Below are 44,754 nucleotides of genomic sequence, written 5' to 3'. Positions count from 1 at the left end.
GTGACGGTGGCGACGAGGTCGGTGCAACTGCCGACGGGCTCGGCGATGAAGACGTCGGGCTTGGCTTCGTTGGCGAGCTTGCTGGCGGCATCGACGAGGGTGTTGAAGCGGCAGCAGAAGCAGCCGCCGGCGATTTCTTCGGTGGCGTAGCCCTGGCCACGGAGAAGCTTGGTATCGACGAGGCCGCCGGCCTGGTCGTTGGTGATGAGGCCGACGCGGAGGCCCTGCGCGCTGAGGTGTTTGGCGAGGCGGCCGACGGTGGTGGTTTTGCCAGCGCCGAGGAATCCGCCGATCATGATGTAACGTGCTTTGGAGGGCATGGGGAGGGTTGGGAGAAAGGAGAACGTGTGGGCAGAAGGCTGCTACAACTCTAACGATGACGCGGCGCATTATGTTATTTGCCCGGGTTAGCAATTATTATTTTATGCCATGACGGCTGTTCGGGGGTCTTGCGGGGAGAAACCGATCTGCTAAAGATCGTGGCATGCCATCACGCACTGTGACTCGCTCCTTTGACTGCCTCAACGCCATGCGCGCGCTGGGGGAGCCAACGCGGCTGCGGCTGGTGCGGCACCTGATCAGCGGGCCCAAAGCGGTGACTGAGCTGTGCGAGACTCTGCAGGTGACGCCCTACAATGTGTCCAAACATCTGAGAGTGCTGAAGGAGGCGGGGCTTCTGGAGGTGGAAAAGCAGGGACAGCAGCGGATTTACGCGCTGGCGGAGGCCTTCAGCGAAAAGCTGGCGCGCAATGCCAACACGCTGGACCTGGGCTGCTGCCAGTTTCATTTCGACAAGCTGCCGGAATAGGCGTGGGAATGGCGAATGCAGAGCCGAGCGAAGTGAACCGAAGCGCAGCGGAGATAGCCGAAGGCAAACAGACGACTGAATGGAGCCCGGAGGATGAGTGAAACGAATCAATGACGAATGGGTGAAGAAGGCTGAGGTTTGGCCGTTCTTTTTTTTCCCATGATTCGCTCTCTTCTTTTTTTGTTCCTTTGCGGCGTCTCGCTTCACGCGGCTGCCAAACCCAATGTGCTGCTCATCTGCGTGGATGATTTGAAGCCGTTGCTGGGGTGCTATGGGGACACGGTGGTGAAGTCGCCCAATATCGACCGGCTGGCAGCGCGGGGGGTGGTGTTTGAGAAGGCGTTTTGCAATCAGGCGGTGTGCGCGCCTTCGCGCAATGCGCTGCTGACAGGGCTGAGACCACAGTCGCTGGGAATCTATGAACTGAGCACGAACTTCCGCAAAGCGGTGCCGGAGGCGGTGACGCTGCCGCAGCATTTCAAGGCGAATGGTTATCGCGCGGAAGGGCTGGGGAAGATTTTCCATGTTGGGCATGGGAATGTGAATGACGAGGCCTCCTGGAGCGTGCCCCATTTCACGCCGAAAACGATCAGCTACGCGCTGAAGGAAAACAACCCGCCGGAGTCCACGCGGGAGCAGGCGCTGTTTGAGAACAAGACGGAGGCCTGGAAACTGCCACGGGGCGCAGCCACGGAGTCTGCCGACGTGCCGGACGACCGGTACGGGGACGGCATCATTGCCGAGGAGGCGATCAAGCGGATCGCGGCGGCGAAGCAGAAGCCGGAGGAGCCGTTTTTTCTAGCGGTGGGATTTTTGAAACCTCACCTGCCGTTTGTGGCGCCGAAGAAATACTGGGACCTGTACGATCCCGCCACCTTCAAGCTGCCAGAACTGCAGGCAGCACCTGCGGGCGCGCCTGAGTTTGCGCCGACGACCTGGGGCGAACTAAGGCAGTACCGGGACATGCCGGAAACGGGACCGATAACGAAGGAGGAGGCGATACACCTCATCCATGGCTACCATGCGGCCACAAGCTACATGGATGCCCAGGTGGGCAAAGTGCTGGATGCACTGGACGCGAGCGGCCTGGCAGAAAATACCATCATCGTGTTCTGGGGTGATCATGGCTGGCACCTCGGCGACCACGGCATGTGGTGCAAGCATACCAACTATGAACAGGCGGCGCGCATTCCCGTGATCGTGACCGGGCCGGGAATCGCGCCTGCACGCACGCAGGCGCTGATCGAGTCCTGTGACATCTATCCCACTCTGGTGGAACTGACCCAGCTGCCCGCGCCACCGCAGGGAGACGGGCGCAGCTTTGCCGAAGTGCTGCAAAAGCCGGAGGCGAGCGTGCGCGACCACGTCATTCATGTTTACCCGCGCGGGCAAGGGCTGATCGGGCGGGCGATCCGTACGCAGCGCCATCGGCTGGTGGAATGGAAGAAGCCGGGGGCGGCGCCGGAGACGGCGGTGCTGGAACTGTATGACTATGAAAAGGATCCCGCTGAGACGAAAAATCTGGCGGTGGAGCAAACCGCAATCGTCACGGTCCTGAGGCAGTTTCTAGCCAAGCATCCTGAAGCCAGGCCTCAAATCTCCAGCAAGCCGGAGGCGGCACCCAAGAAGCCTGTGCAGGATCGCGGGAAGATGTTTGACGCACGCGACACGAACAAGGACGGGCAGCTGACGAAGGAGGAGTTTTTGCTGAACCAGCCGGATCCGGAGGAAGCGCCGAAGAGGTTTCCGAAATTCGACACCGATGGGGATGGGAAGCTGAGCCGTGAGGAGTTTATCAAGGGCGGAAAGAAGTAGCCTCAGAAGCCCCTGATCTAACAACGCAGCTCTGGAGCAAAGCGGAAGCAGCCGAAGGCAAATTAGAAGACCGCAGAGAAATCATTCTGAAACGTGGAGTGTGTGGATGTGGGGCTCCCAAGCACACACACACCTACGGGCGGATCAGAGGTGCTTCATTTGATCGCGGCGGCCGTCGGCGTAGGCGGTGAAGACGGCTTTAATCTCATCGCGGACACGGCGGAAGACGGCGAGGATTTCTGCGTCGGTGCCGGTGGCATGGGCAGGATCGTCGAAGGGCCAGTGGTGGCGGTTGAGCTGGCCGGGGAAGAGAGGGCAGGCCTGGTCGGCATTGCCGCAGACGGTGATGACGGTCTCGACCTGACGGTCGAGAAATTCGTTCATGTGCTTGCTGTGGTGGGCGGAGATGTCGATGCCGATTTCCTGCATGGCCTTAATGCCGAGAGGATGAACGTAACCGGCGGGCTTTGACCCGGCGCTGGCGATTTCGAGGATGTCTCCTGCAACGGAACGGAGGATGCCTTCGGCCAGGTGGGAGCGGCAGGAGTTGCCGGTGCAGAGGATGAGAACAAGAGGGCGCACGAGGGATTTATGATTTACGATTTTTTGATTTATGATTTGCCGGAGGTGGGCGAGGCGCAGCAGCAGGTGGAATCGCGGACGCAGAGGCAGAGGGGGACGGCGAGGAGGGCGCCAAGGATGGGGGCGGTGAGGTAGAGCCAGAGGTGGGAGAGATGGCCGGAGATGAAGGCTGGCGCGAGGGAGCGGGCGGGATTCATGGAGGCACCACTGATGGGTCCGGCAAAGAGGGCCTCGAGGGCGATGACACCGCCGATCGTAATGGCTGCGGTTATGCCTTTTTCTTTCGCGCCGGTGGATACGCTTAAAATGGTGAGCATGAGGATGGCGGAGAGCACGAGCTCGAGCACGAAGCTTTGTGCATCTGAGCCCAGAGGAAGCGTGGCACCCAGAGTGGTGTCTTGTGGAAACAGGAAATGGAGCAGGAGACTGGCAGCAAACGCGCCTGCGACCTGTGCGACAACATACCCGGGAGCTTCACGCCATGGCAGGCGCCGTGCGGCGGCGAAGGCGAGCGTGACGGCGGGATTCAAGTGCGCGCCGCTGACATCGCCAAAGGTGTGGATCATGGCGAGGACGACGAGGCCGAAGACCAGTGCAATGCCAACGTGTGTGATGGAGCCGTGGGTGGCCGCATTGATGACGATGGCACCTGTGCCCGCGAAGACGAGGGTGAAGGTGCCGAGGCATTCTGCGAGGAGCTTTTTCATCGAGAGGATCAGCAGCAGGCGGAGCCAGGAGTGCAGCACTGGGCGGGCGCCGCCTTCGGCGCGGGAGCGCATTCGCCGGGGAGGCAGATGCCGCGGGCGAGGCAGTCAGTGTGCTTGAGGCCGAGGCGGAAGGTGAGAGCGCCATCGATGATCTCGGCGCTTTCCACGGGGAACTGAGCGACGACGTAGTCCTCGTATTCGATTTCGACGGGAAGGTCGTGATGTGGCAGCACGTCGCCGGCCTTGTCGAAGATGGCCGCGAGTTTGCCTGCCAGAAGGCGATGATCGAGGTCATCGTGGACCCAGGTCTGAAGGAGGCAGGTCTCAAGTGTGCGGCGTGTGCCGCCGCAGTCGATGAAGCGCTTCATGACGTGGCCGACTTCGGTGATGTGGAAATGCGCGGGGATGAAGCCGCCGTCTGGGAGAAGTAGGGAAATGGGCTTGTCCGGGTTTGAACGGAGTGCGGCGAGAAAGGCGGTGATGTTCATGGAACTAGCAGCAGGTTTGGGATTTGGTTTTGGGCGACTTGCGGGCGAGCTGATCGACGCAGCGGAGGAAGTCGCCGAGGCAGTCGCAGACGAGGCGGTAGTAGATGTTGAGGCCACGCTTTTCGCAGGCGAGCACGCCAGCCTCGCGCATGAGGGATAGGTGCTTGGAGACGGTGGACATGTCGGCACCGACGAGATCCTTGAGATCGCAGACGCAAAGCTCGCCGGCCATGAGGGACTCTGCAATGAGAAGGCGGGAGGGGTGCGCGAGGGCCTTGATGACGGCGGCGCGTTTGGTGACTGTGGCTTTGCTGGCGGGCATCTGTTTGGTTATTTGGTCATTTAGCCAATTAGTTTGCCGGAAGCAAGCGGTTTTGATGGCCGGGGGGGTGGGAGGCGATGGGTGGTCTGAAAGACAGAAAGGACGCGGAGATGGGGGATCGCTTTTGCCCGCCATGGATTGCGTCAGGCTTTCTGGCGCTTCCAGATGTGGCAGAGATACCAGGCTTTGACGGTAGCGGCGGCTTCGCGGTAGTTGGAGCAGGTCCTTAACATCGTGCCGGGAAGGCCAGCGGCGAGGAACTGGGACGCGAAGAGACTTCGATCTGCATGGGAGACGTTCCCTTTGCGCATGAGGCCGAGGAAGTGGCCCATTTCCCGCAGAACCTGTGTATTCAAGCCACGGCGAACCGCAGGCGGCTGATTTTGGGCCAGGTCTTTTAACAACGCGGCGACTTTAAGGTAGCTGGAGATGCGATGGTGGACTTTGGCGGCATCTCGGGATTGAGTCAGCGAAGAGGGATTGCGGCGATAGCCGTAGCGCGCGGGCCGGGAGAAGGCGAGGCGATTGGAGGCAAGGGCGAGCTGAACGGTCCAGGGGATGTCCTCGTGAATCATGTCCCGTCGGAAGCGGAGGCCCGCCCCCTCACTGACACTGCGGCGGCAAAACTGCAGCCAGACGTAGTGGGGCCATTCGCGAAGTTTGACTCCCTGGGCGATCCATTCGGCTCCGGTGAGGGTGCTGTCCCAGGGCTGCTTGCGGAGAATGGCGAGGGGATTGGAAGCAAGGAAGGCCTGAGGGTCGGTTTTGAAGCTGAAGCCGTTGCAAAGAAGGCAGTCGAGGTTTCCCTGCTCTGCCTGCTGATGCCATGCTGCCAGAGAGCCTGGAGCGAGCCAGTCGTCGCCATCGAGAAAGGCGAGCCATTTGCCGGAGGCGCGGTCGAGTCCGGCATTGCGTGCAGCGGATACGCCCTGATTGGGCTGGGAGATGACAATGACGCGGGGGTCCTGCCCGGCGTAGGCTTTGATTTTTTCCAAAGAGGCGTCGGTGGAGCCGTCGTCGATGATGATGATTTCGAGGGAGATGCCATCCTGGGCGCGGGCGGCGGAGAGCGATTCATCCAGGTATGCCTCATTATTGAAAACGGGGATGATGAGGGAGACGTCTGGTTGCATGCAAGGTGGGGCGCCCGTTGAAAGCCTGGCTGGTTGCCAACGTCGGGGGGCATTTGTAGCCAAGTGAATGCAAGTTCAAACGACATCTATTACAATCCCGCCTCACGCGGCCTGCTCCGCACTGCTCTGGCGGTAAGCCGAAGGAGAAACGCCGGTGTGGCGACGGAACCAGGCGGTGAAGTGGGAGGCGTGACGAAAGCCGAGGGCGAAGGCGATTTCTTTGAGGGTGTCACGATCCGCCATGACGCGCTCCCGTGCGAGATCGACACGGCGGCGCTCCATGAAGGTGCGCAGGCCGATGCCGAGGTGCTGCTGCAGGAGCTGCCCGGCACGACGGATGCCGATGGGGAAACCGGGAGGCAGGCTGGGAATGGTGTGATCCGGCGGCAGGGACTGCAACCAGGCGACGAGCTGATCGACACGACGACGGCTGGCGCGGGCCTGGAGCACCGGCTGCACGCCAAGCTGCTGCAGAGTTTCCAACCACACGACAAACCAGGCGGAGAACGCGGCCTCCCGTGCGGCCCAGACGATGGCGGAGCATGCCGAGGCCGCGATGGCCTGGCGGTAGGTGACGGATTTCCGCGCTCCATGAATGCTGGCGAAGAGCTGCTGGGTCGCCTTGTGCAACGCAGGGGCAGCGGAGGCGAAATTGAGCGCATTGCGAAACAAAGAGGTGCCGTCCGGCCACTGACTGCGGAGGCTGACGGAGAGCAGGCGGGTTCCGGGCGCGAACCAATGGCGGCGCAGGTGGGGTGAGGAGAAGAAGGCGTGGCCGCGTGGCACGAGGATCTCTTTGCCGTCTGCCTGGATGCGGACTTCACCCTGCTCGACGAAGAAGACGCCCGCAGGCACCGGAATCTCGGGCGACCAAACGCCGCACTGCGGCACCGGAGCGCGATACACCCACAGCCATTCGTAGTGCAAAGTATGCCACACGGCGGCGGGGAGCTGGGCAGGCTGCGGTTTGGGCATGGGGAAGCTAAGCGGGGAATGTAAGGGATTTCAATGCGGCATAACTGACGACGGTTGCCAGGGGAGCCGGCGTGGGTTTGATCCATGGATGAAATCCAACCTTGTTTTGCTGCTGGCATTGACGAGCGCTCTCGCTGCCGAAGAACCACGCAGTGTGAGCGGCATCTATCCGAGCCTGGCGATGTTTAACAATGAGGGAGAGTGCGGCACAGGAGCGGTGGTGCCATGGGCTGACCGGCTGTGGGTGATCACATATGGGCCGCATCTGCCGTTTGGCTCAAGCGACAAGCTGTACGAGATCACGCCTGACCTGAAGCAGGTGGTGAGGCCTGAGAGCGTGGGCGGCACACCGGCGAACCGGATGATCCATGCGGAGTCGAAGCAGCTTTTCATCGGGCCATACGTGATCGATGCGGAGCGCAAGGTGCGGGTGATTTCTCCGCATAAGATGCCGGGCCGGCTGACGGGGAATGCGCGCCACCTGAAGGATCCGACGGGCAAGATCTATTATGCGACGATGGAGGAGGGACTGTACGAAGTGGATGTGGACTCGCTGGCGGTGACTTCGCTGATCCGCGATGGCAATGCTTTGAAGAAAGACTTTCTGGTGGAGACACCGCTGACGAAGCTGGAGTCGCAGCTGCCGGGCTACCATGGCAAAGGACTGTATTCAGCGCAGGGGCGGGTGATTTATGCGAACAATGGTGACAGAGACAAGCGTGTGCTGACGGACCCGACGACACCAAGCGGCGCGCTGGGTGAGTGGCGCAAGCCGGGTGAAGACTGGCAGCTGGTGAGGCGGAACCAGTTTACGGAAGTGACCGGGCCGGGAGGCATTCAAGGAAGTGATGTGAATGCGCCGGTGTGGAGCATTGGGTGGGATGCGAAGTCGCTGATTTTGATGCTGCTGGATGGTGGGAAATGGCAGTCGTTCCGGCTGCCGAAGGTGAGCCATAGCTACGACGGCGCGCATGGGTGGAACACGGAGTGGCCGCGCATTCGCGACATCGGCGAAGAAGATCTGCTAATGACCATGCACGGGGCGTTCTGGCGATTTCCGCGCAGCTTTTCAGCAGGGAACACAAAGGGGATCCGGGCACGCAGCGCGTACATGAAGGTGATCGGAGACTTCAGCCTGTGGAATGACCGCATTGTGTTTGGCTGCGATGATTCGGCGAAGTCAGAGTTTCTGAACAAGCGCAAGGTCAAAGGAGGGATCGACAGCGTGGGGCAGTCGCAGTCGAACCTGTGGTTCACGAGCCCCGAAATGCCGGACAAGCTGGGGCCTGCGCATGCGAGCGGGGCGGTGTGGCTGCATGAGAGGGTGAAGGCGGGGGATGTGGCGGACCCATTTCTCGTTGCGGGATGGAAACACCGGAGCGTGTGGCGCGTGGACCATGCCACCGGCACGGCCATGCGTGAGGACATCCGTGGCGACGATGAGTGGCTCACGGTAAAGGCGGACAAGGACGGGAAAGATGTGAGCGTGATCGTGACGCTGACGAATGGCGAAACGCGAGGCACCGAAGCGGATGCGATGTTTGACGGAATGGTGCGTGCAGGAGATGCCAGGGTGCAGACGGGCGTCTTTCGCGCACGTGGGGAGAACAAGAGAACGCTGAGCTTTGCGGCGGACGCAGGATATTATGAGCTGGATGCGGAGCTGAAGCTGAAGCGGGTGGAAGATGCGAAGGCCGAGGCGTATGTGAAGACTAAGGTGGCGATTCCGAAGCAGGTGATCACGCTGGACAAGGCGAGCGTGCTGGTGGTGGATGACCGCGGGCGACGCTGGCGCCTGCCACGTGCAACCACCGCGCTGGACGCCGCAACAAACGCGGGGGAGCTGCGGGTGTGCCGTGAGGTGGCGACCGAACGCGACATGCTGAGCGCCTACGGGACGTTCTTTGAACTCCCGGCAGAGAATGCGGACGGCTTTGCCAAGATCCGGCCGGTGGCCTCGCATGATCTGCGCGTGACGGATTTCGGCGGGTATCGAGGAATGTTTCTCATGAGCGGGGTGAAGCCGGATGCACCTGCCGGCGAACACATTCTGCGTAGTGACGACGGCAAGGCGGCACTTTGGGCGGGGGCGATCGACGATCTGTGGAAGCTGGGCAAACCACGCGGCGAGGGCGGGCCATGGAAGAACACAAAGGTGAAGGCGGGGCAGGCAAGCGATCCGTACCTGATGTGGGGATATGACAAACGCACGCTGGCACTGAGCCATGACGCAAAGCAGGATGTGAAGCTGAAGGTCGAGCTGGACCTCACCGGAACCGGCTTATGGGTGACCTACCAGGAGGCTGCGGTGGCGGCGGGCGCGAAATTGAACCTGGAATTTGAGCCGGCGGTGCAGGCGCGCTGGCTGCGCGTAACGGCTGATGCCGCGTGCACGGCGACGGCACAGCTGAAATACGAGTGAGCGATGTCGTCTGGGTAAGTCCGAAAAACGCCACGATGTGCCAGGATGGCGCGAATTTGACCAATCCTCGCTTTTATTACTAGGATATTTGCCATGGACCTGCGGAGTTTTTTCAATTCTCCGGGCTGAGGTTCAGAAAAAAATTCGTCGCTTCCACGGCCGGGGATGTCACAATCCGCGTATCGACATCAACCATGACCGCCGCCTTCGGACAGATCCTCAGCGCTGCGCGTGAAAAACGCGGCCTCACCCTTGAGGACACTGCGCATGAAACACGCATTCCCGTTCAGCGTCTTCGCTACCTGGAGGCTGGCAACATTGCAGCCTTTGGCAGCCTGACGTACGCACGTTCGTTTCTGCGGCAGTACAGCGACTTTCTCGGAGTGGATGCCTCGGAAATGCTGGAGGAGCTGCCGGAAGGTGTGCTGGGTGGAGAGCGTGACTACCGCTACCTCACCCAGTCGCAGGGACCGTGGCTGCGTGAGAGCGACACCCATGCGGAACGAGCCGCAACTCCCGCGGTCAGCGGCAGGGTGAGGTCCATCAAATCTCCCCTGCCGGCGGCGCTTGCGGTCTTTTTATTCATTCTCGTGGGCACCGCCATGTGGGGCAAGCACGTGGCCGATCTGCACAATCAAGAGGAACCAGGTGCGCTGAAGGCGCTGCCCGTGGAGGATGATGATCCTCCGGTGCCCGCTCCTGTGGCCCCGGCCGGGGGCAAAGTGGAGATGGCAAACGTGAAGCCAAAACCGGTGGATTTTCCGCCCGCCGCGCCTAAGGTCGCACCTGCCAATTGATCCCAGATGCCAGCTTCCAAAACGTCCTCTTCCAAATCCCCGTGGTGGCTTGAGTCACTGCTAGGGTCACTCGTGATCATTGCCGCCGTCGGCATCGCAGCCTATGTGAACGAGACGGCACGCGAAATCGTGGCGCAGGGGCTGGCCTACTTGTTCACGTTTTTTTCCACTCCGTTTGTGCTGGAAACCAGCACCGCCTTTCTCGGACTTTGCATTGTGATGTTCATCAACAACCGCCGTCTGGAGCGTGAAGGCGACGGATGGGTGGAAATGGAAATCACAGAGCCGGATGCGGCGGAAAGCAGTGCGGCAGGCCAGACATCCGCTGAGAAAGCCTCCGAGGCCTGAATCTAACTGGCCTCAGTCACGTACATGTTTCACACTTCGGGCCTCCCGAACGTGAACATTACGCCTCTGCATGACATTCGCTCCACCGACATCCACACATCCGCCTGTGTCTCACGGGCAGCGTGTGGTGGCGGCAGGCAAGTTTTTGCGGCTGGAAGATGGCAGCCCGCACTTTGTGCGAGGGGTGAGCTACGGTCCGTTCAAGCTGAACTCACGCGGCGAACCTTTTCCTGAAGATGCCCGGCTGGCCGCCGACCTGCGGCACATCGCTGAAATGGGCCTGAACACAGTCCGGCTGTATGAACTGCCCACGGCGGCGGTGCTGCAGGAAGTCGAGGCGCTCGGACTGCGGTTGATCGTGGGTATTCCGTGGACCGAGCATGTCGATTTCCTGGCCGACTCTGCCCTTTGTAAAGAGATCAAATCCCGCGTCGCCAAAGCCGCTGCCAACCTGCGGGATCATTGCTGCATCACAGCCTTCCTGGTGGGTAATGAGATCGAGAAAACGCTGGTGCGGTGGATGAAGCCGGGACGCGTGCGCGCGTTCATTGAGAAGCTGATTGAGATCGCACGCCAGAATGCGCCGCAGACATTGATCAGCTATGCAACGTATCCTTCCACCGGGTATCTGGTGCCGCGCAATGCAGACTTTCTGGCGGTGAACGTGTATCTGGAATCTGCGGCGTCCTTCCGCGCCTACCTTGCGCGTTTGCAGAATCTCGCGGGCAACCAGCCGCTGCTGATCACGGAATTTGGCCTGGATGTGGCCAGCCACGGGCCGGAGCAGCAGGCGGAAACATTGCGCTGGCAGCATGAACGTCTGCTGAAGGGAGGATGCGCGGGCGGGGTGTGGTTTGCCTACACGGACGAATGGCACCGGGGTGGGAAAGAGGTGACGGGCTGGCAGTTTGGCCTCGTGGATCGAGAGAGAAAGGAACGGCCGGCATGCGGGGTGCAGAGGGAGCTGAAAGCAGCGTGGACGCCGCCTGGCGAGACACCGCGCATCTCCGTGGTGGTGTGCACGCGAAACGGCGGCCACACTTTGCGTGCGTGCCTGGAATCTTTGATGGCGCTGAACCACCCAGATTTTGAAGTCCTGGTGATCGATGATGGATCGCGGGATATGACGGCGGAAGTGGCGAAGAGTTTTGTGCGGGTGTGCTATCACCACCAGGAACACGCTGGGCTGAGTGTGGCGCGCAACCTGGGGGCGCGGCTGGCCACAGGGGCAATCATAGCGTACACGGATGATGACTGCATCGCGCATGCGGACTGGCTGCTGCATCTGAGCCATGCGTTTGAAGACAAAGAAGTCGTGGCAGCCGGGGGGCCGAACATTCCACCGCCGCCGCGCAACCGGACCGAGCGCGTGGTGGCGGCCGCGCCAGGCGCGCCGGCGCATGTGCTGCTGGACGACACGGAGGCGGAACACCTGCCGGGATGCAATCTTGCCATTCGCAAGGAGGCGCTCGACCGCATCGGCGGATTTCGTGCGGAATTTAATACCGCCGGCGATGATGTGGATGTGTGCTGGCGGCTGCGGGAAACCGGTGGACGCCTGCTGTTTGCACCGGGTGCCATGGTGTGGCATCACAGGCGCTTCACGCTGCAGGCCTATCTCTGCCAGCAACGTGGCTATGGGCAGGCGGAGGCGCTGCTGATGAAGCACCATGCCGAACGGTTTGGCTTTCTCGGAGGGGCGCGGTGGCGAGGGGGCATCTATGGAGATCAGCACCCGGCGGACCATCCAGTGGAAGGCAGCATCTTTCATGGGCCGTTTGGGCTGGGTGCGTTTCAGGTGATCTACTCTTCTGCAAGCTATCGCTGGTGGGAGTGTTTCACCGGACTGCTGTGGGTGGCGCTGCTGCTGCTGGCGCTGATCTGCCACCAGCCATGGGTGGCGCTGGGGCTGGCAGGATTTGCCCTGTGGGCGGCATGGCAGGTGAGCGCGCGCAATGCCGCTGCCGCCAACCTGAGACGCAAGGAGGACCGTCTGCTGCTGTGGTGGCTGAGCTTCCTGCAGCCCGTGGTGCGGGAGTGGGCGCGGCTTTGCGGCATGCTGAAGCTGGGAGCCAGGCCGAGCCGGCATCCGCTGCTGCCGGACATCATTCCACCGACGCGGCCGCACAAGATCACGCTCAGCCTGGGGACGCTGAATTTTTGGAGTGAAAGCGGCGCCACTCGTGAAACATGGCTGCAGGAACTGCGAAAGGAGTTCCGAACGGCGCATGTCATTTTTCGCGAAGACGACGGATGGCGCTGGTTTGACGTGGAGGCGTGGCCGTGGTCCGAAGTCTCACGCGCGTTCTTGAGCGTCACGGAATTTCATGCCGACGGGCGCTGCCTCACACGGGTGCGGCTGCTGCTGCGTGCACGGCGCAGCCTGGGGTGGAACCTCATGCTGTGGCTGGTGGTGGCCACGATTTTGATGGTGGCAGGGCTGCATGCGCTGCTGGTGCTGGGTGTTCTTGCGGCCATGGCCATCGGGCTGCTGCTGCCGCTCGGGGTGTGGGTGATGCGCCGGGACATGCACCGGCTTGCACGTGTGGCGGCAGCCCGGGCTGGACTGGTGGAGATGCGCTAGCGCTTCAGCACACGCGCGGCGCCAAGCCACAGAAGGATGGGGACAATGGCGCTGAGGGCAAAGGCCCATGCGGGCTCGCTCTGACCGAGGTGGCCGATGGCGGCGAAGACAAAACCGGTCGGAATGGACCCACAGGCGAGTGCAGGGAGGAAAACCCGCCAGCGCATGCTGGAAAGTCCGGCGAGACAGGCCACGGCCTCCGGCAGTACCGGCATCCAACGCGAGAGCGCGACGAGCCAGCCGCCGCGGCGTTCGAAGATTTCCTCCCCTTTGCGCAAACCTTCCGCCCCGGCGATCCAACGTGCAGCGCCACGCCCCAGCCAGCGACATGCGGCATACGCGATGATCCCAGAGAGCATGGAGCCCGCCGCGGCGATGAGGCCACCCAGCCACCAGCCATACATCCAGCCCAGCGCTGACATGACGACGGTGGAAGGGACGGGAAGAATGATGTCTGCCACGAGCAGGACAATGCCCGCGGCCCAGGCCCAGGTGCCGTAGCTTTCCATCCATGTGCGCGCGCCTTTCAGGCTCAGCGTTTGATCAAACTGAGCGCCCCAGATCATGAACGGGACGATGATCCCCGCGAGGATGACGAGAATCAAAAGGATGAGCGAACGGCTGCCGCGGGTCATGCCTTAACACAGCAGGCAATGTGACTCATGGCAAGAGCGGCACGGCTTTCTCCACCATGCCCGCCTCCCGCTGACCGGAGCCGGGGAGATTGAGATCTCCCAGATCCGCGCGGGCCTTTTCAGCCAGTTGCGTGAGACGCTTCACGATGCCGGGATGTTGCGCGGAGACTTCGTGTGCCTCGCCGACATCATGCCGGACATCATACAGCTCGAGCGGGAAAGGCTCACGTTTGCCGCTCAGGGTTTTGAATTTGCCTTCAAGGGGCAGGTAGAGCTTCCAGTCTCCGGCGCGTACTGCCTGAAGCTGCTGCATGCGGTAGAAGAAGAAGCCGTCGTCATCCCATGGGGAGCGGGTGCTTTTTGGATCGAGGAGCATGGATGTCACGTCATGGCCATCGATTTTATTCGGCGGGAGAACGGCACCTGCTAGGCTGGCAAAAGTGGGCAGCATGTCCATGGTTGAGCACAGCGCGTCATTCACGGTCCCAGGTGGAATATGTCCGGGCCAGCGCATGACGCAGGGCATGCGCATGGCGCCTTCGGAGGTGTCGTAGCCGAAGCCGCGGTAGGGCGCATTGCTGCCCTGGGGTGGAGTGCGCCTGACGGCGCCATTGTCCGACGTCCAGACGAAGAGCGTGTTGTCCGCGAGTTTGAGCCGCTGCAGCGCGGCCATGATCTCGCCGGTGCTCCAGTCGAGCTCCTCCACTGCATCGCCATAATCTCCGTTTGCGCTTTTGCCGCGGAAGGCTTCGCTTGAAAAAGGATGGCCGGTGGATCCCGGCATGGTGTGCGGAAGGTAGAGGAAGAAAGGCGTGGCGGCGTGCTGCTCGATGAAACGAACGGCTTCTTCAGTGCAGCGCTTGACGAGATGATCGCGGTCCGCAGGAGCTTCGATGACCTTTTCACCGCGCATGAGCGGCAGGTCCGGCCAGAGGTCCGGTTTTTTGTCCTTCGTCATGTCATCGCTGTAGGGAATGCCGAAGAAGTCATCGAATCCCTGCTTGGTGGGGAGAAACCCTGGCTGGTCGCCAAGGTGCCATTTGCCGATGCACATGGTGGCGTAACCGGCGCCTTTCAAAACCTCCGCGATGGTGACCTCGGAGGGATTGAGGCCTTTGCGGGCGAGAGGCTGCAGCACGGCACCGCCGGTGTCGCTGATGTGCATGCCAATCCGCCGGGGATAACAGCCGGTCATCAATGCCGCCCGGCTGGGAGTGCAGACGCCGCTGGCCACGTAGAAGCTGGTGAATCTGGCGCCCTCTGAAGCGAGGCGGTCGACATTGGGAGTGCGATGGATTTTTGAGCCAAAGCAGCCAAGGTCTCCGCTGCCAAAATTGTCCACAAAGATGAAGACGATGTTGGGTCCGGCGGCGAGGCTGCTGACCGAGAGCAGCAGAAGGAGGCAGAGGGTTTTCATGGAGCAGAGGCAGAAAGCACGCCTCCACATCGGCCCGCCAGGCAAATCAAGGCGCACCGGGAAACGGTTCTGCCATTAAACGCAGCCGTGCCTCATCTTTGAGCGAAATTCCCTGCGCCATCTGAGGCGGCATGACCCGGATAGAAGCCATCAGAAAAGAGGCGCCAAGGATAAGCAGCCATGCGGCGAACCAGCGGGTGGAGAGGGCCCAGCGCGAGGCGCGGCGGGTTTCAAACAGGCGCTGCAAACGGGCGCGCAAGCCGAAGCGACGTGCGAAGGACATGGCGAATGCCTGCGACGGAGCCTGCGTGGCGTGGGCGAGGAGCATCTCTCCATACTCGCGACGGCTGCAGGATGAGACGGCCTCTTCATCGCAGCAGATTTCGGATTCCGCCTCGTAAATGCTGCACACGACATGCATGGCGGGATTCCACCAAAAAACGGCACGCACCAGGGCGGCACAGAAGCGGTGCAGTCCGTCCCGCTGGCGCGCATGCTGGCACTCGTGGCGCAGGGTGGCGCGAAGCGTGTCTTCAGGCCAGGAGACGGCCTCCAATGGCAGAAGCACGCAGGGCCGCAGCCAGCCGGTCATGCAGGGGCCTTCGATCTCGGGAGTGAAGCGCACCTCGATGGCGGCGCCAGGACTCAGCGTGGACTTGGTGGACTGGCGAACCATCCGCTGGATGCCAGTGATGTCGCGCACCACACGCAGCAGCAGGAGCAAGCTGCCCAAGGCCCAGACTGATGCGAGCGCCAGAAGCCAGCCGCCGGGAGAATCCGCGACGGAAGGAGCGAACGCATTCGGGTCCACGGACCGACCGAGCCATGGCAGCGGCAGCCATGGCGCCAGCCACAGCCCCCACATGCCGAGCAGAGCCATGCAGCGCCGCGCGCGAGGATGCTGCGCCGGCACCACGAGTGCGGCGACGCTCATGAAGGCAGCCCACAAAGTGGCCTTGAGAGCGATGGCGATCCAGAAAGTGCTCATCATGATGGATGTGGAGTGAATCAGGAAGGCGACTGCTCGTCGAGCAATTTGCGGATAGCGGCGATTTCCTCGGGCGGGAGCTTGCGGTCCCTGGCATCGAGGAGGGAGGCCATGAGCTTGCCGGGAGAGCCGTCGAAGAAAGTGCGCATGAGTTTGCGCAGAGCAGAGTCTCGCGCCTTTTCGCGGGAGATCGCGGGCTCGTAAATGTAGCGGCGGGATTCGCGGGTGTGCTTGAGAAGCTTTTTCCCGACGAGGATGCTGAGCAGTGCGCGGACGGCTGAGTAAGAAGGCTGATCTGGCATCTCCTCCTGGATCTCCTCGGCCGTGGCTTTGCCGAGGCGGAAGACAATGTCCATCGCCTGGCGCTCGCGTTTGGAGAGTTGATCGTCTTTGGCGGCCATGTGCTGAAAATGCTGCATTTGAGAAAGATGGCAAGCGCCTATTGCAGAGAGTGTTGAGAGAACAACTACACAGGCATTTTTATCTAAATGCATATTTTTCAGCATTTCATCTTGCGGCAAAATTAAATGCTGATATTTCTGCATTTATGAACCCAGCCCAACTCCGCCGTTCGTTTGTCTGCTGCTCTGTATCACTGGCCGTCACGATGATTGCGTCGTGCTCGTCGATGATGTCCCCTGCGCCACCACCACCACCGCCGCCGGCTCCTGTTCATTCAGGCATCACCGGAAATGATTATGACTCGGGCTCCTACCGGTCCAACGAGCTGGCATCCACCCGAGTCCAGGACCGTCCGGGGCTTGGCACTTCCGCAGGGCAGGAAAAATACTCGGTTTTAGAGAACACCCGCCTGATTCGCAAATCCAGCGTTCCGGATGCCGTGGACTCCTTTCATTACAATGATGAGAAGGGGGCGAAAACGATGGCAGAAGTTCTCGGCGGCAGTTTGACCAAACGCAGCGGCTTGTTTTCGGCGGCGGGAGAGCGTCTTAAAGTCGGCCTGATGCACTACAGGGACGTGTTTCCGCACTATGAGGTCAGCGGCAAACGCATCGTGATTGGACAGAACGGCAGCCACTACGACATCAGGCTCGAAAACCGCACAAAAAAACGCATGCTCGTTGTCTTGAGCGTGGATGGTCTGAACGTACTTACCGGTCAGGCGGCAAACCCCAGCCAGTCGGGCTTCGTGCTGGAACCCAGGCAGAGCTACGACGTCGACGGCTTCCGGAAAAACAGCACGACTGCGAGAGCGTTTGTGTTTGGCAGTGTGGCTCGCTCGAAGGCTGCCACCAAAGGAGCAGCGGGGAATGTGGGTGTGATCGGCCTGGCAGTGTTTGAGGAGGACGAGGCGCGGGTGAAAGCGGAGCTGCTGAAGGAACAGCAGGCGCGTGGAGGCGCGAATGCGTTTCCCGAGGTGCGGTGATGATTTGAACCGCATGTGATGAAAGATGGGGCGCCTCTTGATCCCTGTTTGAGAGTGACAGCCGTGGCCGAGCGCAGAGGGATCAGGATGATCCCTCTCCTCAAGGCGCGGGAGCGTCCCACAAGGCGACGCCCATGTGGTAGTGGTCGCATTCGGGGGCGGACTTGGAGTAGTAGGCGGTGACCAGTTTGCCGCTGGCAAGCTGGATGGTGGATGGATAACCGCAGTCGCTCACATGGCTGAGGGCAAGGCGGACGGGGGTGCTCCAGGTTTTGCCGTCGTCGCTGCTGAACTTGGCGCAGACTCCGCAGCGATCCTTGATGCGGACACCGTAGCTGAGAAGGAGGCGCTTGTCTGCGAGGCGGGTGAGGTGACCGTTGATTTCGTTGCGATCGGTCACTTTGAGAGGTGAACCCCAGGTGACGCCGTCGTCATCGCTGCGAAACAATTCCATCTGGGTGGTGCGGGCTGCGGCGAGCCAGCTCCTGCCACCGAGGGGAAAAATGTCGGTCTCGTTATGCGTGGGGCCAATGATGGACTGGGGTTTCCAGGTGAGGCCGTCGTCATCGCTGCGAAAGCACCAGGAGCGCCAGCTTTTGGTCTTGGAGGATTTGGCGGGGTCTGCGATCTGGCCCTGATAGCAGGAAGTCCGCAACGAACCGTCCTGCGCGGTCCAGATATCGCCGAAGGGAATGTTCTCGGTCCATTCAGCGGACTCGGTGGCGGGAAAGACCTCGCTCTTGCTCCAGGTACGGCCAGCGTCTTTGGAACGGAGGATCCATGAGCGGAGGACGGCGTCGCGGAAGTCGGCCTGCTTGGGGCGGATGGCTTGTTTCACATCGGTCCAGCCGGAGCAGAGGACGAGGAAGTCGCCGTTCTTCGCGAGGCCGGCGGCGTGGTTCATGCGAATGGTGTCCGGCTCGTGCTGTGTAAGGGTGCTGCGCTTTTCCCACTTCAAGCCATCCGTGCTGGCATAGCAGTCCACATCTCCCTGCAGGGTGCCGTGGCCGGGCTGATTGAAGATGATGGCGATGATGGTGCCGTCCGGGAGGAGGGTGAGGTTTGGCCAGGCGCAGACGTTTTCAATGGCAACAACGCGCTGCAGCTTTGCGGGCTCCGTTTCTTGTGCGTATACAGAGACGAGCGGGAATGCGAGCAGCAAGGCGGCGATGATTTTCATGCCCTACCAACGCCGTGAGCACGGCGCACATTACGGACGCTCTGCCACCATGAGCTGGGTGAAGGGCCCGTCGCTGACATTGTAATAGATGCGCTTGTTATCTGCGCTGAAGATGGGGTGCGGGTGATTGCGGCGCCAGGATCTGGCGCCGCCGCTTTGACCGAAACTGTGCAGCAGAACCCACCTGCCGCCTTTCATGTCTGCCACCTGGATGCCCCACTCGCCATCCTTGCCGCCGACGTTTTTGCTGGCGCCATCTGTGACCATGAGAGTGCCATCCGGGCTGACGGAGGGATGTGTGCCGCTGAGGACGGGCACGTCTTTGAGGCGGGTGTATTTCGCGGATACTTCAGCGATGTCGAAGATGATGTTTCCGGCTTCGAAGATGTGGTTTGAATCCGGTGTCCAGGCAGGATGCCCCCACTGGTTGCGCTGCCAGACGCAGGCGGCTTTTTCGAAGTCGTAAACGACGGTGCCCTGGCGATGGCTGGCGCCGCTGGACATGTAATTGTCCCCGCCGTTGCCAGCGGCGACTTTGAAGAAAACGCGTTTCATGTCGGGGCTGAGGACGGGGAAGAAGACGGAGCAGGGCTTTCCCGCGAACTCCTTCTGCAACCAGTCGCCGTATTTGGACTCGACCTCGCTGATCTTCGCGTAGGTGGTGGTCTTGCCGGTGGAGGCGTCCCAGACTTCGAGATCACGATACGGGCCGGGATTCCAATGGCAGCCGTACATGGGAACGAGGTCCCCTTCAGGGCGGCCAAAACCCACCTGGTGGTTTTCTGCGACAACGGTCTTTGCCAAGGTGGCGACATCGATGACGACGACGCGCCATTTCTTGTCGATGACTTCATGATAGGCCACGCGCCTGCCGCCAGAGATCCACTGCTGGCAGGCGACGCGGTGGGCATCCTCGGTGTGGATGTTGTCTGCGAGCACCGATTCCTTTCCGGTGGCGCGCTCGATCATGCGGATCTCGCCGAGCTGGCCCTGAGGATCTGCAGAGGTGAAGAAGAGCACGCGCGTGCCGTCCGGACTTTCGGGATTGTTGAGATAATAGCTGTGTGTGGTGTGGCGGCCTTCGACAGGGGAGACGGTCTTGATGGTGACGTCTTTGGACCACGCGGCGACGGGGTCATCCGCGAGAACGTGGAGCGTGAGCAAGGAAAGAAATGCGGCGATGGATTTCATGGCGGTATGAGGCAGTGATTACGGCATCTCAAATCAGGCTGTCAACTCGCGCATGACCCGGCCATGCACATCGGTGAGACGCTGGTCGCGGCCGCCGTGGCGGAAGACGAGCTTCTCATGATCGACCCCCATTTGATGCAGAAGCGTGGCGTGGATGTCATGAATGTCCACGGGATCGCTGGCGACGGCGTTGCCGAAGTCATCGGTCTCGCCGAAGGCCGTTCCTCCTTTGAATCCGCCGCCTGCCATGAAAATGCTGTAGCCGTTCACATGGTGGTCGCGGCCGCAGCTCTCGGTGATCTTGGGCGTGTGCGGCGTGCGCCCCATTTCGCCGGCCCAGAGGACGATGGTTTCATCCAAAAGTCCGCGCTGATCGAGATCGCTGATGAGAGCGGCGACAGACTGGTCGGTGATGCGGGCGTTTTTGGCGTGATTTTGACGCAACTGGCCGTGCTGGTCCCAAGGCGAGTTGTTGCCATCAAAGCTGGGGCAGGTGATTTCGACGAAGCGAACGCCGGCCTCCACCAGGCGGCGCGCGCGCAGAGCCTGAGTGGCGTAGAACCTCTGATGCTCGTCGGCGGAATCCACGCCGTAAAGCGTGCGGATGTATTCAGGTTCAGCGGCGATGTCGGCAATGGCCGGAACCGCACTCTGCATGCGGAAGGCAGTCTCGTAATTGGCAATGGCTCCTTCGATGATGGAGGATTCGGAAGTGACTGCGGCGAAAGCAGCATCCTGCTGGGAGAGAAGCGCGAGTTTGCGACGCTGGATGGCGGCTGCATCATGCGGGGCGATGTTGTCCACCGGCACGCCTTTGGCGCGAACCATGGTGGCCTGATGACTCGCGGGGAGAAAGGAGCTGCCAAAGTTTTCGAGGCCGCCGTTCGGCACCCAGTCATTGTTGAGCACGACGTAGCCGGGCAGATTGCGGTTCTCCGTGCCCAGACCATAGGAGACCCAGGAGCCGAGGCTGGGCGCCTGGCCGAGAATGCGGCCGGTGTGCAGCAGGAGATTCTGCTGACCATGCAGCGGGAGCTCGCCGACCATGGAGCGGACGACGCAGAGCTTGTCCGCCACCTCCGCGATGTGCGGGAAGAGATCGCTCACCCACAGGCCACTCTGCCCACGCTGGCGGAACTCCCAGGGGCTGCCAAACCAGACGCGGCCCGCATTTGACTGGGAACGCTTTGACACTGCGGCGCTGCCAATGGCGGTGCCCTCGAACTTTTTGAGCAGCGGCTTGGGATCAAAGGTGTCCACATGGCTGGGGCCGCCATCCATGAAGCAGAAGATGATGTTCTTTGCCCGAGCCGGGCGGTGCAGCGGCAGGCCCGCCATGGCACGCAGCGCCAACATTCCAAAGCCGGCGGAGGCGCCTGCCAGAATGTGGCGGCGCGAACAGAAGCGATGGTCATGAGGCTTCATTAGTTTAACGGTAATAGAGAAACTCCTTCGTGTTGAAAAACGCATGAGCGAGGCGCTCCCATGCATCTGGCGTATCGCCCCCCAAGTCCTTCAGGGCGGCGCTCCAGCGATCAAGCTCGGCGGAGTCCGGCCCGCGCTGCAATGCCTGGGCAAACATCTGGCGCAGGCGATCTGTGCGGTCAGCAGCTTTGAGCTTTAACAACGCAGCCGCCCAAGCCCTAGCCATCTCGTTCACAAAGGGGTCATTGAGCATGATCAGCGCCTGTGAGGGGACGTTCGTCACGTCCCGCCTGCCCGTGGGCAGCTTCAGATCTGGGAGGTTGAAGCCGACGAGGAACTTGGGCGGGTCCATGATGGACATTTGCAGGTAGATGGAGCGGCGGCCGGCGCCATCGAGCGGACCGCTGAAAAGGCGCTTCGAAGCGTCCTCGGCAGTGCGATACGGAAAAACGGGGCGGCCGTAGAGCTGGGGATCGAGCCGACCAGCGACGGCGAGCAATGAATCGCGAATGCTTTCGGCCTCCAGACGTCGGGTGGGATAATGATGCAGAAGACGGTTGTCCGGATCGCGATCGCGCGCGGCAGCGGACACCAGCCCTGCCTGCTGAAAAGTCTGGCTGAGCACGAGACGACGCACGAGCTTCTTGGTGGACCATCCTTCACGAATGAACTCTCGTGCCAGCCAGTCGAGCAGTTCGGGATGGGAGGGCCTGTCTCCGAGGCGGCCAAAATCATCCGGAGTAGCCACAAGTCCGGTGCCGAAAATCCACTGCCAGACGCGGTTCACGTAAACACGGGCCGTCAGCGGATGCTCGGGATCAAGCAAAGACTCTGCAAGCGACACGCGGCCCGAAACCCTCCCATTGGCATCCAGCATTTTTAAAAATCCTGGCCTCACCAGGGTGCCGGGTGCATCCACATTTCCACGGACGTTGAGCGGATAGCTGGCGGGCGAAGTTTCACGTTCATCCATGCTGTTCACGGTGCGCGGGAAGGTGATGCCCGCTTCGACGCGTCGATACTCGGCCAGCAGGTTTGCAAGCTGGCTCCCAGGCTCGGCCTTGTTTGGCAGCAGGCCGTTGGAGAGCAGCCAGTCGAGGACGGTGTGATCACCGGCTTGCGATTTGTCTTCCCACCAGCGAATGACGGCCGCATTGAGCCAGGCGGCGATGGACTTCCACGTGTCCGGCGACGAGGCAGAAACCTCATACAAACCGATGAAGGCGTCCTGCTCATCCTGCGGCGTGCCGTCTTTGTCCTGCGAGACGATGCCGCAGACACTCAGCCAGCTGCGTTTATCGAAGCCGAAGTCGTTGTTCTTGAGCCCCTTTGCCAGACCGGTGCGCGGGGGAAAGTTGGGGTTCAAGGACGCGGTGGCAAACTCCACGGTGACCTGCTGCACGCCGTTTTTCAAAGCGGCATCGGCAAAGGACCGCCAGGCGGGCGTGGTGTTGGTGTAGAGGCTGATGGTTTCATTTTGAAACGCATGATCATCCACCACAAGCTGACCACCGAACTCTCCGCCTGCGAGATTGAGGCTCACGACGCGGCCCGGGATGAAATGCTCCGGCGGCATGCGCAGCGAACCAGGCAGCTTTGAGGACAACGCATGCGTGTGCCAGCCACAAGGCAGGAAACGCGCGATGATGGACTCGCCTTCGAGAGCGATAAGAGGAGCGGCCTCCGTAACAAAGCCGTGCTTCATGCCGTCCCCCTCGATGACCCAGCCCCTGGGAAGCTGCGCTTTCGCAAGATCGGCCATGGGTTTGAATCCGGCATTGGCCGACTGCGCAGTGGCGCGGGCTTTGCGCCACTCGGCCGATTTTTGTGAAAACTGATCAGGAGTGGCGAGCGGTGCGCCCACACCCTGCAAGGCTTTGGGATGGTCCGCAGCCCACTGTTTGAGAAACGCCGGCTCGAATGGTGTACCCCACAGGCCTGCCACCGCGGACCGGATGGAAGCGCGCAAGTCTTTGAGACGCGCGATGGCGGCATCATTCCGTGCTGGCTCGTCGATCACGCGGGAAGTCCAGCGGGGTGTGGTAAACATCGCGGCCAGAGCATAGTAGTCGGGCTGCGAGACGGCTTCGAGCTTGTGATCATGGCAGCGGGCACAGGCGACTGTGGTGGCGAGGAAGGTCTTCGAAAAGGCGTCGATCTTGTTGTTCACCATCTCCTGGTGGATGCCATTGAACATGAGGCTGCTGCCATGGCGATGCTCTCCCAGATGATAAAACATGGGGGCGATGAGGCTTTCATTGGTGTGAGAAGAAGCATGGAGGCGCGGCTTCGGCAGGAGGTCGCCCGCAATCTGCTCGCGCAGAAACTGATCAAAACCTAGATCGTCATTGAAGGCGCGGATGAGGTAGTCGCGGTACTCGTAGGCCCCTTTGGCGGGATTGTCCCACTCGTAGCCGTAGGTGTCTGTGTAGCGCACCACGTCCATCCAATGACGGGCGAAGTGCTCACCGAAGCGGGGGCTCTGCAGCAGGGAGTCCACATAAGCCTCAAGAGACAGAGGCGCTGAAGCCGCCGGTGGGAGACCCGTGAGGACAAACGCAAGGCGCCTTCTGAGCACCGCTGGATCGGCAAGGGGAGCCGGCTGAAGTTTGGCGGAAGCGAGCGCGGCGCGCACGAAACGATCCACCGGCTCCTTTGACCATGGATCGTCATTCACCTGCGGAGGTTCGACATTGCGCATGGGCTTGAGGCTCCACCAGTCGAGGCGCTTGTGGAACTCAGCCTCCCAGGTGTCGTCCGCGGAAAGGTTCTGGGAATTCACTGCCGCCGATGGCGATACGCGTGGATCGGGCGCGCCCTGCTGAATCCATGCGGCAAAGACGGCGATCTCTGCGGCGGGCAGCATCTTCTTCGGCGGCATTTTGACATCTTTTTCGGCATGACTCAGCGCCTGCATGAGAAGGCTGTCCTCCGGCTTACCGGGGACGATGGCAGGGCCGCTCTCGCCGCCCTTTTCCCAGCCCGACTTCGAATCCAGCGCGAGGCCGCCTTTGATTTTGTGCTGGTGCGAATGGCACTCAAAGCAGTGCTGTTTCAGCAGGGGCTCCACCTTGGAGACGAAGATGTCCTCCGCGCCGGAAACCGGGGCGGTGAGAAGGCATGCAATGGCGGCGACTGACTTCATCAGTCGTGGGCAAGCGGCAAAGCGTTGAGAGGACAGGATGTCATGCACCCAAACCAACGCTTCCAGCCGGGCAACTCTCTGTGGTCATCCCTTCAAAAAATGGTATTATCCGACCATCCTCCCCATGAAGCTGCTGCAGACAAAATTTTTCGACCAGGTGGGTGACCTGAGCCAGATGCTGGCTCCGCTGGAACGGATTCCTGGAGCGATGTTCATGATCAAGGATCTCGACTCGCGATACATCTACATGAGCCAGGCGCTCCGCCGGGCGATTCATGTGCCGGAGACCCTGGAAGTCGTGGGCAAGACGGACTTCGACCTGTTTCCGAAGATCATTGCCCAAAGCTTCCGCCAGAACGACCTGCAGGTGTTCAAGCACGGGAAACCGCTTTTGAACGAGGTGCATGCGGTGGGATTTTTTGCCCATGCGATGAAATGGGCTTATTCGAGCAAGTACCCGCTGCGCGACCGCCAGGGCAAAGTGGCCGGCCTCATCACCATCAACGAGGAGTACAAGGATGTGATGGGGCAGGATGATGAACTGAACCGCCTGCTGCCCGCGATCGAATACATCTCGAAGCACTATGCGGAAAACATCAGCGTGGGGCAGCTGGCACGGAGGTGCAGCTTCTCGGAGAGCCACTTTACGCGGGTCTTCAAGCAGCGGATGAACATGACCCCCTATGCTTTTGTGGAGCAGGTGCGGATGTTTCATGCGCTGGACACGCTGCAGCACAGCTCAAAGAGCATCGCGCAGATCGCGCTGGACTGCGGATTTTATGACCCGAGCTCGTTTGTGAAGCGGTTCAAGAAATTCACCGGAACGACGCCGCTGCGTCATCGGCGTGAGCACCACGCAAAGGCCCAGTCTGGACGGGCAGTTGTCCTGCCAGAACCGGCGGACTGAGACGAGGCTGCGGCCAGCCAAAGGGGATCGCCTTGATCTGAAAAATGACGGCGGTAAAGTAAGCTGTGAGCTCCCCTTCCCTCCCCACCAAAGCCGTGCGCTGGAAACCCGGCGTGCGGATCGCGGTGCTGGGCCTTGTGACGATCATCGGCGTCCAGTGTTATGAAGAATGGCCGTTTCAGAAGCGGAACTTGATCAGCTACGAAGTCGGATTAGCCGTGGGTGCGGCGCTGGTGATCTGGTGGCTGTTTCTCTCAAGAGTACGAATGGCGGCACGACTGGGAGTGATGGGGGCGGTTTTTCTGACAGGCGTCGTGTTTGGCGCACTGGTGAAAATCGGCGGAGTAACTGGAGATCTGGTGCCCATCCTGAAATGGCGATGGAGCCAGGGAATGAAGGCGGCGCCGGCCGGCCAAGTGAGCGCAAATTCGAAGGTGCCACGTGCGGATTTCCCCCAGTTTTACGGAGCGGAGCGCAATGGAGTGCTGGCTGGGCCACGGCTGGCGAGTGACTGGAAACTGCACCCGCCGCAGATGGTGTGGAGGCATGCCATTGGCGCAGGATGGTCGGGATTTGCGGTGGTGGGACAAGTGTGTGTGACGCAGGAGCAGAACGGGGAGAAGGAGTGCGTGACTGCGTATGATCTGAATACAGGACGGCAGATTTGGACGCACGAAGACGAGGCCCACTACAATACAACGATCGGCGGAGAGGGCCCGCATGCGACGCCGACCATCGCGCAGGGACGTGTTTTCACCCTGGGAGCCACGGGCATTTTAAACTGCCTGGAACTGGCGGATGGCAGGCCGGTGTGGAACCGCAACGTGGTGCAGGCTGTGGAAGGGAAGACACCCGGGTGGGGCATGGCATGCTCGCCGCTGATGGTGGATGACCTGGTGATCGTACACGGAGGAGAGGGAGGGACTCACTCGCTGGTGGCGCTGCGCAGCCGGGATGGCGAGGTCGTGTGGAAGGCGGGGAGGAAGCCGAGCTACGCGACGCCGATTTATGCGAAGCTGGCGGGAGTGCCGCAGGTTCTTGCATTTCACGACGGAAGCGTCGCGGGGCATGACGTGAAGACGGGTGCCGAGCTGTGGCAGAGACCCTGGGGAAATGGCAACGTGGTGTGCGCCTCGCCGATTGTGATTGGAGAAGATGAGGCGCTGTTTTCGAGCGGCTATGGCGTCGGCGCCGAGCTGCTGAAGATTTCGCGCCAGGAGAGCGGCCTGAAGGTGGAGAGCCTGTGGCATTCCACCAAAATGAAGGCAAAGTTTGCCCACCTTTTTGCACGCGAAGGCTGTGTCTTCGGACTGGATGACGGGATGTTTGCGTGTGTGGATCTCAAAGATGGCTCAAAGCAATGGCGTGAAGGTCGCCATGGCCACGGACAGGGGCTGGTGGTGGGAGAGCATTATCTCCTGATGGCGGAGACCGGGGAACTGGTGCTGCTGAGGCCCACGCGGGCGGCGCCGAATGAGCAAGGGAGGTTTCAAGTGTTCAACTCCAAGACGTGGAATCCAATCGCGCTGGTGGGAGATCTGCTGCTGGTGCGCAACGACCGTGAAGCGGCGTGCCTGCGGCTGGCCGTGGAATGATTCGCGAAATGGCGTTGAACTGCGCGTGCTTCCTGCTCCTTATGGCCGGCGATGGTTCACTCTCTGCGCCGACTCCTGCTGGGCATCTTCTTGATCATGGCTGCCTCAGCCGTGCTGCTGCTGTCTGATCTCGGGTCTCGCGTGAAGACCGCCGCAGCACCGAAGGCAGGGCGCACGATGCGGGTGGCGCTGCTGCAGCATGCTTCGCAGGCAATTCTCGACCAGGGACGCGAAGGGATGATCAAGGGGCTGAAGGAGCAGGGCTGGGAGCTCGGGCGAAATCTGGAGCTAAAGCTGTACAATGCGGAGGGAGACAATGCGGTATCCCAGACAATTGCGAAAGAGATGGTGGGCGGCGGGTATGACCTGCTGATGACCATCAGCACGGTGTCGCTGCAAGCGGTGGCAAATGCGAACAAGGCGGGAGGTACACCGCATGTGTTCGCGCTGGTGTCCAACCCTTCCGTGGCAGGAGTGGGGATCGACATGGCCAAACCGCTCGAACATCCGGCCCATCTCGCGGGCTTCGGCACGATGCAGCCGATTGCACAGGCTTTTAAAATCGCGCGGGAGATGAATCCTGCGCTGAAGAAGGTGGGCGTGGTGTGGAATGCGGCGGAGGCGAACTCTGAGGCTCAGGTGAAACTGGCGCGGCAGGTGTGCGCGGAAATGGGGATCGAGCTGATGGAATCGACGGTGGACAATTCCTCCGGTGTGGCCGAGGCGGCAGGAGCTCTGGTGGCACGCGGCGCGGAGGCGCTGTGGATGGGCGGGGATGTGACGGTGATGACGGCGGCGGACAGCGTGATCTCCACGGCGAAGAAGGGCGGCATACCGGTCTTCACGGTGATCCCGCCGAACGTGAAGAAGGGGGCGCTGTTTGATCTGGGTGCGGACTACAGTGAAGTGGGGCGCCTGGCGGGAACGCTGGCCGGGGAGATTCTGAATGGCCGGAAGCCGGCGGATGTGCCGATCACGAATGTGATGCCGGAGATGCTGGCGGTGAATGTGCAGGCGGCCAAGGATCTTAAATCGCCATGGAAATTCCGCGATGAGATGGTGAAGAACGCGCAGGTGGTGATTGATGAAGGCGGCGCGGTGAAGACGAAGAGCACGGCGGCACCTAACCCGAGCGGGAAGAAGTGGAAGATCGCGATCGTGAACTACATCGAGTCGGGACCTTCAGAGGACACGATGGCAGGGATGAAGGCGGCATGGAAGCGGAGCAAGCTGGTGGAGGGCAAGGACTACACGATCAGCTACCGCTGCGCGCAGGGAGACATCGCCTCGCTGAGTGGAATCTTTGACGCCGTGCTGACGGAGAATGCGGACATCGTGGTGCCGATGTCCACACCGGCGCTGCAGTCGGCGCTGCAAAAGGTGAAGGACCGGCCGGTGGTGTTTTCGGTGATCGCGAACCCGGTGGTGGCGGGCGCGGGCAAGAGCTACACGGACCACAAGCCGAATGTGACGGGTGTCTCCGTGCTGGCACCCGTGGGCGAGGCGCTGACGATGATCCAGAAGTACTTCCCTCAATATAAGAGGCTGGGCACTTTGTTCTGCCCGGCGGAGGCGAACTCGGTGGATCTGAAGGAGTCGTTTGAAAAGCTGTGCAAGGAACGCGGGCTGACGCTGGAATGCGTGGCGGTGAACACCTCGAGCGATCTGGCGGATGCCTCTCTCTCGCTGGTGTCGAGGCCGATCGATGCGGTGGTGCAGATTTCGGACAATCTGAGCAGCACGGGATTCAACGCGATCAGCAAGGCGGCACGGCAGACACAGAAGCCGCTGATCAGCCTGAACAGCACGACGGTGCCGCTGGGAGCACCGGTCTCGATGGGACGCGACTACCACAACTGCGGCGAGGCGACAACGGAGATGATCGAGCGCGTAATCCGTGGCGAAGATGTGGCCACAATGCCGTTCATTCTACCGCCGAAGTTGTTTTACAGCGCGAGCCCGGCAAATGCCGCGGCGGTGGGCATGACGCTGCCGCCAGAGCTGCTGAAGGAAGTGGACAAAGTGATCAAGTAACCCATGGAAATCTCCCGCCAAACCTCCGGTGATCTCATTGTCCTGCGCCTTGCAGGGAGATTGGATGCGAACTGGTGCAATCATGTGGAGTCCGCGCTTTCGAGTGCTGTGCGCGAAGGTGAGCACCGGCTGCACCTGGACATGAACGCAGTGAGCTACATCAGCTCGGCGGGCATCCGCGTGCTGCTGGCTTGCTACAAGCAACTGCGTGCGATCAACGGGCTGTTTGGGGTGATCCGTCCGTCTGAGGCGGTGCGCTCCGTGCTGGAGCTTTCGGGTTTGCAGATGCTGATCACGTCTGAGATCGCGGCGAGTGGGAGCGCGGATGATGTGGGAAAGAAGCTCTCCTCTCCGAGCGCAGCGTATGAACTCTTTGCGCTGGGTGCAGGCGGGATGAAGATCGAAGCGGTGGGGGATGCCGCGCTGCTGGCGCGTGGTGGTGGAGCGACACCGGGAACGCGGCGCTTTGATGCGAGCACGGTGGCGCTGGGCGTGGGTGCGCTGGGTGGAAACTTTGCGGAAAATGCCGCGCGCTGCGGCGAACTGCTGTCGGTTGCGGGCGTGGCGGCGTTTCAGCCGGCGGATGGGTCGAGCCGACCCGACTTCATGCTGAGCGAAGGAGCGCTGGTGCCGGAGGGGCAGCTGGTGCTGGGGCTTTTGGCGCAAGGCACGTTTTCATCGCTGCTGCGCTTTGAAGCGAATGATGAGGACCGGCGCATCGGCATCACGGAGCTGATGCAGACGGCGCTGGAAAGCAGCGGCGCGAATGCGGCAGTGGTGGTGGCGGTGACGGAAACGGCTGGGCTGGTGGGAGCGACGTTGCGGCAGTCGCCGACGCCAGATGCGCAAGGAGAGCGTTTTGGCTTTCCGCAGATTCGTGACTGGCTGTCATTTACCAGCGAGCGGTCGTTTCGTGACACCACATCGCTGATTGTGGGTGTTGTTGCCAAACCTGGCTCTGCGGTTGATGCGCTGCTGCGACCGCTGGCGTGCGGCACCGCTTTGCTGGGGCATCTGCATGCGGCAGTGTTTCCTTACCGGCCGCTGCGCAAAGGACGCATTGATTTGCAGCCTGCGGTGGCCGGATTGTTTGACGGGCAGTCGCTGCAGAATGTGCTGCATCTGATCTCCGACCCGCGCGGCTTCAATGGCGCGGGCGAGAGCGAGCTGTATCGCGGCGCTGTGTGGATCGCACCCATCACTTCATAAAACATGACCCTTCTCATCGGCTCACTGATCATCGGACTCATCCTGGCGCTTCTGGCGCTGGGGGTGCTGGTGTCGTTTCGTATTTTTTCGATGCCGGACATCACGACGGACGGCTCCATCACTCTGGGAGCGTCCATCGCGGCGGTGCTGCTGGTGAAGGGGGTGAATCCGGTCTTTGCCACGATGGCGGGAGCGCTGGGCGGCGCGCTGGCGGGCGCGACGACAGGCATCCTGCACACCAAGTTCAAGATTAACTCGCTGCTGTCTGGCATTCTGGTGATGACGGCGCTGTATTCGGTGAACCTCCACATCATGGGGCGCAGCAATGTACCGCTGATGCAGGCGACCACGCTGGCGAGCTACGGTGAAAGGCTCGGCGAATGGCTGGCGGGCGGCAAGACGATCCATGTGCTGGGCTGGCCGGTGGCCGCTGCGGATGCGGCGGTGCTTTTCCTCGCGCTGCTTTTCACGGCGGTGGCCGGAGCCACGATGTTTGCCTTTTTCCGCACGCAGCTCGGCACGGCGATGCGAGCCACGGGCGACAATGCGCAGATGATCCGCGCGCTGGGCGCGAATGTGGAGCGGAACATCATTCTCGGCCTCGCGCTCTCAAATGGCTTTGTGGCGCTGGGCGGCGCGCTGCTGGCCCAGTACCAGGGCTTTGCGGATGCGCAGATGGGCATCGGCATGGTGGTGTGGGGGCTGGCGAGTGTCATCATCGGCGAGGCGCTGACGGGAACGCGCAGCCTGGGGCTGACCATTGTCGGAACGATCATGGGCTCGGTGCTGTTCCGGCTGCTGGTCGCCATCGCGCTGCGCTGGGGTTTGAACCCGAACGATCTCAAACTCATCACGGCGCTGTTTGTTTTCGCGGCCCTCGTACTGCCCGGTTTCCTTGACCGTTTCAAACCCCGGCCCACCTCCGCCACCTGACCTGTCATGCTTGCGCTCTCCGGCATCCGCAAAACCTTCAATCCCGGCACGGTCAACGAAGTCCGTGCGCTGCAGGGTGTTGATCTCAGCATCGAGCCGGGGTCGTTCGTCATCGTGCTGGGCATGAACGGCTCCGGCAAATCGACGCTGCTGAATGCGGTGGCGGGCTCGTTTTATGTCGATGAGGGCAAGATCGAGCTGGCGGGGCATGACGTGACGAAATGGCCGGAGCACAAGCGTGCGAAGCTGATCGGACGCGTGTTTCAAAATCCGTTCAGCGGCACCGCGCCGACGATGTCGATTGCTGAGAACTTTGCGCTGGCGAGCAAGCGCGGACATGCGCGAGGGCTTGGCTGGGCTTTGTCTCCGAATCTCATGAAGCCACTGCGTGAACGCATCGCCACGCTGAAGATGGGGCTGGAGAATCGGCTGGATAATGCCATCGGCTCGCTTTCCGGCGGACAGCGGCAGGCGCTGACGCTGCTGATGGCCACGTGGCTGAAACCGGAGCTGCTGCTGCTGGATGAGCACACGGCGGCGCTGGACCCGAAGAGCGCGGATCAGGTGATTCAGCTCAGTGATGAGGTGATCCAGCGCGACAAACTTACGACACTGATGGTGACGCACTCGATGCAGCAGGCGGTGAGCCTGGGCGACCGCATCATCATGATGCACCGCGGGCGTGTGCTGCATGACATCCGCGGCGCAGAGAAGAAGCGGCTGCGGCCGGAGGATCTGCTGGACCGCTTTGACGAGGTGAGACGCCGTGAGCTGCTGGATGAAAGCGCTGCGACGATGCTGAACGAGCTCTATATCTAAACCGACGCTGCTGTGAAATCGCACACGCTCACCATCGCTGCTGATCTCGCGGAACTGGCGCGGGTGATGGAGATGATTGATGAGTTTTGCGCCGGCGTGAATGCCAGTGCGGCGGATGTGTCCGCGCTGCACCTGGCGCTGGAGGAGATCGTGACGAATGTGATCACGCATGGCTACCGCAATGATGCGGCGCGTTCCTTCACAGTGCGGCTTGAATCAAGCGAGGCGGATCGAATCCGAGCGGTGGTGGCGGATGACGCGCCTGCGTACAATCCGCTGGCGCGGGCGGAAGTGAACACGGCTCTGCCGCTGGAGGCGCGGCCTGTGGGCGGGCTGGGAGTGCACCTGGTGAAGAAGCTGATGGATGTGTGCATGTATGAGCACCGCGATGGGCGGAATGTTTTCTCCATTGAACGCAGGCTGAGCCGTGCAGCCGGAGCCGCGGCGAGCATCAGCATCGCGACTTCACGGCTCGCTTCCTCGGCCACGCTGGCGCTGAGCGGGCGGCTGGATGGGCTTTCCAGCCCTGAGCTGGAGCAGCAGGTGCTGGGACTGATCGCGTCTGGAGTCAAGGCGCTCACCTTTGATCTCTCAGGACTCGATTATGTGAGCAGCGCGGGGCTGCGGGTGTTCATCATCGCGGCGAAGAAGCTCAAGGCTTCGGGTGGAGCGGCGCAGTTTAATTCACTGACACCGGCGGTGCGCGAGGTCTTCCACATCTCGGGATTGCTCACGGCACTCGGCGTAATGCCACAAGCGTGATGTCATCGGCCTGCGGAGCCTCCGCCTGATGCGCGAGCACGGCTCCCACGATGCGTTCCACGGTTTGCGAACTGGCGGTGAGAGTACTGCCAGCGAGGCATTGCTGGATGCGGTCGCTACCGAACAAGGTGCTTTGAGCATCCATGGCTTCCGAGACGCCGTCTGAGTAAACCAGCAGTGTTTCATTCGCGGCAAGGGTGTGGCGCTGAGTGGCGAATGCGGTTTCCTCAAACACGCCCAGCGGTGCGGCGCGCGGGCCTTCGAGCCAGGTGAGAACGCCTGAGGCGGAAATCACTGCTGCGAGCGGGTGGCCTGCATTAGCCCAGGTGAGTTCGCCGGTGGCGGGATCAAAAAAGACGGCGCAGGCGGTGACGAACTGCATGGTCTCATTGCGCTCGCACAGCAGGCGGTTCACCTGGGCGAGGAGAGCGCCGGGGTCGGTGACTTTGGGAGCGAGCGTGCGCACGGCCATGGCGGCAAGGGCCATGAATACAGCGGCAGAGACCCCCTTCCCCGAGACATCGCCGACGAGGGTAAAGAAGCGCCCATCGGGCAGGAAGAAGCCGTCGTAGAGATCGCCACCGGCTTCGCGTGCGGGTTTGATGAAGGCGGAGAAATCCACGCGCTGGCGCTCTGCTACGGAGAGCGGTGGTGGGAGGAAGCTGGACTGGATTTCACCGGCGATGCGGAGTTCGCTTTCGATGGCTTCCCGAGCGGCGGTCTGCTGCTGAAGTGCGGTGATGTGCTGCTGGAGGTGCTTGAAGAGAAACTCGGTGGCCTGAGCCACGGAGCCGACTTCATCGCTGCGCTGCGCTTCTTTGACGACGCTGGCGCGGTCCCAGCCGGTGTCCGAGAAGTCGCTGGTGGCAAGGCCGCGCAGCGCGTGAGCGAGGCGGGCAAGCGGTTCCTTCAGCTCCCTGTTGCTGAAGCGAACGCGTTCTGAAAGCAGCGAGGCGACGTGACGGTGGAGCGCGATCGCAAGGTGCGGGTGGCGGCTTTCCATGGCGCGCAGCTTTTCCGCAGTGAGGCGCCAGAGGGTGACGGGGCCCACGGCTTCGACCGTAGCGGTGCGGGAGCCGGAGCGATAGAGGGCCATCTCGCCGAGGAACTGGCCGGCGCCGAGTCGGCGGAGTTCGGAGCGGCCCGCGCCTTCCACCTCCAGCACGACGACGAGAGTGCCGAACTCGATGAGGAACATGGCGTCCGCGGTGTCGCTTGCGTGGAAGAGGGCTTCGCCAGGCACGAGGGAAACAGCGTCCAGGTAGTCCATCCAGACGCGCTGGTCTGCTTCATCTGGCGCGAAGGCGGCCAGAGAGGCGGAGGGGAGTGGTGCGGGTGGAGTCACGCGTGTTGTTTCCCACGCGGTAGAACCCGCTGCAAACTCATTCGCGCCAGAACAGCGACTCTTTGGGTACAGTGTAGCGGACGTCCAGCTCGGGTGTTTGGATGAGCTCGCCTTTGCGATAGAGGGATTCGACAGCGGCGATGAGGATGCCGGAGGTGAGGAGGGTGCGCTCCACGGGATAGGGAGCGCGGTTGTTCAGAATCATGTCCTCGATGTGATGGATGAGGGGATTGAAGAAGTCGGCGGTGGTGGAGCTGGAGCCGGGCATGGGCAGGAACATCTGGCAGGAGGTGATCTCGCCGGTTTCACTGTTGAGGCCGGCGTAGTTGAAATCGCGCACGGGCAGCATGAATAGGGTGGTGTGGAAGCCGTCGCGATGCTCGATGAAGTAGGCGAAGGCTTCGGGGAAGGTCTTGCGTGCCCAACCAAAGCTGACGGGCTCGAGCGGGTAGCCTTCCACGGGCCAGGTGTGGCTGCGAGAGAGCGCGGCGGCGAGCAGGCGCTGGGTGTTTTTGCGCGTGGCGGCGTGAGCCCACATTTTTTCTCCGCGCAGGGCGAGCACGCTCTTGATGCCGACTTCGCCGCCGCGACGGCGTTCGGACATGCACTGGGCGGTTTCAAGGCCGTGGAAATCGTATTTTTCAATGCCTCCATAGCCGACGGCGACGCTTTCCGAAAGCGGCGTGCCCCAGGGAAGATCAATGGCCGGAAGACGGCGGGTGACTGGCAGGGAGGATCCCGCGAAGAAGGGAAAGCCGAGGCGTTTGGCATCGGCGACCATCTCGGTGCATTGGTTCCATTCGGTGGAGAGGTGCTTGTCGTTGAAGACGGGAACGCTGCGGCCGCTGGCTTCGAAGACTTTAACGATTTCTTTGAAGAACTCGTAACGCGGGTAGAGCGTCTGGCCTTTTTCGTTTTCGGGGTACTGTCCGTGCTCGCCGATGAGGACGACACCATCGACGGCGAGCCTGCCGGTGCCGAGAGTGAGGGCGTCTGCAATGGTAGAATAAATGGGAATGTGGTAGCGCTCTGAGCGGCCGCGGGCGAGATCGTTCTCAGGGAACTGAGCAAAGTAAAGGGAGACGAGATCCGTCTGCGGCGGGAGCCACTGGCCGGCCCAGACATAGCCCATGGCGAGGCGGTCCACGAAGTGCATGGCGTGGGAGTTTTTAAACATCACCGTGGCGATGAGCGCGACTTTTTTACGTGCTGGCGCGGGTGCGGCGTGAGCTGTGGCGGCAGCGGCGGCGCCGGCGGCGGCCATGAGAAAGGAGCGACGGGTCCAGGATGAGGTGCTCATGAGGATGGATGAAGGTCAGATTTACTCTCCCAAAACAGCCAGAGCGGCAGCACGGCGATGAGGGGCAGGAAAGAGGCGAGGATGAGACCCTGATCGAAGGAGTGGGTGCGGTCCGCGAGTTTGCCGAAGAACTGCTGCGCCCATGCCGTGGACACCCAGGCAACGACTCCGGCGATGCCGGTGATCTTCCCCTGATGCCGGCCCGAGAGATCCTGCGTGAAGGCGTGATACAAAGGGAACAAGCCCAGCGCGCCGGCACCCGCGAGCATGAACACCGCGAGCAGGACCCAGCCGTGCGCGAGCCAGGGCGTGAGCGCGCAGGAGGCGCACAGGGCACCGCAGGCGGCGAAGACGATGACGCGTGCGGCATGCACGGAAAGTTTGCGACGCCCCAGCCAGACTGCGAGAGCGCCGGCACCGAGGCAGCCGATGTCTGTGGCCAGATACCATGCGGAGGTGAACCACAGCGTGTCCTCCTCCGAATAACCGCGGCCCTCCTGAAGGATCTGGGGCAGCCAGGCGCGGAGGATCTGCCAGGTGGTGTTGATCAGGGCGATGACGAAAAAGATGATGAGCATGCGCCGGATGAAAGTGAAAATGCCCAGGCCCGGGCCGGCGTCCGCGCGCGGCGTCTGGTCCTCATGCGTGGGAGGAGGAAGATCCGCACCGCGCACAAGGGCGAACCACAGCACCAGCCAGGCAAAACCGGTGACACCGACGACCTGAAAGGCGGTGCGCCAGGTGCTGAGCTCCGACGTCATGAGGACGCTCATGATCAGCGGCGTGATGATGGCGCCCACGGAGGTACCGCTTTGCAAAACGCTGTTGCCAAGGGAACGCTCACGCGCATCCAGCAGAGCACGCGTGGTGCGGATGCCGCAGGGCCAGTGGCCGGCCTCGAAAAAACCGAGCGCCATGCGGCACCACACAAGCTCCTGCTCATTGTGCACAAAACCGGTGGCAAGTCCGGCCAGCGACCACAAGGTGAGCACGATGGCATACAGCCAGCGCACCGAGAAACGATCTGCCGCCCAGCCGAAGACAACGGAGCCCGCCGCGAAGGCATAAGCAAAGACGGCCTCGACATGGCCATACTGTTCACGGGAGAGGTAGAACTCCTGCTTGATGCGCACTGCGGCGTTGGCCAGCGTCTGGCGGTCCATGTAGTTGATGGCCGAGGCGAGCAAAAGGAGGCCGCAGATGGTCCATTTCCATGTTGCGGGACGGTGGGCCGGGAGATTTGATGCAGATGGATCGTTGCTCACAAAAATTACGAATGGTGAGTCAAACGGATGCGGCAGCGCGATTTGATCGCCGATAAGCGCTAGTAACCGAAGCATTTGTAGCGCTGCTCCTTCGCCCATTCGTTGAAATCGACACCGGGCGGCACCTCCAGCACAAAGGGGCCGGAGAGCACGTGATCTCCGGGATTCTGCACCCCTGACCTGGGCAGGCGGCCCGCCAGGTCATAGCGCAGAAAAATGCAGACTCCGTCACTGACCTCATAAGCCACCTGCGTTTCGAGATTCGAACTGCTGAGGGCAAATCTGAGCGCTTTCCGGAGAGGCGGAAGAGACGGCAGATGAAACATGCGCCACTCCTCCAGGCGCCAGAGCACGCCGTCGAAGGTCTGCGGTGGGAGGATTTTTTCCACATCGGAGCGGAGCATGCCTGTATGGACCCCGGCCGCCTGCTTCTGCCAGTAGGCCAGTGTGTTTCCAAACAGGAGGGGCCGCACCAGCAGGCAGGCGAGAATTGCTGACACCACAAGAATGCCGCCCCACACGATGGTTCTCTTTCCCTTCATGCGCCACGCTGGAAGGCAGCCGCGGCCCCGCAATCAAAATCAGAGGGTGCCGCCTGAAGGGCGTGATCCATCACGCAAGCAGCTGATCCACCACCTTCGCACCCTGGTTGTCTGTGAGCGAAGCGGCGAGGCCGTTGCGCTTGTAGGTGAGCCTGGTGTGGTCGAGGCCGAAGGTCTTCAACAGCGTGGCGTGGTAGTCGAAGTGCTTCACTTCGTCGATGACGGCCTTGTGGCCGAACTCGTCGGTCTCGCCATGGACGTAGCCTTTTTTGAAGCCACCCCCTGCGAGCCACATGCTGAAGCCGTAGGTGTTGTGGTCGCGGCCCCACTTCTCGCGGCCGGCGTCGTTTTGCAAAACGGGGAGGCGGCCCATTTCGCCGCCCCAGTGCACAACGGTGGAGTCGAGCAGACCGCGCTGCTTGAGATCGATGAGGAGCGCGGCGCTGGGCTGGTCGGTGGCCTGGCAGTTTTTTGGCAGGGCGGTGATGAGAGAGCCGTGCTGGTCCCACGACTGGCCGGCATTAAGCACCTGCACGTAGCGGACGCCGCGCTCGACGAGACGGCGCGCGATGATGCAGCGAGTGGCGTAATCCTTGGTGATGGGATTGTCCACGCCGTAGAGTTTCTTGACGTACTCAGGCTCCTTGGAAATGTCGAGCGCCTCCTTGGCGGCAGTCTGCATCTTGGCGGCGAGTTCGTAGCTGGAGATGCGGGCCTGGAGATCAAGCTCGCCAGGATGGAGGGCGAGGTGGTCTTCGTTGAAGGCTTTGAGGAGATCGAGCTGGCGCTGCTGCGGCACGCCGGAGAGCGAGGGCGGCGGATCGAGATTGAGGATGCGCGGCTCCGTGGCGCGAACGAGCGTGCCCTGGAAGAGCGCAGGCAGCCAGCCATTGGTGTAATGCTCGCCGCTGAAGGTGGGAAGACCGCCGGGGTGGGAGAGCACCATGTAGGCGGGGAGTTCATCGGTCTCGCTGCCGAGACCGTAGGTGAGCCAGGAGCCGAGGGCGGGACGGCCTGCGGTGATGCGGCCTCCATTCATCGCATACAGACCCTGCGCGTGATTGCTCACGCCGGAGGTCATGGAGCGGATGAGGGTGATTTCATCGGCCACCTGGCCGAGATTTGGCAGCAGCTCGCTGAGCTCCATGCCGCACTGGCCGCGCTTTTCAAACTTCCAGGGGGAGCCGAAGCATTTGGAGGAGGCCTGCGCGAGGTTGTCGTATTTGATCTCTCCAGGGAACTTCTGCCCGTGGTACTTCGTGAGCATGGGCTTGGGATCGAAAAGATCCATCTGCGAGGGACCGCCCATCATGAAGAGGGAGATCATGGCCTTCGCGCGCGGTTCGAAGTGGGGCTTCTTCGGCTGAAGGTCGTAGCGCATTTCACCGGTAATGCTCTCCGGCTTCACCGGAGCGGCCAGGAGTCCGTCCTTCTCAAGCAGCGAAGCGAGCGCCAGCGTGCCGAGGCCGTAGCCATTGGCATGCAGGAAGTGACGGCGGGAGCAAAGCTTGGAGGGATTCATTATTCGACGTAGAGGAAGCGGTTGGAGCTGCAGAGGATCTGGCAGAGGCTGGCCATGGCCTCCTGCGGCGGATTTGGCACCACGCCTTTCGGGTGCTGAATGTCGTGGTGGTACTGGGTGAGGGCCTTGGTCTGCTCGTCCAGGTAGGCGATGCCGCGGGCGACATCTGGCTGGGTGGCGGGCTTGCCAAAGAGCAGCTCCCAGGCGCGCTTGATCTGCTCCACGCGGTTTTTCGGCGCGGCGGATTCCAGGAGATCGGCAAGACGGCGGGAGCTTTCCAGCACGAAGGTGTCGTTCATGAGCAGGAGGGACTGTGGGGCGACGGTGGTCTGGGCGCGCTGCTCGCAGTTTGGCGTCATGACGGGAGCGTCGAAAGTATCGAGCACGGTGACGGGCTTGCTCCGGCGCACCTGCACGTAGATGGAGCGGCGGAAGTCATCGGCACCGCCGGGATCGACCTTGTTGAGAGTGATAGTGCCTTTGTCGATGCCGGTGACAACACGGCCCTGGGGATCGCGGCCGATGCCGCTCGGCGGGCCGTAGCTGGCCTGCACCAGAGTGCCGGTGGTGGCGAGGAGGGAGTCGCGCAGAGTTTCGGCATCGATGCGCCGGAGCTTGAAGCGGGCGTAGAAGCGGTTTTCTGGATCGGCCTGCATGGAGGCGGCATTGACGGAGGACTGGCGGTAGGCGTTGCTGAGAAGGATGAGGCGATGCAGGGACTTCAGCTTCCAACCGCTTTTCACAAACTCATCGGCGAGGTAGTCGAGCAGCTCGGGATGGGTGGGCAGCTCCCCCTGATGGCCGAAATCGCCGGGGGTGTTTACGATGCCGCGGCCCATGTGGTTGAGCCAGAAGCGGTTCACCAATACGCGCGCGGTGAGAGGGTGCTTGCCGCTGGTAAGCCACTGTGCGTAAGCGAGGCGGCGACCGCTGGAGCCGCTGCTCACGGGCACGGGCTTGAAGGGCTCGATCTGCGGACCAGCGAGGATGCTGAGCTCACCGGGAGTCACCGCCTGCTTCGGCTGATCATGATCGCCGCGATTGAAAAGTTTTGTGGCCGGCACCTGGCCTTTCACCTCAGTCAGGGCCATGACGAAGCCTTCCGCGGGCTTGGTCTCACGCAGCTTCTTGGCCTCCGCCATCTTGGCGTCCACGATGTCCTGTTTCTTTTTGTCGTAGAGATCGAGCGAGTAGGTGGCGAGAGCTGAAGGGTATTTTTTGATGAGCGCCTTCTGCTCCGGAGTTTGTTTTGCCACGGGCGTGTCTCGAGCCACACGGAAGGCGGCCTGCTCGGCTTCGGGGACCTTCTTGATCTCGACCTCGAAGATTTCATCGAGGAACTTTTTGCTCATGGCGCGAGCTTCGACTTCGATCTCCTTGGCCTTGACCTCAATCTCAGCCGCCCTGGCGCGCTCCTCGGGAGAGTAGAGAGAATACAGGCGCTGCGCCGGCGAGCGCCAGGCCTCCCAGTTGTAGGCGGGATCAAACACCGCGCGGAGGCGGTAGTAGTCGGCCTGGGTGATGGGATCGTAGCGGTGGTCGTGGCACTGAGCGCAGGCGACGGTGAGGCCAAGCAGCGAAGAAGTCGTGACCTTCATCTGTTCGGCGATAACCTGGTTTTTGGCGAGCTTGGCGTCATCGGGCGCGTCCCCGGTGCCATCGGGTGCCATGCGGAGAAAGGCGGTGGCGATGAGCTGGTCCGTGCGGTGGGGATCGAGCACGGCCTGCTGGAAGTCGGCGTGGGTGGCGCCGGCGAGTTCATCTCCGGCGAGCTGCTCCTGGATGAATTCATTCCAAGGCTTGTCCGCATTCATGGAACGAATGACGTAGTCGCGATAGCGCCAGGCCTGAGGGCGGACAGAGTCGGCTTCGGAGTAGCCATTGGAGTCCGCGTAGCCAACAACGTCCAGCCAGTGGCGGGCCCAGCGCTCGCCGTAGTTTTTGGAGGCCAGCAGGCGCTCCACAAGCTGCTCGTAGGCCAGCGGGGATTTGTCATTCACGAAGGCGTCCACTTCCTCCGGCGCAGGCAGTAAACCGGAGAGATCCAGCGTGACGCGGCGGATGAGCGTGCGGCGGTCGGCCTCGGGCGCGAAGGCGAGCTTTTTGTCTGCCATCGATTTGAGCAGAAAGGCATCGACCGGGGTGCGCACACTTTTCGCGTCCACATCCTTCGGCACCGCGGGGCGGGTCGCGGGCTGGAAGGCCCAGTATTCGCGGTCGTCATCTGAAATGATGGGGCCGGGAGCCAGGGTGAGAGGCTCGGGTTTGGAGGTCTTTGCGCCTTGGGTGATCCATTGCTCAATGGTGGCGACTTCGGCCTCGGAGAGCTGCTTGCCCTTCTTGGGCATCTCGCCGTTTTTGATGAGGCGGAGAAGCTCGCTCTGCTCGGGATGCCCGGCCACGATGACGTGGCTGCCGCCGTCCAGCTTCTGGTCCATGAAACGGCGGAGGCGCAGGTCCACGCCGCCCTCGGGCTTTTCCTCCTCGCCATGGCAGTGGGTGCAATGCGCCTTGACGATGGGGCGCACGTCTTTTTCAAACGTGAGCAGGCGCTCCGCGCCACGGGCGGTGGCGGCGAGGGAGCAGAGGAGGACGGCAGACGGCAGCTTCATTGAGGGGGGTATAAACCTACGCTGCGGAAACGGGATGTATTGCCGGGGAAAGTACCCCGCTTCCCCGTGCGTTTGAGACCTGCCGCGATGAATCCTACCACCAGCCGAGCTCCCGTGCTGGGCCTGCTGACCCTGGCCCTGATTTCTTCAGCGCAGGCGGACACGTATTTTTCCGAGGAAGTCTGGCCCAAAGTGGGTGCGCAGTCGTGCCTGAAATGCCACAAGGCCGGAGGTGACGCCGAGGAGAGCCGCTTTGTGCTGCAAGATCCGGCGCGCGATGCAACGCCCGGGCGCCATGCCTCGCTGATGCACAACCAGGCCGCGTTTACCCGCATGGCGAAGTCGGCGAAGGACGGGGAGTCGCGCCTGCTGCTGAAGGCCACGGGAAAACTGGAGCATGAGGGCGAGGAGGTGCTGAAGCCGGGCTCCACCGGCTACCGGATTCTGGAGACCTTCGTGAAAAAGGCGGACCAGCCGCAGCCCGACACGCTGCCGAAAAATGCGCCGCCGTTTTTCGCGGGTGTCTCGATGTTGGATGATGCACGCCTGCTGCGGCGGGTGACCTTGTCGCTGGCGGGAAGGCTGCCTGAGGCCGGGGAACTGAAACGGCTCGGTCAGCCAGGCGGAATGTCCCAGGTGCTGAATGCGGTGATGCAGGAGGACGCTTTTTACGACCGGCTGCGGGAGAGCTTCAACGACATCTTCCTCACGCTGGGCGCGGACGGCGGAGACAGCAACATTCTGTCCTACGACCACTTCAGCAAGACGCGGAACTGGTTTCAAACTTACGACCTGAGCCACATTCAGGATGAAAAGGAGCGGCGGCAGGCGGGCTACAAACTCGCGCGGCAGTATCGTGAAGCGCTGCTGGGCGAGCCAATGAAGCTGATCGAACACATCGTGCGCCATGACCGGCCGTTCACGGAGATCGTCACCGCCGACTACATCATGGTCACGCCCTACACGGCTCGCGGCTACGGCAACTTTGAGGAAATCAAATCCCAGTTCAAAAACCCCGACGACCCCTTTGAGTACATTCCGGTGAAACTGAAGGCGCTGATCGGGCGCAACAAGGCGGACAACCAGGACAGCGCGACGGGATTTTATCCGCATGCGGGCCTGCTGAGCACCTTTCAGTACCTGCGCCGTTACCCCACCACCGAGACAAACCGCAACCGGCTGCGCGCACGCATGTATTTCCAGCACTTTCTGGGAGTGGATGTGCTGGAGCTGGCGGCCCGTGTGTCTGACGCCGCAGCCACAACCGCCAAATACAAGGTGCCAACGATGGAGGCCGCCGAGTGCGTGGTGTGCCACAAGACGCTCGACCCCATCGCGGGGCTGTTTCAGGACTACTGGCGGTTTGAAGGCGTTTACGGCAAGCGCAAGGAGGGATGGTTCACGGATATGTTTGGCGCGGGCTGCGAGGGTGTGGACCTGCCGGGGGACGAGCGCTGGCGTGCCCTGCAGTGGCTGGGCGAACACACGGCAAAGGACCCGCGCTTTGCCGTCGCGATGGTCGAGCATGTCTATTACATCCTCACGGGTCGCAGAGCTCTGCTGCCGCCCAAGGATCTGGATGATCCGGGCTTTGCCGCGAAGTATCGCGCGCAGCAGGAGCAGCGGGCGGTGATTGAGTCCATCGCCGCACGGTTTGCTAAAAACGGCTTCAACCTGAAACAGGTGTTCAAGGACTGGGTGGCCACAGATTTTTACCGCGCAGACGGCCTGACCACCGTGGCTCTCAATCCCGAACGGCAGGCCGAGCTGGATGATGTGGGCATCGTGCGCATGCTCGCGCCGGAGCAGGTGGAGCGGAAAATCGCCGCCGTGTTTGGCCGCCCGTGGGGCAGGCTGAACGACCAGCTCGCGATGCTGTATGGCGGCATTGATTCAAAGGAGGTGACCGAACGTGCCACGGACCCCAGCGGTGCAATGGGATCGCTGCAGCGCATCCTGGCCAACGATGTGGCCTGCAAGGAAACCGCGCTGGATTTCAGCCGGCCTGCGGCGAAACGGCTCCTCTTTCCGGAGATCGAGCCCGATGTCGTGCCAGGCACTTCGGACCATGATGCCCGAATCCGACGCACCATCACACACCTGCATGAGCGCCTGCTGGGCCGGGCGGATGAGAAGGAGGTGGAGCGCACGTTTCAACTCTTTGCCGGGATCGTGAAGGATGCGGCGGACCAGCGCCATGCCGCCGAGGAAAACTATTTTTGCAGGCAGGGTCTTGAGCAACCCGTGCCCGACCCGCACTACACCGTGCGCGCCTGGCGTGCCGTGGTGACCTACCTGCTGCGCCAGTACGACTTCCTGTACGAATAGCCCATCATGAGACGCGATTTTATCAAATGCTGCACGCTGGCCGGACTGGGCCTGGCATGCCCCGGCGCACGCGCTGCCGCGAAAGACGGCGAAGCGTATGAGGGGCCGTATTATGTGGTCTTCAATGCCTCCGGCGGCTGGGACACCACCTACCTGATGGACCCGAAGAGCATCCATGAAATCAACCGCCTCTATCAGGAGGGTGACATCCTCACACACGGGGCGCACAAGTTTGCGCCGAATGCGAAGCACATCGCCGGAGGGATGAGCAACGAGGATTTTTACAAGGAGTTTGGCAGCGAGCTGCTGACGCTGAACGGCCTGGACTACTCCGTGAACAATCATGCGCCCGGCGCTAGATACATGGCCACGGGCAAGCTCGACAGCCTGGCCTATCCCACCTTTGCCGCGCTGGTGGCCGCGTGCAAAGGCCCGGCCTGCCCGATCTCCTACCTGACGTTCGGCAACTACTCGAACACGGGCAACGTTGTGGCCATGTCCCGCGTTCCGTATCCGCAGTCGCTGCAGCGGATTGCCAACGCAGACTTTGTGGAGGGCAATGCGCGCTCTCCGTACCACGAAGATTTTGTGCTGGAGCGCATCAACCAGGCGCTGGATGAACAGCAGGCTGGCCGCTCCTCCCAGCCTCGCCTCCCGCGGGTGGAGCGTGCGCAGAGCATGCTGTACTCCGCGCAGATCAACTCGAAGGCGCTGCAACGGGTGACGCCGCACATTCCGAAGGAGATTCCCAAAGAGCGGCTGTCACAGCAGGCGGAGATCACGCTGGCCTCCTTCAAGGCGGGTGTGTGCGTCTCGGCGAATCTGAGCATCGGCCAGTTCGACAGCCACGCAAACAACGACAAGGACCAGATGAAGCTCATCCCGGAGTTTCTCGCCGGCATCGCCTATCTGCTGCGGCGGGCCGAGGAGCTCAAGATCCGCGACAAGCTGGTGGTGATCATTCAAAGCGAAATGGGCCGCACACCCACTTACAACAAAGGCAACGGCAAGGACCACTGGTCTGTTGGCTCCATCATGTTCCTCGGCGCCGGCATCCGGGGGAATCGCGTGCTCGGCGCCACGGACGAAGGCCAGCTTCATGTGCCGCTCAATGCTCAATCACTCGCCATCGACAAGGACCACGGCGTCCGCGTGCGGCCGGAGCACATCCACCACGCGCTGCGGCAGTTTGCGGGGATCGAAGATCACGCATTCAGCAAAAAATTTCCGCT

37 protein-coding genes (1 of these 37 running past the window's edge) are annotated in these 44,754 nt (G+C 61.7%); 16 read left to right on the top strand and 21 right to left on the bottom strand.

Features of this window, described 5'->3' with window-relative positions; translation table 11 throughout:
• Positions 1 to 320, bottom strand: a 320-nt coding sequence (locus tag ACILSO_RS12045) for a GTP-binding protein (protein WP_395737655.1), incomplete at its 3' end; no start/stop codon positions are given.
• 164 nt (positions 321 to 484) lie between these two features.
• Here ACILSO_RS12045 and ACILSO_RS12040 point away from each other — a divergent pair.
• Together ACILSO_RS12040 and ACILSO_RS12035 are read left to right on the top strand one after the other, a co-directional pair.
• Complete coding sequence (locus ACILSO_RS12040; RefSeq protein WP_395737654.1) at positions 485 to 808, top strand: ArsR/SmtB family transcription factor; 324 nt, start codon at positions 485 to 487, stop codon at positions 806 to 808.
• Positions 809 to 967: 159 nt separating this feature from the next.
• On the top strand, positions 968 to 2,623 hold the full coding sequence (locus ACILSO_RS12035) for a sulfatase-like hydrolase/transferase (RefSeq protein WP_395737653.1): 1,656 nt from the start codon (positions 968 to 970) through the stop codon (positions 2,621 to 2,623).
• A 144-nt stretch (positions 2,624 to 2,767) separates the two neighbouring features.
• Here ACILSO_RS12035 and ACILSO_RS12030 read toward each other — a convergent pair whose 3' ends face one another.
• The 6 genes from ACILSO_RS12030 to ACILSO_RS12005 form a co-directional block, all read right to left on the bottom strand.
• The gene (locus ACILSO_RS12030; RefSeq protein ID WP_395737652.1) at positions 2,768 to 3,205 is read right to left on the bottom strand and encodes an arsenate reductase ArsC; all 438 of its coding nucleotides are present in this window, start codon (positions 3,203 to 3,205) and stop codon (positions 2,768 to 2,770) included.
• A gap of 29 nt (positions 3,206 to 3,234) precedes the next feature.
• Positions 3,235 to 3,912, bottom strand: a complete 678-nt coding sequence (locus ACILSO_RS12025; RefSeq protein ID WP_395737658.1) for an MIP/aquaporin family protein — start codon at positions 3,910 to 3,912, stop codon at positions 3,235 to 3,237.
• An 8-nt stretch (positions 3,913 to 3,920) separates the two neighbouring features.
• Complete coding sequence (locus tag ACILSO_RS12020) at positions 3,921 to 4,400, bottom strand: DUF6428 family protein (RefSeq protein WP_395737651.1); 480 nt, start codon at positions 4,398 to 4,400, stop codon at positions 3,921 to 3,923.
• Positions 4,401 to 4,404: 4 nt separating this feature from the next.
• Positions 4,405 to 4,722, bottom strand: coding sequence for an ArsR/SmtB family transcription factor (locus ACILSO_RS12015; RefSeq protein WP_395737650.1), 318 nt, complete (start codon positions 4,720 to 4,722; stop codon positions 4,405 to 4,407).
• Between the two features lie 143 nt (positions 4,723 to 4,865).
• A complete protein-coding gene (locus tag ACILSO_RS12010; RefSeq protein ID WP_395737649.1) occupies positions 4,866 to 5,855 on the bottom strand; it encodes a glycosyltransferase in 990 nt (329 codons plus the stop codon).
• A gap of 102 nt (positions 5,856 to 5,957) precedes the next feature.
• Entirely contained in the window at positions 5,958 to 6,830 is an 873-nt protein-coding gene (locus ACILSO_RS12005; RefSeq protein WP_395737648.1) for a helix-turn-helix domain-containing protein, read from the bottom strand.
• 88 nt (positions 6,831 to 6,918) lie between these two features.
• Here ACILSO_RS12005 and ACILSO_RS12000 point away from each other — a divergent pair, with 88 nt between their 5' ends.
• From ACILSO_RS12000 to ACILSO_RS11985, 4 genes are all read left to right on the top strand, one after another.
• Positions 6,919 to 9,252, top strand: a complete 2,334-nt coding sequence (locus ACILSO_RS12000) for a hypothetical protein (protein WP_395737647.1) — start codon at positions 6,919 to 6,921, stop codon at positions 9,250 to 9,252.
• A gap of 194 nt (positions 9,253 to 9,446) precedes the next feature.
• Positions 9,447 to 10,049 (top strand): helix-turn-helix domain-containing protein, encoded by a 603-nt coding sequence (locus ACILSO_RS11995; protein ID WP_395737646.1) that lies wholly within the window; start codon positions 9,447 to 9,449, stop codon positions 10,047 to 10,049.
• Positions 10,050 to 10,055: 6 nt separating this feature from the next.
• The gene (locus tag ACILSO_RS11990) at positions 10,056 to 10,397 is read left to right on the top strand and encodes a hypothetical protein (RefSeq protein ID WP_395737645.1); all 342 of its coding nucleotides are present in this window, start codon (positions 10,056 to 10,058) and stop codon (positions 10,395 to 10,397) included.
• Positions 10,398 to 10,467: 70 nt separating this feature from the next.
• Positions 10,468 to 12,981: a glycosyltransferase gene (locus tag ACILSO_RS11985; RefSeq protein WP_395737644.1), complete on the top strand. Its 2,514-nt coding sequence runs from the start codon at positions 10,468 to 10,470 to the stop codon at positions 12,979 to 12,981.
• Here ACILSO_RS11985 and ACILSO_RS11980 read toward each other — a convergent pair.
• The 4 genes from ACILSO_RS11980 to ACILSO_RS11965 are packed head-to-tail and all read right to left on the bottom strand — an operon-like array spanning position 12,978 to position 16,422.
• The gene (locus ACILSO_RS11980) at positions 12,978 to 13,616 is read right to left on the bottom strand and encodes a TVP38/TMEM64 family protein (protein ID WP_395737643.1); all 639 of its coding nucleotides are present in this window, start codon (positions 13,614 to 13,616) and stop codon (positions 12,978 to 12,980) included. The genes ACILSO_RS11985 and ACILSO_RS11980 overlap by 4 nt on opposite strands.
• A 25-nt stretch (positions 13,617 to 13,641) precedes the next feature.
• Positions 13,642 to 15,033, bottom strand: coding sequence for a sulfatase (locus ACILSO_RS11975; RefSeq protein WP_395737642.1), 1,392 nt, complete (start codon positions 15,031 to 15,033; stop codon positions 13,642 to 13,644).
• Between the two features lie 46 nt (positions 15,034 to 15,079).
• Entirely contained in the window at positions 15,080 to 16,024 is a 945-nt protein-coding gene (locus tag ACILSO_RS11970) for a M56 family metallopeptidase (protein ID WP_395737641.1), read from the bottom strand.
• 17 nt (positions 16,025 to 16,041) lie between these two features.
• Entirely contained in the window at positions 16,042 to 16,422 is a 381-nt protein-coding gene (locus tag ACILSO_RS11965; protein WP_395737640.1) for a BlaI/MecI/CopY family transcriptional regulator, read from the bottom strand.
• Between the two features lie 146 nt (positions 16,423 to 16,568).
• Here ACILSO_RS11965 and ACILSO_RS11960 point away from each other — a divergent pair, with 146 nt between their 5' ends.
• The gene (locus tag ACILSO_RS11960; RefSeq protein WP_395737639.1) at positions 16,569 to 17,408 is read left to right on the top strand and encodes a hypothetical protein; all 840 of its coding nucleotides are present in this window, start codon (positions 16,569 to 16,571) and stop codon (positions 17,406 to 17,408) included.
• A gap of 100 nt (positions 17,409 to 17,508) precedes the next feature.
• Here ACILSO_RS11960 and ACILSO_RS11955 read toward each other — a convergent pair whose 3' ends face one another.
• From ACILSO_RS11955 to ACILSO_RS11940, 4 genes are read right to left on the bottom strand one after another with little or no spacing between them, the layout of a single operon-like run.
• Entirely contained in the window at positions 17,509 to 18,588 is a 1,080-nt protein-coding gene (locus ACILSO_RS11955) for a sialidase family protein (RefSeq protein WP_395737638.1), read from the bottom strand.
• 30 nt (positions 18,589 to 18,618) lie between these two features.
• Positions 18,619 to 19,779, bottom strand: a complete 1,161-nt coding sequence (locus ACILSO_RS11950) for a hypothetical protein (RefSeq protein ID WP_395737637.1) — start codon at positions 19,777 to 19,779, stop codon at positions 18,619 to 18,621.
• Between the two features lie 33 nt (positions 19,780 to 19,812).
• A complete protein-coding gene (locus tag ACILSO_RS11945) occupies positions 19,813 to 21,204 on the bottom strand; it encodes a DUF1501 domain-containing protein (RefSeq protein WP_395737636.1) in 1,392 nt (463 codons plus the stop codon).
• Positions 21,205 to 21,208: 4 nt separating this feature from the next.
• On the bottom strand, positions 21,209 to 24,349 hold the full coding sequence (locus ACILSO_RS11940; RefSeq protein ID WP_395737635.1) for a PSD1 and planctomycete cytochrome C domain-containing protein: 3,141 nt from the start codon (positions 24,347 to 24,349) through the stop codon (positions 21,209 to 21,211).
• 124 nt (positions 24,350 to 24,473) lie between these two features.
• Here ACILSO_RS11940 and ACILSO_RS11935 point away from each other — a divergent pair, with 124 nt between their 5' ends.
• The 7 genes from ACILSO_RS11935 to ACILSO_RS11905 all read left to right on the top strand — a co-directional run bounded on the left by ACILSO_RS11935 (position 24,474) and on the right by ACILSO_RS11905 (position 32,608).
• Positions 24,474 to 25,256 (top strand): AraC family transcriptional regulator, encoded by a 783-nt coding sequence (locus ACILSO_RS11935; protein ID WP_395737634.1) that lies wholly within the window; start codon positions 24,474 to 24,476, stop codon positions 25,254 to 25,256.
• A gap of 65 nt (positions 25,257 to 25,321) precedes the next feature.
• Positions 25,322 to 26,851, top strand: a complete 1,530-nt coding sequence (locus ACILSO_RS11930; protein WP_395737633.1) for a PQQ-binding-like beta-propeller repeat protein — start codon at positions 25,322 to 25,324, stop codon at positions 26,849 to 26,851.
• Positions 26,852 to 26,947: 96 nt separating this feature from the next.
• Positions 26,948 to 28,885, top strand: a complete 1,938-nt coding sequence (locus ACILSO_RS11925) for an ABC transporter substrate-binding protein (protein WP_395737632.1) — start codon at positions 26,948 to 26,950, stop codon at positions 28,883 to 28,885.
• A gap of 3 nt (positions 28,886 to 28,888) precedes the next feature.
• On the top strand, positions 28,889 to 30,094 hold the full coding sequence (locus tag ACILSO_RS11920) for an STAS domain-containing protein (RefSeq protein ID WP_395737631.1): 1,206 nt from the start codon (positions 28,889 to 28,891) through the stop codon (positions 30,092 to 30,094).
• Between the two features lie 3 nt (positions 30,095 to 30,097).
• Positions 30,098 to 31,027: an ABC transporter permease gene (locus ACILSO_RS11915; protein ID WP_395737630.1), complete on the top strand. Its 930-nt coding sequence runs from the start codon at positions 30,098 to 30,100 to the stop codon at positions 31,025 to 31,027.
• Between the two features lie 6 nt (positions 31,028 to 31,033).
• Positions 31,034 to 31,846 carry an ABC transporter ATP-binding protein gene (locus ACILSO_RS11910; protein ID WP_395737629.1) on the top strand — a complete coding sequence of 271 codons (813 nt, stop codon included), beginning with the start codon at positions 31,034 to 31,036 and terminating at the stop codon, positions 31,844 to 31,846.
• Between the two features lie 12 nt (positions 31,847 to 31,858).
• Entirely contained in the window at positions 31,859 to 32,608 is a 750-nt protein-coding gene (locus tag ACILSO_RS11905; RefSeq protein ID WP_395737628.1) for an anti-sigma factor antagonist, read from the top strand.
• On the opposite strand, the gene ACILSO_RS11900 is transcribed toward ACILSO_RS11905, so the two are convergent.
• The 6 genes from ACILSO_RS11900 to ACILSO_RS11875 all read right to left on the bottom strand — a co-directional run bounded on the left by ACILSO_RS11900 (position 32,577) and on the right by ACILSO_RS11875 (position 41,194).
• On the bottom strand, positions 32,577 to 33,953 hold the full coding sequence (locus ACILSO_RS11900; protein ID WP_395737627.1) for a PP2C family protein-serine/threonine phosphatase: 1,377 nt from the start codon (positions 33,951 to 33,953) through the stop codon (positions 32,577 to 32,579). The genes ACILSO_RS11905 and ACILSO_RS11900 overlap by 32 nt on opposite strands.
• A gap of 37 nt (positions 33,954 to 33,990) precedes the next feature.
• Positions 33,991 to 35,253, bottom strand: a complete 1,263-nt coding sequence (locus ACILSO_RS11895) for a hypothetical protein (protein ID WP_395737626.1) — start codon at positions 35,251 to 35,253, stop codon at positions 33,991 to 33,993.
• Positions 35,250 to 36,593 (bottom strand): MFS transporter, encoded by a 1,344-nt coding sequence (locus ACILSO_RS11890; RefSeq protein WP_395737625.1) that lies wholly within the window; start codon positions 36,591 to 36,593, stop codon positions 35,250 to 35,252. The genes ACILSO_RS11895 and ACILSO_RS11890 overlap by 4 nt, the downstream gene beginning before the upstream one ends.
• Entirely contained in the window at positions 36,578 to 37,060 is a 483-nt protein-coding gene (locus ACILSO_RS11885; RefSeq protein WP_395737624.1) for a hypothetical protein, read from the bottom strand. The genes ACILSO_RS11890 and ACILSO_RS11885 overlap by 16 nt, the downstream gene beginning before the upstream one ends.
• A 70-nt stretch (positions 37,061 to 37,130) precedes the next feature.
• Positions 37,131 to 38,582: a DUF1501 domain-containing protein gene (locus ACILSO_RS11880; RefSeq protein ID WP_395737623.1), complete on the bottom strand. Its 1,452-nt coding sequence runs from the start codon at positions 38,580 to 38,582 to the stop codon at positions 37,131 to 37,133.
• The gene (locus ACILSO_RS11875) at positions 38,582 to 41,194 is read right to left on the bottom strand and encodes a PSD1 and planctomycete cytochrome C domain-containing protein (protein ID WP_395737622.1); all 2,613 of its coding nucleotides are present in this window, start codon (positions 41,192 to 41,194) and stop codon (positions 38,582 to 38,584) included. The genes ACILSO_RS11880 and ACILSO_RS11875 overlap by 1 nt, the downstream gene beginning before the upstream one ends.
• Positions 41,195 to 41,281: 87 nt before the next feature.
• Here ACILSO_RS11875 and ACILSO_RS11870 point away from each other — a divergent pair, with 87 nt between their 5' ends.
• Both ACILSO_RS11870 and ACILSO_RS11865 read left to right on the top strand, forming a co-directional pair.
• Entirely contained in the window at positions 41,282 to 43,522 is a 2,241-nt protein-coding gene (locus tag ACILSO_RS11870; RefSeq protein WP_395737621.1) for a DUF1592 domain-containing protein, read from the top strand.
• Positions 43,523 to 43,528: 6 nt separating this feature from the next.
• Positions 43,529 to 44,754, top strand: partial view of a DUF1501 domain-containing protein gene (locus tag ACILSO_RS11865; protein ID WP_395737620.1) — the 5' portion only. Its footprint extends 43 nt past the window's final position; only the first 1,226 of its 1,269 coding nucleotides appear in the window; its start codon is at positions 43,529 to 43,531; its stop codon lies beyond the right edge, outside the window.

The organism is Prosthecobacter sp., from assembly GCF_044226605.1.
GTDB lineage: Bacteria > Verrucomicrobiota > Verrucomicrobiia > Verrucomicrobiales > Verrucomicrobiaceae > Prosthecobacter.
Note: the sequence above shows the minus strand (reverse complement) of the source record. Positions and strands in the feature narration are given on the sequence as shown.

Coding starts and splice junctions, on each gene's coding strand:
- ACILSO_RS12000 (WP_395737647.1), top strand. CDS start 6,919: ATGAAATCCAACCTTGTTTTGCTGCTGGCATTGACGAGCGCTCTCGCT.
- ACILSO_RS11960 (WP_395737639.1), top strand. CDS start 16,569: ATGAACCCAGCCCAACTCCGCCGTTCGTTTGTCTGCTGCTCTGTATCA.
- ACILSO_RS11940 (WP_395737635.1), bottom strand. CDS start 24,349: ATGAAGTCAGTCGCCGCCATTGCATGCCTTCTCACCGCCCCGGTTTCC.
- ACILSO_RS11870 (WP_395737621.1), top strand. CDS start 41,282: ATGAATCCTACCACCAGCCGAGCTCCCGTGCTGGGCCTGCTGACCCTG.
- ACILSO_RS11890 (WP_395737625.1), bottom strand. CDS start 36,593: ATGCTTCGGTTACTAGCGCTTATCGGCGATCAAATCGCGCTGCCGCAT.
- ACILSO_RS12005 (WP_395737648.1), bottom strand. CDS start 6,830: ATGCCCAAACCGCAGCCTGCCCAGCTCCCCGCCGCCGTGTGGCATACT.
- ACILSO_RS11875 (WP_395737622.1), bottom strand. CDS start 41,194: ATGAAGCTGCCGTCTGCCGTCCTCCTCTGCTCCCTCGCCGCCACCGCC.
- ACILSO_RS11955 (WP_395737638.1), bottom strand. CDS start 18,588: ATGAAAATCATCGCCGCCTTGCTGCTCGCATTCCCGCTCGTCTCTGTA.
- ACILSO_RS11980 (WP_395737643.1), bottom strand. CDS start 13,616: ATGACCCGCGGCAGCCGTTCGCTCATCCTTTTGATTCTCGTCATCCTC.
- ACILSO_RS11975 (WP_395737642.1), bottom strand. CDS start 15,033: ATGAAAACCCTCTGCCTCCTTCTGCTGCTCTCGGTCAGCAGCCTCGCC.
- ACILSO_RS12020 (WP_395737651.1), bottom strand. CDS start 4,400: ATGAACATCACCGCCTTTCTCGCCGCACTCCGTTCAAACCCGGACAAG.
- ACILSO_RS11990 (WP_395737645.1), top strand. CDS start 10,056: ATGCCAGCTTCCAAAACGTCCTCTTCCAAATCCCCGTGGTGGCTTGAG.
- ACILSO_RS11910 (WP_395737629.1), top strand. CDS start 31,034: ATGCTTGCGCTCTCCGGCATCCGCAAAACCTTCAATCCCGGCACGGTC.
- ACILSO_RS12035 (WP_395737653.1), top strand. CDS start 968: ATGATTCGCTCTCTTCTTTTTTTGTTCCTTTGCGGCGTCTCGCTTCAC.
- ACILSO_RS11935 (WP_395737634.1), top strand. CDS start 24,474: ATGAAGCTGCTGCAGACAAAATTTTTCGACCAGGTGGGTGACCTGAGC.
- ACILSO_RS11945 (WP_395737636.1), bottom strand. CDS start 21,204: ATGAAGCCTCATGACCATCGCTTCTGTTCGCGCCGCCACATTCTGGCA.
- ACILSO_RS12010 (WP_395737649.1), bottom strand. CDS start 5,855: ATGCAACCAGACGTCTCCCTCATCATCCCCGTTTTCAATAATGAGGCA.
- ACILSO_RS12040 (WP_395737654.1), top strand. CDS start 485: ATGCCATCACGCACTGTGACTCGCTCCTTTGACTGCCTCAACGCCATG.
- ACILSO_RS11925 (WP_395737632.1), top strand. CDS start 26,948: ATGGCTGCCTCAGCCGTGCTGCTGCTGTCTGATCTCGGGTCTCGCGTG.
- ACILSO_RS11915 (WP_395737630.1), top strand. CDS start 30,098: ATGACCCTTCTCATCGGCTCACTGATCATCGGACTCATCCTGGCGCTT.
- ACILSO_RS11995 (WP_395737646.1), top strand. CDS start 9,447: ATGACCGCCGCCTTCGGACAGATCCTCAGCGCTGCGCGTGAAAAACGC.
- ACILSO_RS12025 (WP_395737658.1), bottom strand. CDS start 3,912: ATGAAAAAGCTCCTCGCAGAATGCCTCGGCACCTTCACCCTCGTCTTC.
- ACILSO_RS11880 (WP_395737623.1), bottom strand. CDS start 38,582: ATGAATCCCTCCAAGCTTTGCTCCCGCCGTCACTTCCTGCATGCCAAT.
- ACILSO_RS11885 (WP_395737624.1), bottom strand. CDS start 37,060: ATGAAGGGAAAGAGAACCATCGTGTGGGGCGGCATTCTTGTGGTGTCA.
- ACILSO_RS11970 (WP_395737641.1), bottom strand. CDS start 16,024: ATGATGAGCACTTTCTGGATCGCCATCGCTCTCAAGGCCACTTTGTGG.
- ACILSO_RS12015 (WP_395737650.1), bottom strand. CDS start 4,722: ATGCCCGCCAGCAAAGCCACAGTCACCAAACGCGCCGCCGTCATCAAG.
- ACILSO_RS11950 (WP_395737637.1), bottom strand. CDS start 19,779: ATGAAATCCATCGCCGCATTTCTTTCCTTGCTCACGCTCCACGTTCTC.
- ACILSO_RS11895 (WP_395737626.1), bottom strand. CDS start 35,253: ATGAGCACCTCATCCTGGACCCGTCGCTCCTTTCTCATGGCCGCCGCC.
- ACILSO_RS11965 (WP_395737640.1), bottom strand. CDS start 16,422: ATGGCCGCCAAAGACGATCAACTCTCCAAACGCGAGCGCCAGGCGATG.
- ACILSO_RS11920 (WP_395737631.1), top strand. CDS start 28,889: ATGGAAATCTCCCGCCAAACCTCCGGTGATCTCATTGTCCTGCGCCTT.
- ACILSO_RS11985 (WP_395737644.1), top strand. CDS start 10,468: ATGACATTCGCTCCACCGACATCCACACATCCGCCTGTGTCTCACGGG.